Genomic DNA, 56,126 nt, shown 5'->3' on the forward strand with positions numbered 1-56,126 from the left:
CATCTGCATCCACTGGCCAAAGCAGCGTCCGTACTGCTGCTCCCCCTCCTCCTGGGTGCGCCGGCCTCCCTCCTGGCCGCTCGCCACGGATCCCAGCCCTCGCGCCGCGGCCACCTGACCCGCGCGGCCTGCGGCTGGCTCATCGGCTTCGTCCTCAGCCTCCCCGGGTTGTTGATCGGATGGCGCATGCCGAACGGCCTCGCCCTCTCCTGGGCGCTGTTCGCCGCGTACCTCACCGGTAACGGTCTCCGTCTGCTGTTCCGCAACCTGTCGTGGAAGGTGACAGCCGCCTGGCTCATCCCGGCGCTGATCCCCCTGGCACTCTCCGCGCTACCCGTCCCCGGGATCTCCTTGTACACCTACTACCTCGACCATTTCGGTATCAGTCGCGAAGAGGTTTTCATCGCCGGGAGCTGGCAGTTCATCGCCATGACGAAGGCTCTGATCGTCGCCGCCGGCCCCGTCGTCGTCCTGGGATTCCTGGGGTACGCGCGGCACTTCCACGCGCTCCGGACCACGGCCGGACTCTCGGTCGGTGTGTCCCTGCTGTGCACGGCTCTGGTGCTCACGATCGGCCTACTCTGGGGACAGGTCCTGAATCCGGCCGCGCGCGCGGCCGCCACGGCGGCGACCGAAGTGACGGCTGGCCGGCAACCGACCCCATACTTCGGCCTCGCTCCGCGCCGAGTCTGCCTCCGTCCGGCCGACTCCCCCGCTCTTCCGTTCCAGGGCACGGCGGTCGACGTCACCCATGCGTACGCCGCCTTTCCCGCGTCAGGCGACTGGATCAGGCTCTGGGACTCCACCAACCAGCACTCAGTCGTCGTGAAACGGGAGCACTGGCAGATCACGGAGTCCACCGACCGGATCTGCCCCGCATAGCTACTGGTACAGGGCAGCCGGTACACGGCGCCGGGCTGCCCCTCCCATGGACCAGGTCATCCTCCACTGTCACACTGCTGCTGTCACAGCAGGAGTGTGCCAGCGCGGGAGGCGGCGGATGGGGGAGCACGGCGGGGTGGGGGGCGGAGTGCGGCTGACGGTGGACGAGCTGGCGGCGCGGGCCGGGGTGACGGTGCGGACGGTGCGGTTCTACGGGACGAAGGGGCTGCTGCCGCCGCCGGAGCTGGGGCCGCGGCGGGTGGGTCTGTACGGGGCGGCGCACCTGGACCGGCTGGAGCTGATCGAGGAGTTGCAGCGGCAGGGCCTGACGCTGGCCGCGATCGAGCGGTACCTGGCGCGGTTGCCGGAGGACAGTACGCCGCTGGACCTGGCGATCCACCGTGCGCTGGTGGCGTCGTGGACGCCGGAGGCCCCGGAGGAGGTCACCCGGGCGCAGCTGGAGCGGCGGGCCGGGCGGGGTCTGACGGAGGGGCAGGTCGAGCGGCTCGCCGCGATGGGGGCGCTGGAGCGGACGCGGGATCCGGACGTGTTCCGGGTGGATCCCGGGCTGCTGCCGCTGGGCGTGCGGATCCTGGACGTGCCGATCCCGTTGGAGACGCTGCTGGCCGCCCGGGCGGTGGTGCTGGAGCACAGCCGGGCGACGGCACGGGAGTTGCAGCGGCTGTTCCGCGAGACGGTGTGGAAGCCGTACCGGGAGAGCGAGCCCGCGCCCGCCGAGCTGGCCCGGATGCGGGCGCTGACGGACCACATCCAGCCGATGGTGGCGCAGGCGCTGGTCACGGCATTCCAGCGCTCGCTGCGGGAGGAACTGGGCGAGGAGCTGAGCCGGGAGTCGGACCAGGAGTCGGGCCAGGAGTCGGGCCTGGAACCCGGGTGAGGCCGTACGGGCCACGGCCTCACCCAAGTCCGAGCAGGTCAGCAGGTCGGCAGATCGGTAGGTCGGCAGGCCGACCGGTCAGTCCGTGAAAGTCCGCCCCTCGGCCGCGACCCGCTCCAGCAGCGCCGGCGGCGCGAACCGCTCGCCGTACGCGGCGGCGAGTTCGCGGGCGCGGGCCGCGAAGCCGGCCGGGCCGCCCTCGTACCCGTTGATGTACTGGAACACGCCGCCCGTCCAGGCCGGGAAGCCGATGCCGAGGATCGAGCCCACGTTGGCGTCGGCGACCGAGGTCAGCACGCCCTCCTCCAGGCAGCGCACCGAGTCGAGCGCCTCGCTGAACAGCATCCGCTCCTTGAGGTCCTCGAACGGGACGTCCCCCGGGGCGTCCCCCAGAGCACCGGCCCGAGCACCGGAGAAGTGCTCCAGCAGCCCCGGCCAGAGCCGCCCGCGCCTGCCGTCCTCGCCGTACTCGTAGAAGCCAGCGCCGCCGCTGCGCCCCGGGCGGCCGAACTCGTCGACCATCCGGTCGACCACCGCGTCCGCCGGGTGCGGCGTCCAGCTGCCGCCGACGGCCTCCACCGAGCGCCGGTACTCGTCGCGGATCTTGCGCGGCAGGGTGAGGGTCAGCTCGTCCATCAGGGAGAGCACCTTGGCCGGGTAGCCGGCCTGGGCGGCGGCCTGTTCGATGCTGGACGGGTGGATGCCCTCGCCGACCATGGCGACGCCCTCGTTGAGGAACTGGCCGATCACCCGCGAGGTGAAGAAGCCGCGGGAGTCGTTCACCACGATCGGGGTGCGGTCGATCTGCCGGACCAGGTCGAAGGCTCGGGCCAGCGCCTCGTCGCCGGTGCGCGGGCCGCGGATGATCTCGACCAGGCGCATCTTGTCGACCGGCGAGAAGAAGTGCAGCCCGATGAAGTCGCCCTGGCGCTCGACGCCTTCGGCGAGCAGGCCGATCGGCAGGGTGGACGTGTTGGAGCAGAGCAGCGTGTCGGGGCCGACCACGCCCTCGATCTCCTGGAACACCTTGTGCTTGAGCTCGGTGTTCTCGAAGACCGCCTCGATCACCACGTCGCAGCCGGCCAGGTCGGCGGCCTCGGCGGTGGGGGTGATCCGGGCCAGCAGCTCGTCGCGGTCGGCCTCGGTGGAGCGCCCGCGCGCGACGGCCTTGTTCAACAGCCCCTCGGAGTAGGCCTTTCCGCGCTCGGCGGCCTCGATGCCGACGTCCTTGAGCACGACCTCGATGCCGGCCTTGGCGCAGGCGTAGGCGATGCCCGCGCCCATCATCCCGGCGCCGAGCACCGCGACCTTGCGGACCGGCCGCTTCTCGACGCCCTTCGGGCGTCCGGCACCGGAGTTGACCGCCTGCATGTCGAAGAACAGCGCCTGGATCATGTTCTTGCTGGTCTGCCCGCAGGCCAGCTCGGTGAAGTAGCGGGCCTCGATCGTCATCGCGGTGTCGACGTCCACCTGGGCGCTCTCCACCGCGGCGGCCAGGACGTTGCGCGGGGCCGGGTAGGGCGCGCCGTTGAGCTGCTTGCGCAGGTTGGCCGGGAAGGCGGGCAGGTTGGCGGCGAAGGCCGGGGTGGCCGGGGTGCCGCCGGGGATCTTGTAGCCCTTGACGTCCCAGGGCTGGACGGCGGTCGGGTTGGCCTCGATCCAGGCCTTCGCGCGGGCGGTCAACTCCTCCGGGGTGTCGACCAGTTCGTGCACCAGTCCGTGCTCCAGCGCCTGCGCCGGGCGGTACTGGCGGCCCTGGAGGAGGAACTTCAGCAGGGCGTCGGTGATGCCGAACAGCCGGACCGTACGGACCACTCCGCCACCACCCGGCAGCAGGCCGAGGGTGACCTCGGGCAGGCCGATCCGGCTGGCCGGGGTGTCGAGCGCGATCCGGTGGTGGCAGGCGAGGGCGAGCTCCAGGCCGCCGCCGAGCGCGCTGCCGTTGACGGCGGCGACGACCGGCTTGCCGAGGGTCTCCAGGGTGCGCAGCGCGCGCTTGATCCGCATCGACTTCTCGAAGACGGCCTCGGCGTCCTCGGGTCGGGCGGCGGAGAGCATCCGCAGGTCTCCCCCGGCGAAGAAGGTCTTCTTGCCGGAGGCGATCACCACGCCGCGCAGCGCGTCCGCGGCGGCCAGGGCGGCGAGCCGCTCGACGACGGTCTCGAAGTCGGCGGTGAAGGCCTCGTTCATGGTGTTGACGGACTGGGTGGGGTCGTCGAGGACGAGGGTGACCACGCCGTCCTGGTCCTGCTCCCAGCGGATGGTGGTGGTGTCGCTCATCAAGTTCTCCAGGTCTACCGGTCTGCAGAGGGAGGTACCACGCGCAGCGTGTCCCGCGAAGGGAGGCGGCGGGCGACGCGTGGGCTCAGATGCGCTCGACGATGGTGGCGATGCCCATGCCGCCGCCCACGCAGAGGGTGATCAGGCCGTACCGCAGGTCGCGCCGCTCCAGTTCGTCGACCACGGTGCCGAGCAGCATCGCGCCGGTGGCGCCGAGCGGGTGGCCGAGCGCGATCGCGCCGCCGTTGACGTTCACCTGGTCGTGGCGGAAGCCGAGTTCGCGGATGAAGCGGAGGGCGACCGCGGCGAAGGCCTCGTTGATCTCGACCAGGTCGATGTCGGCGGCGGTGAGCCCGGCCTTGGCGAGCGCCTTGCGGGTGGCCGGGGCGGGGCCGGTGAGCATGATGGTCGGCTCGGAGCCGGAGACGGCGGCGGAGACGATCCGGGCGCGCGGGCGCAGCCCGTACCGCTCGCCGACCTCGCGGTTGCCGATGGCCACCAGCGCGGCACCGTCCACGATGCCGGAGGAGTTGCCCGCGTGGTGGACGTGGTCGATGGCCTCGACCCAGTGGTACTTCTGGAGGGCGACGGCGTCGAAGCCGCCGGCCTCGCCGATGCCGGCGAAGGACGGCTTGAGGCCGGCCAGGGTCTCGACGGTGGTGCCGGGGCGGATGAACTCGTCGCGCTCCAGCACGACCAGGCCGTTGCGGTCGCGCACCGGGACGACCGAGCGGTCGAACAGGCCGTCCGCCTGGGCCTTGGCGGCGCGGGCCTGGGACTCGGCGGCGAAGGCGTCCACGTCGGTGCGGGAGAAGCCCTCGATGGTGGCGATGAGGTCGGCGCCGATGCCCTGCGGGGCGAAATCGGTCTCGTACGCGGTCATCGGGTCGGCGAACCAGGCGCCGCCGTCGGAGGCCATCTTCACCCGGGACATCGACTCCACGCCGCCGGCCAGGACCAGGTCCTCCCAGCCGGAACGGACCTTGGCGGCGGCCAGGTTGACGGCTTCCAGGCCGGAGGCACAGAAGCGGTTCTCCTGGACGCCGGCGACGGTGTCGGGCAGGCCGGCCGCGATGGCCGCGATCCGGGCGATGTCGGAGCCCTGGTCGCCGACCGGGCTGACCACGCCGAGCACGATGTCGTCGATCGCGGCCGGGTCCAACCCGGGGTAGCGGCCGCGCAGTTCGTGGATCAGGCCGACGACCAGGTCGATCGGCTTGGTGCCGTGCAGCGAGCCGGTGGCCTTGCCCCGGCCGCGCGGGGTGCGGATCGCGTCGTAGACGTACGCTTCGGTGGTCACGGTGGGAACGCCTTTCAGCGGGTTTTCGGGGCGGGGGGCTTGTTCGGGGCGGGGACTCTGGGGGCTCGGAAGGACGGAGGCGCTCAGCCGAGGATGGAGCGGCCCACGATCTCCTTCATGATCTCGGTGGTACCGCCGTAGATGGTCTGGATGCGGCCGTCGGTGAACGCCCGGGCGACCGGGAACTCGCTCATGTAGCCGTAGCCGCCGTGCAGTTGGAGACAGCGGTCGGCGGTGCGCTTCTGCAGTTCGGTGGCCCACCACTTGGCCATCGAGGCGTCCGCCGGGGTGAGCGCCCAGCGGTTGTGCTCAGTGATGCAGCGGTCCACGAAGGCGCGGGTGACGGCGCACTCGGTGGCCAGTTCGGCGATCTCGAAGCGGACGTGCTGGAGTTTGGCGAGCGGACGGCCGAAGGCCTCGCGCTGCTTGACGTAGTCGGTGGTGATCTCGACCAGGTACTCGGCGCCGGCGATCGCCGCGGCGGCGATGGTGAGCCGCTCCTGGGCGAGGTTCTGCATCAGGTGGACGAAGCCGCCGTTGAGCTCGCCGATCAGGTTCTCCTTCGGCACCCGGACGTCCTCGAAGAACAACTCGGCGGTGTCCTGGGCCTTCTGGCCGATCTTGTCGAGGTTGCGGCCGCGCTCGAAACCGGGCGTGCCGCGCTCGACGGCCAGCAGGCTCAGCCCGTGGGCGCCGCCCTCGGGGGTGGTGCGGGCGACCACGATCACCAGGTCGGCGAGGATGCCGTTGGAGATGAAGGTCTTGGCGCCGTTGAGCAGGAAGTGGTCCCCCTGGTCGACCGCCTGGGTGCGGATGCCCTGGAGGTCGGAGCCGGTGCCGGGCTCGGTCATCGCGATCGCGGTGATCAGCTCGCCCGAGCAGAAGCCGGGCAGCCAGCGGCGCTTCTGCTCCTCGGTGGCGAGCGAGGTGAGGTACGGGCCGATGATGTCGTTGTGCAGGCCGATCGCCAGTCCGGACGCGCCGGCCCGGGCGAACTCCTCGGCCAGTACGGCGGCGTAGCGGAAGTCGGGGGTGCCGCCACCGCCGTACTCCTCGGGGACGGCCAGGCCGAGCAGGCCCTGGCGGCCGGCCGCGAGCCAGGCGGAGCGGTCGACGATGCCGGCCTTCTCCCAGCGGTCGTAGTGCGGCAGCACCTCCTTGGCCAGGAAGGCCCGCACGGTGGCCCGGAAGTCGTCGTGCTGCTCGGTGAAGATCTCGCGCTGCAACGCTACTCTCCTTGCTCTGCCGTGGAGTTGGGGAAGGTGCCGCCGACCCCTGGGGCCGGTACGTCAGGATCGAGAGCGGGGACGCCCCAGTCCCGGGCCACCTCGGCGGTGTCCGCGCCCGGCCGGGCCGGCGGGCGGCGCAGGGCGCCCGGGGTGGCGGAGAAGCGCGGGGCGGGGGCCGGCTGGGTGACGCCGTCCGCCTCGACGTACGTCCCGCGCGCCGACAGGTGGGCGTCCGCCGATGCCTGACGCATCGTCAGGACAGGCTCCACGCAGGCGTCGGAGCCCGCGAAGACGGCCTCCCACTCGGCCCTGGTCCGGGTGGCGAAGCGGGCGGCGATCAGGGCGCGCAGTTCGGGCCAGCGGGCCGGGTCGTACTGGCCGGGCGCGTCCGGGCCCAGCTCCAGCAGCCGGGCGAACTCCGCGTAGAAGCGCGGCTCCAGCGCGCCGACGGCCAGGTGACCGCCGTCGGCCGCCCGGTACACCGCGTAGAAGGGCGCGCCGCCGTCCAGCAGGTTGACGCCCCGGCGGTCCTGCCAGTGGCCGGCCGCGAGCAGGCCCCACAGCATGGAGCCGAGGTGCGCCGCGCCGTCCACGATCGCGGCGTCGACCACCTGCCCGGCGCCGGTGGCGCGGGCGTGGTGCAGCCCGGCGAGCAGGCCGACGACCAGGTAGAGCGAGCCGCCCGCGTAGTCGCCCAGCAGGTTGGCCGGGATACCGGGGGCCTCCTCGGCCCCGCCCGGCGCCGCCACCATCCCGAGCACCCCGGCGACCGCCGCGTACCCGAGGTCGTGCCCGGCCGTCGCCGCCCGGGGGCCGCGCTGCCCCCAGCCGGTCATCCGCCCGTACACCAGCGCCGGATTGCGCGCCAGGCACGCCTCGGGGCCGACCCCGAGCCGCTCCGCGACGCCCGGCCGGTAGCCCTCGATCAGCAGGTCCGCCCGCTCGACCAGGTCCAGCACCCGCCCGGGGCCCTCCGGGGACTTCAGGTCGATCAGCACCGAACGCTTGTTGCGGTTGCTGAGGTCGTACGCCGGGTCCGTACCGAGCGGCGACGGCTCCGGCCGGTCCACCCGCACCACGTCCGCCCCGAGGTCCCCCAGCAGCATCGCCGCGAACGGCCCCGGCCCGATCCCGGCGAGCTCCACCACCCGCACACCCGCCAACGGCCCCCCGGCCTCCGGCGCCCTGCTCGCGTCACCCACTGGCTGCTGAACCCTTCCCGACGGGTTTGACAGTAAAGCTGTCACACTCGGGATGATAGGCAAGCGACCCGCCGGTAACAAGACCTCCAGCCTCGCGCCGAGCCGCCAATTCCCCCTCGACCCAGGCCCGGTGAACCCGGCCACTCCCCGCGCCCACGGAATCACGGAGGGTGGGTCGGTGCACTGACGGAGGCTCCCTGTACGGTCGTCATGCCGCAGGGGAGCGGCCGCTTTGCCGATTGGGGAGGATTCCGCGCACATGGGTAACCCGAACTTCGTCACCGGACCGGTCGCACCGGCCAAGGACCCGGTGCCGAGCCTGGCGTCCACGTACCCGGCGAAGTCGCCGTACTCCAATCCGGCCCCGCCCAACGGTGTCAACCCCGTACTGATCCCGCCCGCCCTCGGCACCACCCAGCTGGACACCCCGCACGAGCTCAACGCCTCGGCCGGAATAGCGCGGCAGATCGCCACCGACCTCGACAGCGCCAACGGCAAGGCCGGCCCCGGCGCGCACAGCCTCACCGAGTACGCGAGCACCGCGTCGACCAAGATCCGGGGCTTCTCCTTCGGCGGTGCCCTCACCGGCAGCACCGAACGGTGGCTGCAGCAGTGCAAGACCCTGCACGACAAGCTCGGCAGCACCGCCGCGAACCTCGACAAGACCCAGCGGTTCTACGGCGACAACGAGGCCAGGACCGCCGCCGACCTCGGCGCGACCCGCTAGCCAGGAGAGGGGAAAGCACAGATGGTGTCCTTCAAGGAACTGCACGAGGCCGACTTCTCCGGGGTCAGCGACGCCGCGGAGGCCTGGGCCGGCGTGGCCAAGGCCCTCACCGCTCTGGACGGCCGGGTCACCAAGGACCTCACCAGCACCGCCCAGCGGGCCGGCTGGAAGGGCGATGCCGCCGACGCGGCGACGACGGCCATGCAGGGCATGGACGGCGACTTCAAGCAGGCCTCTGCCGTCGCCACCGCCCTCGCCGCGATCATGAAGACCGCCGCCGAGGACTTCACCGCCGCCCGACGCGACCTCGACACGGCCATCCATGACGCGCAAACCGAGAACATGACCGTCTCCGCAGACGGCCAGGTCAACTGGACCCTGCCGAAGGAGGCTCGGAACGACACCGATGGCGAGAAGCTGGCCCAGGGGCTGAGGGCCAAGGCGGAGGCCATCGCGGCCCGGTTGACGAAGGCCGTCGAGAAGGCCGCCGCCGCAGACCAACGGGCAAGCGTCGCGCTCCAGGGCGACATCGGTACCAGCACCACGTCCTTCAACCCCACCCCCTACGGTGGCGGCCCGGTCGCCGACGCCAACCGGGCCAAGGACCTCATGGCCAAGGCCGGCAGCCTCTCCGACGACCAGCTCAAGCAGCTGCAGGCCCTCATGGCCGCCAATGCGGAGAACAAGGACTTCTCCACCACCCTGCTCAACGGCCTCAACTACGGCGGAAAGACCGGCCCCGACGCCCTGCTGGAGTACAGCAAGGTCTACGACGACCTCGCCCACGGCAGCCGCAACGCCAAGGGCTACCAGGATGTCTACGGCAACCTGTCCGTGGCCCTGGCCACGGCCACCCGTGACGGAGGGATGGGCAAAGCCTGGGAGGACGGGCTGCTGGCCGCCGCCCGCCGCCCCGGGGGGTCCGCGGCGGGATACAACGACAACTACCCGGCACTGACGGCGCTGCTCAACGCCAAGGGCAGCTTCGACAAGGGTTTCCTGACCAAGGTAGGCACCGACCTGGTCGACTACGAGCGCGGCAGCAAGCTCAAGGGCGCGGACTTGTGGGGCCCGGACTGGAGCAACGCCACTGGCCACCAGGGCGATCCGATGCGGGACCTCATGCAGGCCATGAGCCGCAACCCCGAGGCCTCGAAGGACTTCCTCGACCCCGCAGCCAACAAGAACCTCGACTACCTGCTCAAAGCCCGCCAGTGGCCCAACCAGGGCTACGAGCACAACCAGTTGGACCCGGTCGCACGCAACAACTCCCGCGGCGCGTTCGGCGACGCCTTGGAGGCCGCAACCACCGGTCGTGATCCGAACGGCAACCAGCCGCCCGTCCGCCCGCACGACGCGGCGATGGCGCGCATCATGTCCGACACGATCACCCACTTCGGGGGCGACTCCGCCGGGCATGTGACCGAGCTCCCGGTCGGACTGCGCCGACCGTTCGGCAACATGATCGCCGACTACGCGGCCGACACGTACGAGATCATCGGCAAGGAGGTCAACGGGCACTCCGAGACCAGCGGATTGGTCATCGACCGAGATCGTCTCATCCGGGTCATCCGAGGAGTGTCCGATGACCCTGAGGCGTTCAGGGCGATCCACTACGCCGAGAGCCAGGAAATGGCCCGGCGGCTCGACGCCTACCCCGCTGACACCTTCAGGATGGATCAAACCGGGCACCCCAACGCCGGTATCGAGGGCTATGTGCGAGAGGCCGGCCAGGTCCTGGGGGCACTCAGTGGCACGCAGTCGGACGTCATGACCCGTCACCATGACGACGTGGTGTTCCAGAACAACTGGCAAGCGAAGATGAACTACCACCTCATCGGCACGCCCCTGACTCCCGTACCGGTTGTGGGTGACTACGTCCAGCGCATGGTCGATGTCGGTACGTCGGAATGGGCGAACGGGCTCAACAGCAAGCAGGACCAGGAGACACAGGCAGACCTGTCCAAGATGTTCAATTCCGGAGAGAACCAGCTGAAGCAGATGATCGTCACAAAGGCCGAAGAGGCCGGTCTCACCAACGCGGAGATCGCTTCGACTGCCGGTGTGCCCCAGAAGCTCCTGCACGATGTGTCCGATAGCTACGGGACAGGCGTCAACCAGACGTACCGCAATGCGCTGGGTGGACGCTGAGATGAAGAAGACTCAGCACGCCGCCGATCAGCCCGGCGACGAGAAGACCGTCAGCGAGCGCCTGGACGCGGCGCTCGACCGGCGGGGGTTCACGACCCGGCCGCTGCGGGTACGGGCGGCGGTCACCGTGGTGGCGGTGACGGCGGTCGTGGCCGGGGCCGGGGTGTTCCTCGCGGACAACCTGACCAATGCCTTCGGACCGGACAGCGTGTGCGACAGTACCGTGAGCGCGGATTTGCTGAACGACGTACTCGGGCCGGGCAAGGTCAGCGATCAGGCGTTCGGCGACGGGCACTTGCGCAGCGGATCCGCCTTCTGCATGGCGAAGGTGAGTTCCGGGGTCTTCGGCAACGAACGGTCAGTCACCGTGGAGCTGCGCAAGAACAGCGACCTCTCCGTCGTCGCGAACGACTCGGAGGCCCGGCTGTTCGCCGCTTCGGCCAACGGTGGAGCGTCCGGCGCGGCCTTCGACCACCGGGCCTGGGCACTGCTTCCCGAGGCGTGCGGCAGTGGGCAGCGGGTCACCGTCAGAGCGGACCGCGGTGAACGGCCCGGGGCCGAGAAGCTCGCCGCACTCGCCGCGTCGACGGCCGACCGCATCGCGTCACAACAGGGGTGCGGCACGTCGCCCACGCCCGCGCCGCACCAACTCTCCGATGCCGGAAAGGACCGCGACCTCGACCGCAGCACCGTCTGCGGTCTGCCCGGGCTCACCATGCCCACCACCCCCGGCGGCCCGGCCTTCCGGGAGACCGTGACCACCGCGACCGACCCGCTGTGGGCCTGTCTCATCCACTCGGACGCGAACCCGAGGTCCTCGATCACCTTCACTGTCGGCACCGAGCCCCGCCTCCTGACCGCGACAACCCCGAAGGACGAACCGGGGATCGGCCGAGCTCGCTGGGTGAAGCCCGACGAGATGACGACGACTTGCCAGGGCCGGCCGACCTACTTCCGGATGGAAGTCAACGGCTTCCGGGACCTCGTACCGGACAGCGATTCCGCCTGGAAGCAGTTCCTCACCGCCGGTGCCAAGGCGATCGGCTGCGAGCCGATCCTCTGACCTCTCTGCGGGCGGCCGGTTCCCAACCGGCCGCCCGCACCGATCCAGTCGGCCGAGCAACACACAGGGGACAGCACATCGTGGACAACAAGGACGACGACAGGCCTGACGGCTCCACCGCAGGCCTGGCCGGGCGCGTCGATGCGGCGCTCGACCGGCGGGGGTTCACCACGCGGGGGCTGCGGGTACGGCTGGCGGTCGTACTCCTGGCGTTCTCCCTCGTTCCGGTAGGGGCGGCGGGGTTCGGGCTGTACCGGCTGACGAACCTCGGCGGGCCGGACAGTGTGTGCGACGGAGCGGTCACCGCGGACCAGGTGCACCACCTGTTGGGGTCGGGGCGGATCAGTGAGAGCAAGGGTCGCTACTCCGCCACGGAGGACTACACCGGGAACACTTGCACCGCCAGGGTCACTTCCGGCCTGTTCCAGACCTCCACGGCGGTCGCGCAGTTCACCATCACCCACAACACCGATGACGGTCCGGGCGCGTTGGCCTCCTCGGACGCCCGGCTGTTCTCCGGTGACTCTGCCGGTTCGGTGACGCCGGACGTCGCATGGGCCGTACTCCCCGAGGGGTGCGAGAAGGGCGTTCGCGCCGAGGTCCGCACCAGTGAGACCGGCCAGGACGAGACCAGGGCCCGGCTGGCCGTAGCCCTCGCCAACGACGTGGCCAAGGCGCGCGGATGCGGCAACGGGGTACCCCCGGCACCGGCGAGCCTGTCGGCGAAGGGCATCGATTCGGCCCCGGACTGGGCCAATCTCTGCGGCCTGCCGGGGTTCGCACCCGCGAAGAACCCCGAGGCCCGGTGGCGCATGCCACAGCAGGTCACCACCGCCACCGCCCCGATCTGGTCCTGCACGATCGGCGGGGACCCGCGACGCGATAGCCGGGTGCAGCAGTTCGCGATCACCACCGAGCCGCAGACAACCGCCCTGGGTCGGAAGAACGGTACGGCCTCCGATCTGGGTCGGGCCCAGTGGGTGGCCGGCGGAACGCTCGTCACGAGCTGTCAGGGCAAGGACGTCTTCTTCACCGTCACCGGCGGGTACTCCTCTCAGCTTGAGAAGCGCTACCTCTTCCCCGACCAGGACGACCTGGTGCGCCAGTTCCTCACCGCCGGCGGCAAGGCGATCGGCTGTGAGCCGATCCTGTGACGCCTCCCCTCCTGCGGGCGGCCGGTTGACGACCGGCCGCCCGCAGGAGCACGCCTGAATCCGACCGACCGAGCAGCAACCGGGGAACGACACACCATGGAAGACAAGAACGGCTCCACCAACGGCACCGTCGGGCGGATGGACGCGGCGCTCGACCGGCGGGGGTTCACCACCCGGGGGCTGCGGGTGCGGGCCGGGGTCATGGCAGTGGCGGCGGTCGGGCTGGTGGCCGGGCTGGGGGTCGCCGGGTGGGCGCTGCTGGCGGACGACATGACCAACAGGTTCGGGCCGGACAGCGTGTGCGACGAGGTGGTGAGCTCACGGGCGGTGAACGAAGCGCTCGGGTCGGGCAAGGTCAGCGCGGAGCCGTACGAGGGGAACGTCAGCCGCGGCACGGCGGTCTGCACCGTGCAGGTGGCCGGCGGGATGTTCGGCGACGACCGGAACATCCGGGTGTCCCTCGGCGAGAGCAAGGATGTGTTCCACCTCCCGATCCCTCCCGGCGCCCGGACGTTCGCCGCCTCGGCGAACGGTGGCGCGGTCGGCGCCGTCCGTGGCGACGAGGCGTGGGCACTGCTCCCCGAGGGCTGCCCCAACGGGCTCTGGGCCAGGGTCACCGCGTACTCCGGGAAGGATCCCGACCCGCTGAAGCTCGCCCGGCTCGCCGTGTCGGCGGCCGACCGCATCGCGGACCAGCGCGGTTGCGGCAAGGCGCCGCTGCCCGTCCTGCACGAGCTGGCCCCGGCCGCCACCGAGCGGGAGCTCGACGGCGACGCGGTCTGCGGCCTGCCGGGGGTCTCCGTCCAGCGCTCGCCCGACAAGCGCTACAGGGAGGCCGTGACCGTCGGATCCGATCCCCTGTGGACCTGCGAGATCACGCCTGAGGATGCGCACGGGAGCACCTCTTCCCTCGTCATCGCCACCGAGTCCCGGCTCCGGCCGGAGGCCACCGAGCGGGACACCAGGCCGGCGTTCGGCCGTGCCCGCTGGGTGGGGTCCCTCCCCCGGGACGAGATCGTGGTGACCTGCCACGGTCGCCCCGTCTACTTCCGGATCGGCGCGATCAGGCACCTGGGGCACCTGTTCTCCACCTCCGACGAGGCCTGGAAGCAGTTCCTCACGGCCGGCGGCCAGGCGATCGGGTGTGAGCCGATCCTGTAGCGGGCGGAAATGGGCGGGCGGGTGTCGGGGTAATGGTCTATCTTGCGATGGACCTATTACGTGAGACACGGGGGAGCACCATGAGCACCACCACCACCACCACCGACCGTACCGACCACACCGACCGCACCGTCGTCGCCGTCTCCGAGCGGCTGGTGCTGACGCGGCCGCGGGAGGGGGACGTGGGGGCGGTGTTCGCGATCCACGGGGATCCGGAGACCAACCGGTACAACCCGCACGGGCCGCAGCGGGAGCTCGTCCAGGCGCGGGAGATGCTGGACGGGTTCGTCGCCGACTGGGTGCGGGACGGGGTGGGGTACTGCGCCGTCGCCACCCGGGAGGACCCGGGGACGGTGATCGGGTTCGCCGGGCTCTACCTGCACACCCTGGACGGGGAGCGGGTGTTCAACCTCTACTACCGGTTCCGGCCGTCCGCCTGGGGCCTCGGGTACGCGGCGGAGGCGGCCCGGGCGGCGATGGCGGAGGCGCTGCCGCGCCACCCCGGGGTCCCGGTGGTCGCCCTGATCCACGCGGACAACCTGCCCTCGCGCCGGCTCGCCGAGCGGCTCGGGCTGGTCGCCGACCCGGACGGCCGCACCGACGAGGAGGACCGGGTGATCCACCGGATGGCCTGAGGCCGGAGCCCGCCGCCCGGAGAGGACCCCCCGGAGGAGCCCCCGCCCGCCGAGATCCCCCGCCAGGGGGAGCGGGATCGCGCCCCCGGCGGAGGCCCCGGCGCCCGGCCCGGCGGGACCGTGGGGGCATGAGGATCAACGAGCACGTGGTGCGGGCCGGGGCGGCGTGGACGGCGGTGGCGGCGACCGGGCCGTACCTGACGCTGAAGCTGCTGTGGCTGACCGGGCATCCGGTGGGGGCGGGCGATCCCGGCGAGATGGACCGGCTGTGGCTGGTGAACCTGCTGACCTTCGGCATGGACGCGATCGCCGTGGCCCTGGCGCTGGCGTTCGTCCGGCCGTGGGGGCGGCGGGCGCCGGCCGGGCTGGTGGCGTTCCCGATGTGGGTGGCGACCGGTCTGCTCGGCACGATCCTGGTCGCGCTGCCGCTGTACCTGCTGAGCCTCCTGGTCCTGGGGCCGGAGAGCGCCGACCCGGACGACAAGGGCCTCGGCGGCTGGGTCTTCCCCGTCGTGTACGGCGGCTTCGCCGTCCAGGGCCTCGCGCTGATCACCGCCTTCGTGCTGTACGCCCGCCGGCGCTGGGCCGGGCTGCTGCGGGAGCGGATCGGCGACCTGCCGGACTCCCCCACCCTGACCGTGCAGCGCGTCCTCGCCTGCGTTGCCGCGCTGCTCGCCGCGGGTGTCGCGGCGGCCCGGGTCTACTGGGCGCTGGGCGGCACCGCCGGAGTGCCGCAGGACCTGGTGGACGGCCGGTCCCGGGGCGTGGCGGTGATGAACGGGGTGACCGCGGTGATGGCGGTGGCCGCGGCGGCGGCGCTGCTGGTCCTGGTCTTCCGGTTCCGTCCGGGGCGCCGGCTGCTCGGGCCGCTGCTGGCGGTCTGGACGGCGGCCGGTTCGCTGTTCGGCTGGGGCGCCTGGCAGTTGGTGGCCTTCGGGGCGACGACGACCCGGGTGACCGAGCTGCGGACGGCCGTCCCCGGGCTGACGCCCCTGGTCCAGGGCGCCCAGGTGGTGGCCGCGGTGCTGGTCCTGGCGGTCGGGGCGGTCGCGCTCACCGAACGCGGCACCCTCCGGCGCGCCGCTGCCGTAGAGTCGCGCGGGTGATCACGGGGGTGGGCATGCGACTGCGGCGTACGGGAGAGGTGGGCGTCCGCCTGCGGCGTGCGGCGGGGGCGGCGGTCGGCCGGCGGGCCCGGCTGCGCTGGGTGCACCTGGTGCTGGGCGGCGCGCTGCTGATGCCGTACTGGATGCTGTCGGTGGTGCTGTACGGGGCGCTCAACCCGAACCAGTCGCCCGGACGCCAACTGCTGCTGTACGTCCTGTCGTTGCTCACCTCGCTGCCGATGGCCGCCGTCACCGCGCTGGTGCCGATGGTGCGGGGGCTGGAGGGCGCGGCGGCGCGGGCGCTGTGCTCGGCGGCCCGGCCGGAGGAGCTGGCCACCGGGCCGGCCCGCTCCTGGGGCGCCCGGTGGCGCACCGCGCTCTGGTACGTGCTGCACGTCCTGTTCGGCGGGGTGGTCGCCGGGATGACGCTGGCGGGCACCCCGTTCGCGGTGGTGCTGGTCTGCGGCTTCGCGGGGACCAGGGAGTTCGTCCGGATGTGGGAGCGGCACTTCCCCGGCTGGCTGGTCACCGGCCCGGCCCTCGGCCTCGGCGTTCTGCTGCTGATCGTCGGCACCAACGCCGTCTGCGGCGCGCTGCTCGCCCGCTGGGCGCCCGCCCTGCTCGGCCCGACCCCGGAGGAGCGGGTGGCCGTCGCCGAGCGCCGGGCCACCGTGCTCGCCCAGCGCAACCGGCTGGCCCGCGAGCTGCACGACTCGGTCGGCCACGCGCTCAGCGCCGTCGGCATCCAGGCCTCGGCCGCCGCCCGGGTGCTGCGCAGCAACCCGGACTTCGCCGCCGAGGCGCTCGCGGCGATCGAGGAGACCGCCCGGGCGGCCGTCGCCGAACTCGACGCCGTACTGGGGCTGTTGCGCGAGGAGGGCCCGGAGGCCGCCGGACCCGCCGGGCCGACCCTCGCCGGGCTGGACGACCTGCTGCGCCAGCTCGGCCGCGCCGGGGTGGCGGTGGACGCCGAGCTGGCGCCCGGGCTGGCCGGCCTGCCCGAGCCGGTCTCCCGCGAGGCGTACCGGATCGTGCAGGAGGGCCTGACGAATGTGCTGCGCCACGCCGGGCCCGCCCCGGCCGGGCTGCGGGTCCGGCTCGCCGACGGCCGGCTGGAGATCGACCTGACCAATCCGCTCGGCCCCGCCCGGCCGAGCCGCCCCGGCGGCGGGCGCGGGCTGCGCGGGATCGGCGAGCGGGCGGCGGCCCTGCACGGCGGCAGCGCGGCGGGGCCGGACGGGGACGGAACGACGTGGCGGCTGGCCGTCTGGCTGCCGGTGGGAGGGACGACGTGAACGAGGACATGAACGAGATGGGGTACGACGCCGTGGACGAGGGTGCACGGCAGGGCGCCGACGGCATCCGGGTGGTGATCGCGGACGACGAGCGGCTGGTCCGCCTGGGCCTGCGGGTGGTGATCGACAGCGAACCGGACCTCACCGTGGTCGGCGAGGCCGCCGACGGGGCCGAGGTCGTCCCACTGGTGCGCGAACTGCGCCCGGACGTGGTGCTGATGGACGTCCGGATGCCCGGCATCGACGGCATCCGGGCCACCGAACAGCTGGTCAACGGGATGGCCCCGCCGCCGCGCATCCTGGTGGTCACCACCTTCGAGCACGACGACCACGTGTACGACGCGCTGCGCGCGGGCGCCGCCGGGTTCCTGCTGAAGCGGGCCCGGGCGGAGGAGATGGTGCAGGCGGTGCGGCTGGTCGCGCGCGGCGACTCGCTGCTGTTCCCGGCGGCCGTCCGCGACCTCGCGCTGCGCCACGGCGCGGACCGGCGCCGGGAGGCCGGGTCGGGCGACCGGGGGTCGATCGGGCGGCTGACCGAGCGGGAGGGGCAGGTGCTGCGGCTGATGGCCACCGGGCTCAACAACGGCGAGATCGCGCGGCAGCTGGTGGTGAGCCAGGAGACGGTGAAGACGCACGTCGGCAGCGTGCTGGCCAAGCTGGGCGCGCGGGACCGCACCCAGGCGGTCATCGCGGCGTACGAGTCGGGCTTCGTGCTGCCGGGCTGACGCCTGCTCAGGATCCACCACGGCCATCACCCGTGCCCCCGGTCCGCCCGAGCGCCTCGAACGTGGATTCCATCCGATCGGTACCAGCGAGTAGAGTGCGGGTTTCCCCCTCGACGTCCGATACCTCCCGTATCGCCTGGAACGAACTGGTGGCCGCATGACAGTCCGGACCCGACCCGCGCTCTGGTGGCGCATGGGCATCGTGCTCTCGGCGGGCCTCGGCCTGACCCTCGGGACCGCGCCGCTGGTCTACTTCACCGTGCAGAGCAACGTGATCGTGTTCGGCTACTTCATCGGCGCGGTGTACTGGATGCTCAAGCGCGGCACCGTGGACGCGCCCGCGCCCCGGCTGCGCGGCGCCGCCACGCTGTACATCCTGATCACCGGGCTGGTCTCGCACATCCTGCTCGAACACGGCGCCAACCCGCTGCCCGGGCTGGTCAGCGGGCCGGACAAGCTGGCGCACTGGTCGTCGTTCTTCCTGCACTACGTGACGCCGGTGATGGTGATCGCCGACTGGCTGGTGCTCAAGCCGCGCAACGCCTCGGCGTGGAAGGACATCCCGCTCTGGCTGGGCTTCCCGCTCGGCTACGCGGCGATCGTGCTCACCCGCAACGCGCTGTTCGACGACTACCCGATGCCCTACCCGTACTTCTTCTTCGACCCGACCACCAAGGGCTACGGCTACGTCTGGGGCCAGATAGCCCTGCTGACCGTCGAGTTCGTGGCGCTCGCCGCACTCGTCGTCGGGCTGGACCGGCTCGGGACGCGGATCGCGGGAAGGCTGCGGTCGACGCCGCAGGCATAGCCCCGGGAGTCCACGCTCCCCCGTCGCTCACGCGGCGGGCGCGTCCTCGGGGAACGCGGCGTCGAACTCGGCCCGGTGCGCCTTCCAGAACGCCACCGCGTGGTCCACGAAGACCCGGCGCTGCTGCTCGCGCACGCTCAGGTCGTGGACGTAGGCCTTCACGGTCTTGCCGTCCGCGGCGGCGGCCTCGCGGATCGCGGCGAGCTCGTGCTCCGTGTACTCGATGGTGAGCGCAGGCATGCCGCCGATGGTACTGGAGCGACGGGTAGTTGGGACCGCGGACGGCGGTTTTTCACCCGCAGTCAAAACGGTCGCTGTCGAGACCGTCGAGGACCATTGCGCCCGGCTCCGGGTCGGCCCGGAGAAGGAAGCCGGTGCGCCCGGAGGAGGAAGCGGGTGCGGCTCGTCGGATGACGCCCGGGCGGTGGGGCCGGCCGTAGCGTCGACGGGGAGCGGTGGCGGAGGGGTTCCGCGGGGGAGACCGGGGTTTCGGCGGAGGCCGGAGATGACACGCAGGTCAGGAATGGCACGCAGGTCAGGGATGACGCGCACGGCGGGAACGGCGCGCAGCAGGACCGGAAGCGGCGTCGGCCGGGCCGCGGCCGCGGCAGTGGCCCTCGCGACGGCGGTGGGGCTGGCGGCACCGGGGGCGGCCGCGGCGCGGGAAGGGCGGGGGAACCCGTTGGAGGGGGTCTGGCGGACGGAGGGCTACGGCCTGCTGATCGCGGTCTCCGGGGGCCGGGTCACCACCTACGACGTGACCGCGCACAGCTGCCTGCCCGGGTGGGTCACCGGGACGCAGGCCTCGGAGCCCGGCCCGGACGGCACCACCCGCTACACCGTGGGCAACCTCGCCATGACGCTCACCCCCAAGGGCCGGAACCGGGCCGTGGAACGCGAGGAGAGCGGGGTCGGCACCAAGTCGCTCACCCGCCTGGACGCCCTGCCGCCGCTGTGCGCGCGGCCGGCTCCGAACGACCCGCTCGCGGTCTTCGACCGGTTCTGGGAGGACTTCGAGGAGAACTACCCGTTCTTCGCCGCCAAGGGCATCGACTGGCACGCCGTCCGGGACGAGAAGCGGCCCACGATCACCCCGGCGACGACCGCCGACCGGCTGCAGGACGTCTTCACGGACATGCTCGGCCCGCTCGGCGACGCGCACACCGGGCTGGCCCGGGTGGTCGACGGGCACGCCAAGGAGGTCTTCGGCGGGCAGCGGCCGGATTCGACGGTGCAGACCCCGGAACTGACCGCGCGGGCCCTGCAGGCCTCGGCCGCCCAGCTCACCGGCCCGGAGCAGCAGTTCGCCGGCGGCCGGCTCGGCGTGGGCCGGCTCCCGGACGGCCTCGGCTACCTCCGGGTGAGCAGCTTCGACGGCTACACCGACGGCGACTTCCGGAGCCAGGTCGACGAGCTGGACCGGGCGCTGGACGCCGTGCTGGCCGGCCCTGACCGGCCCACCGGCCTGGTCGTCGACGTGCGGCTGAACGGCGGCGGCTCGGACGCGCTCGGGCTGCACATCGCCGCCCGGCTCACCGACCGCCCGTACGTCGCCTACCGGAAGGTGGCGCGCAACGACCCGGCCGACCCGACGAAGTTCACCCGGCCCGAGCCGATCACCGTACGGCCGTCGGCGGGCGGGCACTTCACCGGGCCGGTGGCGGTGCTCACCTCCTCGATCTCCACCAGCGCCGCGGAGACCTTCACCCAGGCCATGACGGGCCGCTCCCCGCGGGTGCTCCGGGTCGGCGAGAACACCCAGGGCGTCTTCTCCGACATCATGATCAAGTCGCTCTCGCCGGACTTCATGGCCGTCCTGCCGAACGAGAAGTACCTGACCAGGAACGGCGGCACCTTCGACGGCCCGGGCATCCCGCCGAACGTCCGCACACCGGTCTTCACCCCGGACGAGCTGACCGCGCTCAGGGACTCGGCCCTGAGCACGGCCCGCCGGATGCTCACCGAGGACGCCCAAGGCAACCAAAGCAGCCAGGGCGACCACGGCGACCAGGGCGACCAGGGGAACGCCGAGAACGACCAGGAGCAGTAACGGCAGGAGCAGCAGTAGGCGCTACATCGGCTCCACCGTCCGCAGTTCGCCGTCCAGCTCCAGCCACCGGGTGAGGCCCAGGCCGCGCAGGAACGGCAGGTCGTGGCTGGCCACGATCAGCGCGCCCCGGTACGCGGACAGCGCCTGGGTGAGCTGGCGGACGCTGGCGAGGTCCAGGTTGTTGGTCGGCTCGTCGAGCAGCAGCAGCTGCGGCGGCGGGTCGGCCAGCAGCAGGGCGGCCAGCGTCGCCCGGAACCGCTCGCCGCCGGAGAGCGTGGCGGCGGGCTGGTCGGCCCGGGCGCCGCGGAACAGGAAGCGGGCGAGCCGGGCGCGGACCGCGTTGTCCCCTGCGGTGGGGGCGAACAGCTTGACGTTCTCCACGACGGAGCGCTCCTCGTCCAGCAGGTCGAGCCGCTGCGGGAGGTGCCGCAGCGGCACCGGGGTGATGACCTCTCCCGCCGGCGGGGCGAGTTCGCCCGCGATGGTGCGCAGCAGCGTCGTCTTGCCGGCGCCGTTGCGGCCGACCAGGGCGATCCGCTCGGGCCCGCGCAGGTCGAGGTCGGCGGTGGTGCCGTGGGGCAGCCGGACCCTGTCCAGGGTGAGCACGGTGCGCCCGGCCGGGACGGCGGTGCGCGGCAGGTCGATCCGGATCTCGGCGTCGTCCCGGACGGCCTCCTCGGCCGCGTCGAGCCGGGCCTTGGCCTCCTCCAGGCGCTCGGTGTGCATGCCCTGGAGGCGGCCGGCCGTCTCCTGGCCCTTGCGCTTGAGCATCCCGGCGAAGATGTGCGGGTCGTTGCGGGTGACCGAGCGCTTCTTGCCGTACGCGGCGCTGCGGTCCAGCCGGATGCGGGCGTCGGCCAAGTCCCGCTTCTGGCGCCGGACGTCGGCCTCGGCGTTGCGCAGCAGCCGCTCGGCCGTCTCCTGCTGGGCCGCGAGGGTGCGTTCGTACTCCTCGAAGTTGCCCCCGTACCAGGTGACTTCGCCGTCCCGGAGGTCGGCGATCTGGTCGACGTGCCGGAGCAGCTCGCGGTCGTGGCTGACGATCAGCAGCACGCCGTTCCAGCCGGCCACCGTCTCGTAGAGCCGCTCGCGGGCGGCCCGGTCGAGGTTGTTGGTGGGCTCGTCGAGCAGCAGGACGTCGGGGCGGGCCAGCAGCAGGGCGGCCAGCCGCAGCAGCACGGCCTCGCCGCCGGAGAGTTCGCCGGTGGTCCGGTCGAGGCCGAGGCGGTGCAGGCCGAGCCGGTCGAGGGTGGCGCGGGCGCGCTCCTCGACGTCCCAGTCGTCGCCGACCGCGTCGAAGTGGCGCTGGTCGGTGTCGCCGGACTCGATGGCGTGCAGGGCCTCGCGGGCGGCGCGGATGCCGAGCGCCTCGTCCACCCGCAGGGTGGTGTCGAGCGTCAACCCCTGTGGCAGGTAGCCGAGTTCGCCGTCGATCCGGACGGTGCCGCCGGTCGGGGCGAGCTCGCCCGCGATCAGCCGCAGCAGGGTGGACTTGCCCGCGCCGTTGAGCCCGATCAGGCCGGTGCGGCCGGGGCCGACGGCGAGCTGGAAGCCGTCCAGGACGGGCTTGCCGTCGGGCCACTCGAACGAGAGCTCGGTGCAGAGGACGGCGGTGGTGGTGGGGTGGTGTGCCATACAGGCCTCCCGGGGTGGTTGCCGAAGGGGTGGTGAGCAACACGGGGAGACACCGCGGGTGCGGAAACCGGGCACGGCCGGGGGAACGAAGGGGTGGCGTCACGCAGAGGAGTGCCACGGGCCGTGACTGAGGTCGCACACTCGCGCACCGCGCGACGGCAGCAGGGCCTGCGCGGCGGGGGCGGTGTCCCGGGACCTCAGTAGAGCAACGGCCTTCTCCTTGTCTGGCTGATGACCCGGACCACGCTAGGCAGCCCGCCCGGGGCGTGCAACCGATTTACCGGCCGCCGGGCCCGCCGGGACCACCGCGCGACCCGCAGGGCGCACCCCCGGGACCGCCCCGCGACGGGCCCCCGGTGCCGATCCCGTGCCCATCCGGTGACGGCCCCGTCCCGGTCCGGTGCGGAATTCGGGAGTCCCCCGGACGCATGGCAGACTCCTCACCTGCCATGCCTGCGGCCGAGTGGGGCCGCACCCGGGGAACGGGCCGCATGGCGGTAGTCAACAGGGGGATTTGAACTCATGTCACCGATATCCCGGCCGGGCCGTGCCGTCCTGGGCGCCTCCGTCGTCGCGCTGACCATGGTGGTCGCCACCGCGTGCGGCCCCGACAACGCCGACCCGGCCGTGACCGCGGCTCCCGGCGTCACGGCCGGCGCCTCCGGCACGCCGGGCGCGGCTCCGATCAAGCTTCCGACGCTCGAAGAGCTGAAGACCTGGAAGCTGGAGGACTGGGACAAGTGGGCCCAGGCCAACGTGATCACCCCGGCGGTCAAGGGTTACTGGACCCTGCAGAAGCTGCTGGACGCCAAGCCGAAGCCGCTGCCGCAGCCCGCCCCGGAGGGGACCCAGCCGCCCGCGCAGCCCACCGGCGCCGCGCCGGCCACCAGCGCGCCGGCCACCGCCGCGCCCACGGCCCAGCCCACCGCGGCCCAGCCCGGCGGTGGCGGCGGCGCGGACCAGCTGCCCGCGATGGTCCCGGCCAAGCCCGTGGCGCACCCGTTCCCGAAGAACATGCACGTCAACGGCAAGATCTTCTTCAAGGACGGCAACGAGGACTACGTGTGCTCCGGCACCGTCGTCTCCGACCCGGCCAACCCCGGCAAGAGCAACCTGGTGTGGACCGCCAGCCACTGCCTGCACGGCGGCAAGGGCAACAAGTACTACACCGACATCACCTTCGCCCCGGCCTTCAACAGCAACGGCGTGCTGAGCAACGGCAACAAGCAGGCCAAGCTGGAGGACGCCGAGCCGTACGGCGAGTGGACCGCCACCTCCGGCATGGTCTCGCCGCAGTGGGCCGCGGAGGCCGACCCGGAGAAGGGCGGCCCGTGGAGCCAGTACGACTTCGGCATCGTGAAGGTCGCGAACCCCAGCCCGGGCGGCAAGTCGCTGGAGGAGACCGTCGGCGGCTCCGTCCCGCTCTGGTTCAACGCCCCGCGTGACCAGGTCGGCGCCGTCAGCAACTACGGCTTCCCGGAGGGCAAGCCCTTCGACGGCGTGGAGCTGGAGCACTGCGACGGCGGCAAGCCGTCCAAGAAGACCGGCGACCCGAGCCGCCCGGCGATGCTGCTGATCGGCTGCAACATGACCGGCGGCAGCAGCGGCGGCGGCTGGTACGCGACCAAGGACGGCAAGCCCGCCCTGGTCAGCGACACCTCCATCGGCAACGGCGCGAACACCTACGAGGCCGGTCCGTACCTGGAGGACGTGGCCCAGCACATGTTCGAGTACTTCTCGAAGAAGGCCAAGTGAAGAAGGCCGAGTGACCCGCTCCGACGAAGGCCGAGTGGTCTTCCGAGCGGCGCGGTGACCCGCTGAGCGGTGATCCGGGGGCCGCGGCCGCGACGGCCGCGGCCCCCGTCTTTTCGGCCGGACGCCCGGCTCCTCCTACAATCGGGCTCATCATGAGCGCCACACTCGTAGTCAAGGACCTCAGCGCCGGCCACGGCGAACGCACCCTCTTCTCCGGCCTGGACCTGGTCGTCGCCCCCGGCGACGTGATCGGCCTGGTCGGCGTGAACGGCGCCGGCAAGTCGACCCTGCTGCGGCTGCTGGCCGGCCTGGACACCCCCGAGGGCGGCTCGCTGCGGCTGAGCCCGGCGAGCGCCAACGTCGGCCACCTGCCGCAGGAGCCGGAGCGGCGCGAGGGCGAGTCGGTGCGCGACTTCCTGGCCCGCCGCACCGGTGTGGCGGCCGCGCAGGCCGCGCTGGACGAGGCCACCGAGGGCCTGGTCGAGGGCCGGCCGGGCGCCGACGACGCGTACGCCGTCGGCCTGGAGCGCTGGCTGGACCTCGGCGGCGCCGACCTGGAGGAGCGCGCCGAGGAGGTCGCCGACTCGCTCGGGCTGAAGGTCTCGCTGGACCTGCCGATGACCGCCCTGTCCGGCGGCCAGGCCGCCCGGGCCGGCCTCGCCTCGCTGTTGCTCTCCCGCTACGACGTCTTCCTGCTCGACGAGCCCACCAACGACCTCGACCTGGACGGCCTGGAGCGGCTGGAGTCCTTCGTCAAGGGCCTGCGCACGGGCACCGTGCTGATCAGCCACGACCGCGAGTTCCTGGCCCGCACCGTGACCAAGGTGCTGGAGCTGGACCTCCACCAGCAGCAGGTCAACCTGTACGGCGGCGGCTACGAGGCGTACCTGGAGGAGCGGGCGGTGGCCCGCCGGCACGCCCGCGAGGAGTACGACGAGTACGCCGACACCAAGGCCTCGCTGGAGGCCCGGGGCCAGATGCAGCGCAACTGGATGGAGCACGGCGTCCGCAACGCCCGCCGCAAGAGCAGCGACAACGACAAGAACGCCAAGGCGAAGCGCACCGAGTCCACCGAGAAGCAGGCCTCCAAGGCCCGGCAGACCCAGCGGATGATCGAGCGGCTGGACGTGGTCGAGGAGCCGCGCAAGGAGTGGGAGCTGCGGATGGAGATCGCCACCGCGCCGCGCTCCGGCTCGGTGGTGGCCACTCTGCGCGCGGCCGTCGCCAAGCGCGGCGACTTCTCCTTCGGCCCGGTGGACCTGCAGATCGACTGGGCCGACCGGGTCGCCATCACCGGCGCCAACGGCGCGGGCAAGTCCACGCTGCTGGCCGCCCTGCTCGGCCGGCTCGAGCTCGACAGCGGCAGCGCCTCGCTGGGCTCCGGCGTGGTGGTCGGCGAGGTGGACCAGGCGCGCGGGCTGTTCCTGGGCGGGGAGCCGCTGCTGGAGGCCTTCGCGGCCGCCGTGCCGGAGCTCGCGCCGGAGGACGTGCGCACCCTGCTGGCCAAGTTCGGCCTCAAGGCGGTGCACGTGCTGCGCCCGGCCGGCACCCTCTCCCCCGGCGAGCGCACCCGGGCCGCGCTGGCGCTGCTGCAGGCCCGCGGGGTCAACCTGCTGGTGCTGGACGAGCCCACCAACCACCTGGACCTGCCCGCGATCGAGCAGCTGGAGTCCGCGCTCGGCTCGTACACCGGCACCCTGCTGCTGGTCACCCACGACCGGCGGATGCTGGACACGGTGGCGGTGAACCGGCGGATCGAGGTCCGGGACGGGCGGGCGCACGAGCTGTAGGGGTCGCCGGGCCCGGGGAACGGGATCGGCCGCCGGCCGGATCGGCCTCCGGGGATCGGTCTCCGGGGATTGGTCTCTACCTCTTCCCGGAAACCCCCTCCCGGAGGGGCCGTCATGTGCTGTGCTGTGCGCCATGGTTGACAGCACTGACAGCGCCGTGGCGGGGACGTCCCACCCGACCGTCCCGCTCACCCCCATGACGGTGCCCGCCCACGAGGCCGAGGCCCGCAGCAGGTCCTTCCACGACGTGATGGCGCAGCGCCGGACCGTCCGCGACTACTCCACCCGCCCGATCCCGGACGGGGTGGTCGAATGGGCGGTCCGGACCGCCTCCACCGCGCCCAGCGGCGCGCACGTCCAGCCCTGGCGGTTCGTGGTGATCACCGACCCGGAGCGCAAGCGGCGGCTGCGCGAGGCGGCCGAGACCGAGGAGCGCGAGTTCTACGGCCACCGGGCGTCCGAGGAGTGGCTGGCCGCGCTCGCCCCGATCGGCACCGACTGGCGCAAGCCGTTCCTGGAGGACGCGCCGGCCGTGATCGTGGTGTTCGAGGTGCACAAGGGCCCCGAGTCGCCGCGCCCGTACTACACCAAGGAGTCGGTGGGGATCGCGGTCGGGCTGCTGCTGGCCACGCTGCACCAGGCCGGCCTGGCCACGCTGACCCACACCCCGAGCCCGATGAAGTTCCTCAACGAGGTGTGCGACCGCCCGGCGGAGGAGCGCGCCGCGTACGTCATCCCGGTCGGCTACCCGGCCGAGGGGGCGCGCGTGCCGGACCTGCGGCGCAAGGAGCTCGACGAGGTGATGGTCCGGCTCTGACGCGCCGGGGTGCGGCCGGGCGCGCCCGCCACCAGAGGGATATCCGATGGTGACAGGTCCCGGCCAAGGACATAATCGCCGCCATGAGCCAAGCACAGCCACGGCCCTGCGGCCTCGCCCCACCGCTGGTGGAGGCGACCGCCGGGCGGCCGCCGGAACGGCTGCGGCTGCCCGGCGGCCTCTGGCTGCGGCGCCGCCGCAGCAGCCACACGGCGGCGCTGAACCAGGCCGTCCGCGCCAACCTGGACCACCTGCGGCCCTGGATGGAGTGGGCGGCCGAGGCCCCCTCCCGGGCCCGGACCGCCGAGCTGACCCGGGCCGGCGCGGCCGCCTGGGAGGCCGGCACCGACTTCATGTACCTGGCCGGCCTGGACGCCGAGCCCGGCGGCGTGATCGGCGCCTTCGGCCTGCACGGGCGGATCGGCCCGGGCGCGCTGGAGATCGGCTACTGGGTCGCCGCCGGGCACGTCGGCCGGGGCATCGCCACCGCCGCGGCCGGGGCGCTGACCGAGGCCGCGCTGGCCCTGCCCGGGATCACCCGGGTGGAGATCCGCTGCGACCGGGCGAACGGCGCCAGCGCGGCCGTCCCGCGCAAGCTCGGCTACCGGCTGGACCGGGTCGCGGAGGCCGCCGTCCGGGCTCCGGGCGAGACCGGACGGCAGCTGGTGTGGGTGCGGGAGCGCTGACGGCGCGGGTACGGGGCAGCGCCGCCGTCAGTAGCGCTCGCCGGTCGCGGCCGGCAGCGCGTCCAGCTCGGCCAGGTCCGCCGCCGAGAGCTCGATCCCGGCCGCCCCCACGTTGTCCACCAGGTAGCGCGGCGTCCTGGTGCCCGGGATCGGGAAGACGTACCGGCCCTGCGCCAGCACCCAGGCCAGCGCGACCTGCGCCGGGGTGGCGCCGATCCGCTCGGCGACCGCCCGGACCTTCCCGACCAGCGCCAGGTTGGCCCGCAGCGCGTCGTGCTGGAAGCGCGGCAGCCGGCGGCGGAAGTCGTCGGCGGGCAGCTCCTCGATGGAGGTGATCCCGCCGGTCAGGAAGCCCCGGCCGAGCGGCGAGAACGGCAGGAAGGCGATGCCCTGCTCCTCGGTGTACGGCAGCACCTCGGCCAGCGCGTCCCGGGTCCACAGCGACAGCTCGGACTGCACCGAGGCCACCGGGTGCACGCTCTGCGCCCGCTTGATCTCCTCGACGCCCGCCTCGGAGAGGCCGATGCTCCGGGCCTTGCCCGCCGCGACGACCTCGGCGAACGCGCCCCAGGTCTCCTCGATCGGGACCTGGGGGTCGACCCGGTGCAGCTGGTAGAGGTCGACGTGGTCGGTGCCCAGCCGGCGCAGGCTCTCGTCGATCGAGCGGCGCACGTGCTCGGGTCGGCCGTTGCGCTCCTGCTGGCCCGCGCCGCCCGGCACGATGCCGACCTTGGTGGCCAGGAAGGCGCGCTCCCGGTACGGGCCGGCCAGCGCGGCGCCGACCACCTCCTCGTTGGTGTACGGGCCGTACATGTCGGCGGTGTCGATCAGGCCGACGCCGAGGTCCAGCGCCTGCCGGATCACCCGGACCGACTTCTCGTCGTCCCGGTCCCGCTCGGTGTAGGCCCAGGTCATGCCCATGCAGCCGAGACCGATGACGCCGATCTCCGGGCCGCTGGTGCCGAACGAGGCGTTGCGCATGGTGGTGCTCCCGTCGTGGTTTCCGCGGCTCCCGTGGGGGTGGCCGCGGTGTTCGCGTGGTGGTGCGTGATCAACGCCCTCAGCTTTCACCTTGGAGTGCACTCAAGGTCAAGCCCCCTCATCCCCGGGCCCGCCGCGACCGCCGCCCGGCATCGTCTTAACCGTTCCTAAAACCTGTCCCTGACGGGGCGTCCGAGACCGGGAAATGCTTGACGTGCACAGCTGGTCTAGTCCAGTTTGATGCTCAGCACCGCGCTCCCCCACCCCGGACCACCCCAGGCCGCCGCCCGCCCCGCGCCTCCCCCTCGCGGCGCGGGCGGCCCCCACGTCCCGAGAGGCACCCCCATGCCCAGCGCGCCCCAGCACGCCCCCACACACCGCCGCCCCGCCCGCCGGACCACCCTGCTGAGCCTCGCCGCCGCCACCGCGCTCGCCGCCGGCGGCCTGGCCGTCCTCGCCGGGAACGCCGGCGCCGCCGACGGCAACCTGCTCGCCAACGGCGGGCTGGAGAGCGGCGCGCTCGGCCCGTGGAGCTGTTCGGCCGGCACCGGGAGCTTGGTCGACTCCGGTGCGCACAGCGGGACGTACGCGCTCAAGGGGGCGGTGGGCGCGAGCGACACCGCGCAGTGCGGCCAGACCGTCAGCGTCCGGCCCAACACCACGTACACGCTCAGCGCCTGGGTGCAGGGCCGGTACGTCTACCTCGGCGCCACCGGCAGCGGCGTCACCGACCCGGCCACCTGGACCGCCGGCGGCGCCGACTGGCAGCAGCTGTCGACCAGTTTCACCACCGGGGCGGCCACCACCAGCGTCACCGTGTACCTGCACGGCTGGTACGGGCAGGGCGGCTACCTCGCCGACGACATCGCCCTGACCGGCCCGGGCGGCGGCAACCCGACCACCCCGCCGCCGAGTTCGACCCCGCCGAGCCCGACCGGCACCCCGACCGGCGCGCCCACCGGAACGCCCACCGGCGGCCCGGGCACCCCGGCGCCGAACGTCGCGCTCCCGGTCGCCCCGTTCATCGACATGGGCGCCTGGCCGACCCCCTCGATGCCCGACCTGGCCAAGGCGGCCGGCCTCAAGGGCTACACGATGGGCTTCGTCACCGGCGTCGACTGCAAGGCCAGCTGGTTCAACGCCTACGACCCGCGCACCGCCTGGGCCAAGGACCAGGTGGACGCGCTGCGCGCGGCCGGCGGCGACGTCAAGGTCTCCTTCGGCGGCGCCGCCGGCACCGAACTCGCCGCCGCCTGCACCACGGTGGACTCGCTGTTCGCCGAGTACGACGCGGTGGTGAGCGCCTACAACCTGCGCTACGTCGACTTCGACATCGAGGGCGCGGCCATCGCCGACACCGCCGCCAACGACCGCCGCTCGGCCGCCCTCGCCAGGCTCCAGCAGGCCCACCCGGGCCTCAGGGTCTCCTTCACCCTGCCCGTCCTGCCCGAGGGCCTGACCTCCGAGGGCGTCGCCATCGTCAAGTCCGCCCGGGACGCCGGGGTCGCCGTCGACCTGGTCAACATCATGGCGATGGACTACTACCGGAGCGGGACGGACTACGGCAACGCCGCCGTCCAGGCCGCCCAGTCGCTGTTCGGCCAGCTCAAGGCGCTCTACCCGGCGAAGACCGACGCCCAGCTGTGGGCCATGGTCGGCGTCACCCCGATGATCGGCGAGAACGACGACCACCAGGTCTACAACCAGGCCGACGCCCAGCAGTTGGTGGCCTTCGCCCGGCAGAACCACCTCGGGATGCTCTCCTTCTGGGACGCCACCCGGGACGCCAACGCCTGCACCGGCGGCTCGCTGTCCAAGTGCACCAACATCCCGCAGCAGCCGTACGAGTTCGCGAAGATCCTCGGCCAGTACGCGGGCTGAGCCCACCGGCCGCCGGCCGCCGGGCAGTCGACCACACGCCCGGTGGCCGGCCGGCCACCGGCCTCGCCTACCGGGAGGCGGAGTGGTGACGCGCCCCGGGGCGGCTCAGGTGTCGTAGCAGCCGCACCAGGGGGCGTCGAAGCCCAGGCCGTCGGGGTAGAGCTCGAAGTGGACCCGATCCTCCTCGTCGTCCACCTCGTCCGGTTCGTAGTCCTCGCGCACCAGGCCGAACAGTTCGCCGTCGACGTGCACGGCGAACGGGGCGATCGCGATGTCCCCGTACTCGCGGCCGGGCAGGGCGTCGAGCCACTCCGCCAGCAGCAGCCGGGCCTGCGGCGCCTCGCCGGCGGGGTGTATCCGCGAGTCGAGGTGGCGGCCGGCGGCGTCGAAGCGGTGCAGGACGGCGTAGTACCGGCCGGCGCCGAGGCCGAGCGCCGAGGCGAGGAACTGGCCGCCCTGCCAGCGGCCGATGGTGTCGGTGCGGTAGTCGGGCCGGTGGCTGATGGGGATGACCTCGGGAACGTTCACGGTCGAACCGTACGGGTGAGCTGTGACAGCACCGCCGGCTCCGCGCAGCCCGCCGCCCGGCTCAGCGGCCGGTCGGGAGGTTCGCCCCGCCGGTGCAGTCGAGCACCACACCTGTGACGAAGCCGTTGGCGGCCAGCAGGTGGATCGCCCGGGCGACGTCCTCCGCCCGGCCGACCCGGCCGACCGGGGTGGTGGCGGCGAGGCCCTCGAACAGCGCGGCCCGCTGCTCGGCCGGTACGCGGTCCCACCACGGGGTGTCGATCACGCCGGGCGAGACGGCGTTGACCCGCAGCGGGGCCAGCTCGACGGCCAGCGGCGGCACCATCGCCTCCAGCGCGCCGTTGATGGCGGCCAGTCCGGCGGTGCCGGGGAAGGCGGCGCGGGCCGATGCTGCGGTGATCAGGGTGACCGAGCCGTCCTCGCGCAGGTGCGGCAGCGCCGCCTGGAGTACGCGCACCTGCGGCCAGAACTTGGCGTCGAAGCCGGCCGCGAGTTCGGCCAGGTCGAGCTGGGCGAACGGGCCGGCGCCGGCCGCGCCGCTGACCGCGACGACCAGGTGGTCGACCACGCCGGTCGTGGCGAAGAAGGCGGCGAGGGCGGCCGGGTCGGTCGCGTCCAGCGGGTGCCCGGTGGTCTTGCCGCCGATCCGGGCGACGGCGGCGTCCAGCCGGTCGCGGTCGCGGCCGGTCACCACGACCTCGGCGCCGTCGGCGGCGAAGGCGGTGGCCGTGGCCTCGCCGATGCCCGAGCTGCCGCCCATCACGACGACGCGCTGTCCGGCGAAGGGAGTTGACGCAGTGCTCATGGTGGTGGGGCCTTTCGACTTATCGAGACTGTCGGTTCCGGAAATGATGGTTGTCGAGACTGATAGTCTTGTCAAGGGGGATCGGGGCGAGGCACACCGGAGGAGAGGGAGCACGATGAGCGAGACCGAGGGCACCGAGGCCACCGAGGCCGCCCCGGCGGCACGCCCGCACACCGGACGCCGCCGCAACGAGGCCGCCCACCGCGCGATCCTCGACGCCGCGCTGCGCCTGCTCGCCGAGTCCGACGGCACCCCCGTCACCATCGACGCCATCGCCCGCGCGGCCGGCGTCGGCAAGCAGACCGTCTACCGCTGGTGGCCCTCCAAGGGCGCCGTCCTGCTCGACGCCCTCACCGACCGCGCCGACCAGGACGTGTCCGGCCCCGACACCGGCGACCTGCGCGCCGACCTGCGCGCCTTCGTCAGCACCACCTTCGAGGCGGCCCAGCGCGACACCACCGCCCCCGCACTGCGCACCGTCGCCCGCGAGGCCGCGCGCGACCCGCACCTCGCCGACCTGATGCGGAGCTTCACCGCCACCCGCCGCACCGCGCTGCGCGAACTCCTCACCCGGGGACGCGAGCGCGGCGAACTGTCCGCGGACGCCGATCCGGACCTCATCGCCGACCAGGTCTACGGGGTGTTCTGGTACCGCTTCCTGCTCGGACACGGGCCACTGGACGCGGGCACCGCGGAGCGGCTCGCCGACTCACTGCTCACGGGGAACGCCAGCGGGAACGCCGAGGCGAACACCGAGGGGAAGCGCGGCCGTTAGCTCCGCTGCCGCCCCTGGCCGCGCCCGCGCACCAGGGGCAGGTACACCTCGTCGACGATCTCCACCAGCACGTCGTCCGGCGCCGTCGGCACCCCGCGCGCCATGAACTCGTTGCGCAGCAGCACCATCGCCACCGTCGCCACCCGGGGGTGCAGCGCCTCGGGAGCGGCCTCGCCGCGGGCGACGGCGCGGCCCAGGACGGTGAGCCAGGGCGCGGCCACGGCGTCGCCGGACTGGTCCTGCAGCTGGGCCAGGAACTCCGTGGCGCCGCCGGCCGCGGCCAGTAGCTCGCGCAGTACGGCGCCCAGCGGGGAGCTCCAGTGGCGGTTCGCCTGGCGGAGCAACTCCAGGGCGTCGCCACGCAGTTCACCGGTGTCGGGGAGCGGGGCGGTCTTCGCGAGCTGCTTGTACGCGGCGATGCCGAGTGCCAGCCGGTTGGGCCAGCGTCGGTAGATGGCGTTCTTGTTGGTGCCCGCGCGGGCGGCGACCTTGTCCATGGTCAGCCCGGCGTACCCGGCCCCGGTGAGCTCCTCGACCGCGGCGTGCAGGATCGCCTCCTCCAGCGCCGCTCCGCGCCGCCGCGTCTGCCCGGCCATGCCCTCGCTCCGCCCAGTCCGCCCGCCGATACCGCCCGTACCCTCCCCATCCTTCTTGCCGTGCCGGGCCGTCGGCAACTAGGGTACTGGCCGTACCGTAAATTCTCTCTCGCCGGAAGGGCGGAAGAACGTGCGCGCCAAGGGAATCAGCTACGACACCGGCTTCATCAGGGACGGGGCGTACTCCCGCGCCTGGTTCGACTCCGAGGCGGTCGAGCGTGAGCTGCGGATCATCCGGGACGACCTGCACTGCACCGCGGTCCGCATCATGGGCGGCGACCCGGAGCGGATCGAGCTCGCCGCCGGCCACGCCGCCGACCTGGGCCTGGAGGTCTGGTTCTCGCCCTACCCGCTGGAACTGACCGCCGACGCGATGCTCGCGCTCCTCACCGACTGCGCCGAGCGCGCCGAGCGGCTGCGGCGGCGCGGCGCCGAGGTCGTGTTCGTCACCGGCGCCGAACTCAGCCTGATGAACCCGGGGTTCCTGCCCGGCTCCGGCATCGGCGAGCGCCTCGCCCTGCTCGCCCGGCCCGAGCAGGTGCGCGAACACCTCGGTGCGGTGAGCGGCCGGGTCAACGCGTTCCTCGCCGAGGCGGTGGCCGCCGTCCGGGCCCGCTTCGGCGGGCGCGTCACATACGCCGCCGTACCGCTGGAGCGCGTCGACTGGGAGCCCTTCGACCTGGTCTCCCTGGACCTGTACCGCTCCGCCGAGACCGCCGACCGCTTCGCCGGCGGCGTCCGCGACCTGACCGCCCAGGGCAAGCCGGTCGCCGTCACCGAGTTCGGCTCCGCCACCTTCCGCGGCGCCGGCGACCGGGGCGCGAACGGCCTGGACATCGTCGAGTACGCCGACGGGGGCCCGGTCCGGCTGGACGGCGTCTACGAGCGGGACGAGGCCGGGCAGGCCGCGTACGTCCGGGAACTGCTGGAGGCCTTCGACGCCGGCGGCGTCGACGCCGCCTTCGTCTTCACCTTCGCCCTCTACGACCACGTCCACCGCCCGGACGGGGACCCTCGCGACGATCTCGACCTCGCCAGCTACGGCGTCGTCAGGACCTACGAGGACCGCGCGGGAACCACCTACCCCGGCCTGCCCTGGGACCCGAAGGAGGCGTTCTCCGCCGTCGCCGAGTACTACCGCACCCACTGAGCCGCCCGCCGCGGAAGCGCGGGAAGTCGGCCGGGCCGACCTCCCGCGCACGGCGGCCCGCCCGCGGCCGGGCGTCAACGGGCCGGAGCGGCGGCGGGGCGACGGCGGCGGTGGTAGTCCCAGGCCAGGGCGAGGGTGATCGGGCCCCAGAACATCGCCGTCGAGGTGCAGACCCGCCCCAGGAGCAGCCACCAGCCGTTGCTGTACCCGACCTCCTCGAACACCCCCAGCCAGCCGAGCGGCATCCCGTCGAACAGGGCCGCCAGGACCAGCCCGCCGAGCACGGCCGGGACGACCGCCGCGAGCGGCGGCACCCGGCGGCCCCGCAGCACGGGCACCCAGCGCGGGAACACCTCGCCCCAACCGCTGACCAGCCCCAGGGTCAGGAGCGTCAGCGCCTCGGTGAGCACGCTCAGACCGATCACGTACGGGGCGGCCCACCAGACGTAGGCCGGGGCCTGCGGGTCGACGGTGCCCATCCGGAAGTCGAACGCGAACGGCAGCCGCCACAGGCAGTGCGGCAGCACGATGAACGGAAGGGCCTTGGCGAGCCGCAGGGCCCATCGGGGAACGGGGCGCTCGGTGTCGCCCACCGGGATGGTCTTCAGCATGCGTCCACGCTCCCGGACACCGCCCCCGCCGCACGTCCACCGCTCGGCCCGTCCCCCTCCCCCGCGCGAGCCAGCCGCCCGTCCGACCAGCGGCGGAGACGGGCCCTACTTCCCCAGACCGAAGGCGGACTTCAGCAGCCCGAGGGCGTACGGGGTCTCGGTGCCCTTCAGCGTGGTCGGGTCGACCGAGTACACGACCGTCCGGGAGAGGTCGCGGGTGGCGAAGACGCCGCTGGTGGAACCGGGCCGGGAGCCGGTCTTGCCCCAGGCCACGACGCCGCCGGAGGCGAGGCGCACGAGGCCCATGCTCAGGCACGCCGTGTCGTCCGGGCAGTAGCGGTTGCCCGGAGCGACGGGCACCTCCGGGACGGTGAACAGCTCCTCCTGCTGGGCCGGCGGGAGGAGGCGGCCCCGGAACAGGGTGGTCATGAAGCGGTCCAGGTCGGGGGCGCTGGAGATCATGCCGCCCTCGGCCCAGGGCCACGGGCTCTGCTCGGTGACGTCCACGCGGTGCGAGCCGCCGTCTGCGTCGGGGACGGTCAGGTACGGGCGGGTCGCGGGGCGCCGCAGCGCCGGGTCGTCGGCGTCCGGGAGGGAGGTGTCGCGCAGGCCGAGCGGGCCGATGATCCGACGGCGCAGCTCCTCGGCGTAGCGGTGGCCGGTGACCTTCTCGACGACCAGCCCGGCGACGAAGGTGTTCATGCCGTTGTACTGCTGGGCTGTGCCGGGGTCGAAGGCCGGCGACTGCCCGGCCATCGAGGCGACGATCTCCTCGGGGGTGGGCGCGTCGAGCCGGTGCTCGGCGAACCAGCCGGTGGTGCCGTCGCCCCAGTACGTGTTGTCGCCGGTGGGCAGTCCGCTGGTGTGGTTGAGCAGCTGCCCGACCGTGACCGCCCCGAACTGGGCGGGGAGGTCCGGGAGGTACCGTCGGACGCTGCCGTCGAGGTCGATCCGGCCCTCGGCGGCGAGTTGGAGGACGACGGTGGCGGTGAAGACCTTCGAGATCGACCCGATCCGGAACCGGCCCTGCGGGTCCACGGCCGCCCCGCCCTCCGCCGAGCTGCCCTCGAACCTCCCGCCGGAGCCGGTGACCCGCACGAACCCGGCGGAGACGTCGGCGGCGGGCCGCTGGGCGAGGGCGGCCCGGAGCGCCGCCGGGTCGAGCGGCGACAGTGCGGACGGGCTCGCCGCCGTCGCCGACACGGTGGCGGCGGAGGTGGTGGCGAGGGCGGGCGTGCCCGCCCCGACCGTCAGCGCGGCCGCCAGGGCGGCGGAGGCGGCCACGACGGCCCAACGGTTGCGGTTCGTGTGCGCGTTCACGTGCGGTCCGGCTCCAGACTGGTCGTCGTCCGGGCCGGTGGTTCCCGGCCCGGACGACGAGTCTTCCGATCCCGCTCGTCCGGGGCATCAGGGGCGGGGAGCCGCCGCCCCCTGATCTTCCGTCAGGGTTCACCCGGAGGCACGACACAGGAGGCTGTGGGGGACGTCCGACTCGGACATCTGTGGACCCGACCGATCACTCCGCAGGACAGGAGCACCGATCACACCGATCACCCGCTCATCGGCGTGACTTCACGGCGATCGGATCGGTTGCCTCTCCAGCGGCGCGTCGGGGCCACCCTCGTCGCATTCGTACGCTCCGTCCGCACCGCGGCCGGGGCTCCGAAGCCGTGCCGTCGCTCCCGGGAGGTCGGGAATGCCATCGCCGGACACGTGCTTCCCGATCCGCCAAGCCGTGATCCTGGCAGGCGGACGCGGCAGACGGCTCGCCCCGCACACGGACCTGCGCCCCAAGGCGATGGTCGAGGTCGACGGCGCACCGCTGCTGCGCCACCAGCTCGACCGGTTCGCCGACGCGGGCGTGGAGACGGTGGTCGTCTCGGCGGGCTACCGCTCCCAGGTGATCACCGACTACGTCCGCACGGCGCCCCTGCCCGTCCGCACCACCGTGGTCGTGGAGTCCACCCCGCTGGGCCGGGGCGGCGGGCTGAAGCTCGCCGCCCGCGCGCTACCGGCGCCGCGGGAACCGTGGTTCGCCGTCTACGGCGACATCTGGGCCGACTTCCCGCTCACCCCGCTGGGCACCCACCACCTGCGCTGCGGGGCGCTGGCCACGGTCGCCCTCGTCCCGCCCCGGCTGCCCCGGGGCACGGTCCGCTGCGACGCCCTGGGGCGGGTCGCCGAACTCGCCGCACCGCCGCCGCCCGCCTGCACGGTCAACGGCGGCGTGTACGCCTTCGCGCCCGGGGTCGTCCCCCTGCTGCCGGACCGGGGGGACCACGCGACCACGACCCTGCCGCACCTGGTGCGGCTGCGGCAGCTGGCGGGGTACCGCGCCGAGGGCTACTGGTGCGCGGTCAACACCCCGGCGGACCTGCGAGAGCTACGGGAGCGCGTGGCACCGACCGCGCCACCCGGGAACGGACCCGGCCCCAGCGGTGCGACCGGGGACCGACACCCGCCGGCCTGAGATCTCCCCGGTCCACGATCGTCCTCAGCACGAGCGACGCAGCGCTCCACGGCCGGGGAGTGGCGCCGGGGCGGTGGCTCAGGAGAGCCGTCTCCCGGGGTACGGAGGCAGGGCGGGGCCCGGCAGCCGGACCTGGCGCGAGTACACCGGCGGGGTGCCCTCCGTGGGGGCGGGCTCCGTGAAGCACTCCAGGAGCAGGTCGCCGCGCAGGTCGTCGAGCTCGTCGGGCGCCTCCTCCAGCAGGGCGTCCGCCCACACCTCCAGGGGCACGTTCCTCAGCGCGTCGTTCGGAACCCGGCCGACCGGCCCGGGACCCAGCACCGCGAACTCCGACTCGCCGTCCGCACGGAACCGCAGCCGCCACCAGTACGGCTGCCAGTAAGGCCGCTTCACCGGGAACCGGCTCCCGTCCGCCGTGCGCCTCTACGCGGTCGGGTCCCACTCCGCGAGCTGCTCCATCGGCTCGGTGGTGCCGGAGTTGTCCAGGCTGTCGAGCGGGATGCGGTCGTAGAAGTAGAGGACCAGGTCGCTCGCCGCCCCGCGCATCACCATGTCGCCCGGCTCCGCGTCGGCGGCGAGGCCGTCGCAGCGGACGCCGGAGGCGTCGAGGGTCAGGCGCCAGGAGCGGCCCTCGGCCGCGTGCAGGTCGATGGTCGCCGGCTTGAACGGCCAGGGGACGGTCGTCGCCGAGACGGTCGTCAGGAACTCGTCGACGCCCTCGACCGCGACGTCCGCCGGCAGCGGCTGTGCGGCGCCCAGGATGAGCTGGACGTCGTAGGTGTGGACGGCGATCTCCTGGATCTGGTGCCGGGCCAGGGCTCCGCTGGTCTCCGGGGCCTGCGAGCGGCCCCACCAGGTCCAGCAGCCGCGGTCCGGGCCGGCCTCGTGCAGAGCGTCGAGCATGAGCCCGGTCGACTCGGCGAGCCAGGCGTCCAGGGCTTCGCGGTCACGGGGCGCGGTCGGGGCGCCCTTCGGGGACGTCTTCGCCGGGGGCTCGGCGCCCGGGCCAGCCGCGACGATGGCGGCCTGGCGGCGGCGGCCGTCGCCGAGGTGCTGCGCCAGTTCACGCAGCGTCCAGTCCGGGCAGGTCGGGACCTGGACGTCGAGGTCGGGGGCGGCCGCGATCGCGGCGCGGAAAGCGGCCGACCGGTCCTCGATCAGCCTCAGGACCTCGGGAAACTCCACTATGTTCTGCACGCCGGATTGTGTATCACGGCACTCCGGCCACCGGACAGCGAATTTGTCGGCATGGTCCCCGCGGTGGACCGGAGCACGGGGGCGCCGACGTCACCGATACACCGGACGACAGCGGCCGGTGGGTCGCGACCCCCGGCCGGGGCCGGGGGCCGCGGGAGGCGGTCAGCCCGCCATACAGGCGGCCCACTGGCCGCGAGCGAAGGACGCGCCGCCGGACCAGTAGTTGACGTTCCACGCCGCGGTGCACTGCTCCCTCTTCGACAGCTGCCGCGGGTAGGCGTTCGCCTGGGTCCCGGTGGCCAGGACGAGCACCGGGGCCAGCACGGCGGCAACGGCCGAGGCGGCGACAAGTCGGCGGATCTTCATGGGTGTGGATCCCTCTTTCGAGACGGCCGGACGCTCCGACGGAGCCCGGCCGGAGTGGTCGGCTCCGTGCGCCACATCCTGGCAATGCCCCTCGACCTGGGGGTATCCCACAAACCTGGGATGTCCCCGGACCGGCGGTGGGCGTCGGCGAGGAAGCGAGAGGAGTGGGAAGTCGGAGGGGTCGACTTCCCACTCCTGTTGGTTCAGTGGGGTGTTGGGCTATCGCGGGGTTCAGGGGGCATCAGGGACATCGGGCGCGGCGGGCGCGGCGGGCGCGACGAGGTCGAGTTCGGCCCACACGGTCTTGGAGTTGGGGTGGCGGGGGATGGTGCCCCAGCGGTGGCTGAGGGCGTCGATGAGGGTGAGGCCGCGTCCGGTCTGGGCGCTGGGGGTGTGGACGGTGGGGAGGACGGGGAGTCTGTCACCCCGGGGGTCGCTGATCTCGATGCGAAGGGTGGTGCCCCGGCGCACGGAGGTGGTGAGGGAGAGGTGAAGCTCGAACCCGCGCCCCGGAACGCGTCCGTGCGTGATCGCGTTGGCGGCCAGCTCCGTGACGATCAGCAGCGCGCAGTGGAACGGCTCGGTGTGCGTGGAGTCCAGCCCCCAGTGGGTGAGTTGACGCCTCGCCAGGCGCCGGCAGACGGCGGCGCCCTTGGGGGTGGCGGCGAAGAGGGCGGTACGGGACCGGGGGTTTTCGAGGGGGATTTCGGTCGTCATGGGAGTTAAGCGTGGTCGGGCGGACGTACGCTGGCCAGCAGCCCGGCGGACACAGAGAGTATCTGTACGGGTGCACATAGTTGGCCTGCCGGTCGACCCAAGATCGAAAGAGATGGACTGCGATGAGCCTTGAGGGAACCGTCTTCGAGGACGGCGAGACGGCGGAGGGCTTCGACGGCGTCGCGGAGTTCTACAGCGCGGTTGGGAAGATGATCAAACTCCTCCGCGAGCGGGCGGGAATCACGCAGAAGCAGCTGGCCAAGACCACCGGCTACAGCGAAGACCACGTCGGGGCCGTGGAGCGGGGCGTGCGGACCCCGAGGATCGAGTACCTGACGGTGGTGGACGACGCCCTTGACGCAGGCGGGCTGCTCAAGGTCGTCGCGGACGACGTGATGAAGGCGAAGGTGCGCGTGTCCGAGAGGCACCCCGCCTACAACAAGGCCTTCACCCAGGAGGAAGGCAGGGCCCTGGAGATCCACAGTTACAGCACCCTGCTCATTCCTGGACTGCTTCAGACCGAAGCTCACATGCGGGCGCTCTACGAGATGCGCAGGCCGTGGCTCTCGGTGGGACAGATCGACACGTGGGTTGCGGCACGGCTCGCTCGCCAGGAAATCCTCACCCGGTGGCCCTTGCCAACCATGAGCTGGGTAATCGACGAAAGCGTCCTCCGGCGCCCGATCGGAGGTTGGGATGTGCATCGAGAGCAGCTCGAACGACTTCTCAAAGTAGCGGAAATCCGCGGCCTTGAGCTGCAGATCATGCCGCTCGACGCACCCGAGAACGCGGGCATGGGCGGGCCCTTCACGCTCCTCACCCCTCCCGGACGGCCGCCGATCGCGTATGTGGAAGTCCAGCACGTCAACAGGCTGATCACGGAGCCGGAAGAAGTCCGTAAGATGGCTGCACGGTACGGCACCCTCAGGGGGCAGGCGCTCAACATGAGGGCGTCATTGGCCTTGATCGAAATGATCCTGGGAGAGCGATGAACATGGCCGAGCTGGCTTGGTTCAAGAGCAGCTACAGCAGCAACGAGGGCGCAGAGTGCATCGAGGTCGCCGAGACCCCCAGCACCGTCCACGTGCGTGACTCCAAGGACAAGACCGGCCCCCAGCTAGCCTTCGAGCCGACCGCCTGGGCGGCCTTCGTGAAGTTCGCCGCCACCACCGAGGTCTGACCGACCAGAGCTCCCCTCAAACGGCCCACCGCCTTCCCGGCGGCGGGCCGTTGGCGTACCTGCGGCCTCCTGCCCCACCCGACAGATCCACTCTGTACGGGTCCGGGCCGGCGTGTGTCAGCCGCCGACGCTCTCCCTGGTCCGGCGGGCCGCGCCGATGTCCGGGCTCAGCGGCGGCCGGGTGCCTGGGCCAGCAGACAGGCGTGGGACCGGTTCTCCCGCTGCGGGTTCGGCTGTTCCGTCCGCGCCGTGACGGTGAAGCCGGCCTGTTCGAGGAGTTCGGCGAGGTGCCCGGCCGGGACGAGGTGCGAGGCGTACGACACCGGGTGGCCGTACGCCTGGGTCGGGCGCAGCAGTTGGGCCTCGCCGACGTGGCCGCCGAGGAGGAGGTGGCCGCCGGGTGCGAGGACGCGGGCGAACTCGGCGAAGAGGCGGGGCAGTTGCGCGGCCGGGGTGTGGTGGACGGAGTACCAGGCGAGGATGCCGCCGAGGGCGCCGTCGGGGAGGTCGAGGGCGTCCATCGAGCCGTGCAGGAAGCGCAGTCGGGGGTAGGCCCGGCGGGCGAGCGCGACCATCTCGCCCGACACGTCCACCCCGAAGGCCCGCAGCCCCAGGCCGGACAGGTACGCCGTCACCCGCCCGGGGCCGCAGCCGAGGTCCGCGACCTCGCCGCCGCCCGACTCCCGTACCAGCTCCGCGAAGGCGGCGAGCATGGCGCGGGACACCGGGTCCATGCCCTCCGGCGGGACGACGAGGCGGAGGTAGTCGGCGGCGACGGCGTCGTACGAGGCGCGGACGGCGGCGAGGTGCGCGGGTTCGGTCACCGCGCCATCTTGGCAGCCCTGGCGGCGCGTTCGGCGAAGACCTTCTCCCGGCGGTCGGCGGTCTGCTTCAGCATGCGCTTGCGGTCGCGGGCGGAGAGGCGGTCGATGTAGAGGCCGCCGTTCAGGTGGTCGGTCTCGTGCTGGAGGCAGCGGGCGAAGTAGCCGGTGCCCTCGATCACGACGGGGTCGCCGTGCTGGTCGACGCCGCGCACCACGGTGCGGGCGGGGCGGGCGAGTTTGGTGTTCGCGCCGGGGACGGAGAGGCAGCCCTCGGTCTCCTCGATCAGTGCGCGGCCGGGCTCCTGCTCGTCGACCACCGGGTTGAGCACGTGGCCGGTGTGCCGGACGCCGTCGTCGTCGGGGCAGTCGTAGACGAACAGGCGCAGGTCGACGTCCACCTGGTTGGCGGCGAGGCCGCAGCCGTCGGCGACGTGCATGGTGGCGAACATGTCGTCGATGAGCCGGGCCAGGCGCTCGCTGCCGAAGTCCTCCTCGGTGGCGGTCCGGCAGGTGCGGCTCAGGATCTCCTCCCCCACCTCGGTGATCCGCAGGACGGTCGGCCGTTCGCGCAGCTCGGACACGGGAGGGCACTCCTTCGAGAGACGGTACTTGCGGTCTGACTTTGCAAAGTAGCAGACTTTGCAAAGTGACCGAAGACCTCGTCAGAACCGGCCCCCTCCCCGAGCACGCCGTCCGCACCGCGCTGCTGGACCTGCTCGCCGAGCGCGAGCACGGCACCGTCACCTCCACCGAGGCCGCCGCCCGACTCGGCCTCAGCTCCGGCCTCTGCTCGTTCCACCTGCGGCAGTTGGCCCGGTACGGGCTGATCGAGGAGGCCCCGGCCACCGACGGACGGGCCCGGCCCTGGCGGCTGCCGACAAGCCGACCGGACGCCGTGGAAGGCGGGTTCGGAGAGCTGGCGCGCGGCCTGGAGGACGAGAGCTACCAGCGCTGGCTCACCCGGCGCGCCGAGGCCCCGGCCGAGTGGCGGCAGGACGAGGCCTTCAGCGCCGTCGTCTACCTGACGCCCGAGGAACTGGCCGCCGTCGGCGAGGAGGTCCGCCGGATGCTGGCCCGCTACCGGGGCCGCGAGACCGACCCGGCCGCCCGCCCCGCCGGGGCCCGCCCGGTCGCCGCCGTCACCCGGCTCTTCCCGCTCCTCGACCAGTAGACCGCCGGATGGACAGGCCGTCAGACGGCCCGCGACCGCGCCCGCACCGCCCGTACCAGCGGCCCGGCCGCCAACCCCGCCGCCGCTCCGAAGGCGACCCCCTGCACCCCGTCCCAGACGTCCTGCACATCGCAGGCCCGCCCGATCGCCGGCAGCGCGTAGTGCACCGCCGACACCGCGAACGGCAGCACCGCCGCACCCAGCAGCGCCGCCGCCCGCCGCCGGGGGCCCGCCAGCGCCGCCGCGAAGCCGACCGGGGCGTAGGTCGCCAGCTTGAGCTCGATGTGCCGGACGTGCAGCAGCTCGTACGGCGACCGCGGCCGGCCGCCCGCCACGGCGCAGTGCCGGACGGCGCCCTCCGAGAGCCGGAACGCCTCCGGCAGCAGGGTCGCCACGACCACCCCGCCGAGCCCGAGCAGCAGGACGAAGCCCACCACCCAGTGGGCCCGCAGCAACCGCCCCACCGGCCGGTTCAACAAGGCCGCGGGCACCAGCGAGAGCAGCAACCCGGGCCAGAACATCGGCATCCCGCCGAGCACCGCACTGATCACGCCTCAAACGGACGCCCCGCGCACCCGGCCGGTTCTCACCCGGAAGAGAAAAACCTCCGGAGCGTCACCATCCGCTCACCGCGCGGACCGTCAGGCGACGCGCGGAAGCCGACGCGGCCCCGACCCGACGGCCGCGCGAAGGCCGACGCGTCCTGGTCTACTGGGTCGGTCCCCGACGAGGACCCCCTTGACCAGCACCCGAGGAACAGGAGCCGGCCGTGCCCGAGCAGGAGATCCCGCGCGTCCCCATGACCACCGAGGAGATCGAGGCGGCCAACCTGGGTGCGCCCACCAGGCCCGACGGCCGGATCGTCCTGCGCGACCACGACCCGCGGTGGCCCGCGGCCTACCAGCGGGAGGCCGCCGGCATGGCGGAGCGTCTGGCCCACCTCGACCACCGGATCGAGCACGTCGGCTCCACCTCCGTGCCCGACCTCCCCGCCAAACCGGTCGTCGACATGCTGCTGATCGTGCCCGACTCCGCCGACGAGGCGGCCTACGTGCCCGCCCTCGAGGCCCTGGGCTACCGGCTCGCCGTCCGCGAACCCGACTGGTACGAGCACCGCGTCCTGCGCCGGTACGCCATCGATCCCAGTGCCGACTACGCCAACCTGCACGTGCTGTCCGCCGGATGCCCCGAGATCGGGCGGATGCTGCGCTTCCGCGACCGGCTGCGCCGCCACCGCGGCGACCGCGAGCTGTACGCCGACGCCAAGCGGGCCCTGGCCGAGCAGTCCTGGGAGTACCTGCAGAACTACGCCGACGCCAAGACCGAGGTGATCGCCGGCATCATCGAACGGGCCGCGGCCGAAGCGGAATAGCCGCTCAGTGCGGGATCGAGGAGATCAGCTCCTGCGCGCCCTGCCGCTTGAGCGCCAGCGCCACCGACGTCCCGAGGTCCTCCGGGCTGAGCGCGCCCGCCCACTCGTGGGCGTCCAGCACCTGCTTGCCGTCCGGGGTGAAGACCCGGCCGCGCAGCGAGAGGCGGCCGTCCCGCTCGGCCCTGGCGTACCCGGCGATCGGGCTGTTGCAGTGGCCCTGGAGCGCGTGCAGGAACATCCGCTCGGCCGCCGCCTCGCGCCAGGTGTCGTGGTGGCCGAGGCCGGTGACCGCCTCGATGGTCGCGGTGTCGCCCTCGCGGCACTGCAGGACGAGGATGCCGGCGCCGATCGGCGGGCACATCGCCTCGATGCCGAGCACCTCGGTGATCCGCGCCCGCTCGCCGATCCGCTCCAGGCCGGAGAGGGCGAGCAGCAGCGCGTCGACGTCCCCGGCGTCCAGCTTGGCGAGCCGGCTGTTGGCGTTGCCGCGGATCGGGAGGCACTCCAGGTGCGGGTGGGAGGCGGCGAGTTGGGCGACCCGGCGGACGGAGGAGGTGCCGATCCGGGTGCCGGGCGGGAGGGCGGCCAGCGGCAGGCCGCCGGGGTGGACGAGGGCGTCGCGGATGTCGTCGCGGCGCAGGTAGGCGGCGAAGACGGTGCCCGCCGGCAGCGGTCGGTCGGCGGGCACGTCCTTGAGGCAGTGGACGGCGACGTCGGCCTCCCCGGCGAGCAGCGCGGCGTCGACCTCCTTGGTGAAGGCGCCCTTGCCGCCGAGGGCGGCGAGATCACCCGTCCAGCGGTCGCCCGAGGTGGTGACGGGCACCACCTCGGTGCGCAGCCCCGGGTGCAGGGCGGCGAGTTCGGTGCGGACCCGCTCGACCTGGGCCAGTGCCATGGGCGAGGAGCGGGAGACGATGCGGATCAGCTCAGCGGTGGCCATGGCGCAGATGATAGGCGTCCTCACGGCACGGACTGAGCATGCGTCAGTTCCGTGACGGGAACGCGGCGGACCCGCGCACGGCGGAGGGCCGGTCGGATGATCCGACCGGCCCTCCCCCCACCCCGGACTCACTCGTTGTGCAGTACCTCGGCGATCGGCAGCCGGGCGGCCGAACGGGCCGGGACGAGCGCGCCGAGGACGGCGATGGCGACGCCCGCGACGCCGACGCCGGTGAGCAGCGGGGCGCTCCAGACGTCCATCGTCCACTCCGGGAAGAGGATGCTCCCGACGTTCTCGATGAGCAGCCGGTGCGCCAGGATGCCGGCCGGGACGCCGATGAGCGCGCTGACCACGCCCTGCCAGGCCACCGAGGTGATCGTCATCGTCACCACCTGGCGGGGTGTCATGCCGATCGACTTGAGCATGCCGAGGTCCCGGCGGCGCTCGCGGATGGTGAGCAGCAGGGTGTTGAAGACGCCCAGTGCGGCGACCACCGACAGCAGGACGGTGAAGATCGTGGCGAAGCTGATCACCGCGACGATCGGGCCGGACGGGTCGGGCGCGAACACCTGGGCCGAGAGGCTCGGGTCGGCGGCCGTCACGGCCCGCTGGTACGCCTGGGCGTCGGCGCCCTCGGCGAGGCTGATGTCGTACTCGACCGCGTGCGGGTCGTCGGTGAGCGCGGCCCGGGTGAGGTCGTTGGACGTGAAGGCCCGGGCGTTGCCCTGGACCATCTCGCCGACGACGGTGACGGTCAGCCGGCGGCCGTCGAGGTCGAGGGTGAGCCGGTCGCCGAGCTTGAGTCCGTGCTCCCGGAGGAAGGAGGGCCCGGCCTCGATCTCGTTCGGCCCGGTCGCCGCGCGGCCCCTGACCACCTCGCGCTGCAGCTGCTCAGCGATCCCGTCGCCGCTGAGGAAGTCGGCGAAGACCGGCTGGGTGAAGCCGACCAGCCCGACCTTGACCAGCCCGCGGACGTGGACCTGGTCGGCCCCGGGGGTGGTCCGCAGCATCGTCTCGGTCTGGGCGGGGGTGAGCCGCGGCTCGGTCTTGTTGCCCGCGAAGTGGGCGGTCTGCACCCTGACGTGGGTGTGGCCGTCGTTGTGGCCCACCAGCCTGGTCAGGGTGGTGCCCAGTCCCGACGTCACGGTCACGGTGAGCACGCCGAGCACGATCGCCGACATGGTGAGCGCGGTGCGGCCGGGGCGGGCGAAGGGCTGGCCGAGGCCGAGGCTGACGGCGCGCGGCAGGCGGGTGCCGCTCAGCAGGCGCTGGACCTTCAGTCCGCGCCCGGCGCGCGGTGCGCTGCCGGCCGAGATGGCCTGGGCGGCGGACAGCCGGTGGGCGCGCGAGGCGGGGAGGAGGGCGGCGAGGACCACCAGCAGCGGGACGCTGACCAGGGTGGCGGCGGGCAGCCAGCCGGCCGGTTCGATCACGGCGGTGCCGGTGGTGATCCCGGAGAAGGCGGACTGGAGGATCGGGTGGGCCGCCACCCAGCCGGCCGCGGTGCCGAGGACGGTGCCGGCGACGGCGGGTACCGAGACCATGGTCAGGTAGACGGTGACCACCTGGCGCGGGGTGAAGCCGATCGCCTTCAGCACGCCGATGTGCCGGTAGCCGGAGACGACCGCGCCGCTCACCACGTTGCCGACGATCAGCGCGGCGACGACCAGGCCGAGCACGCCGAAGACCGTCATCAGCGGCAGGTAGGCGTCGGCGCCCGCGGAGAAGGCGTCCTTGAGCACCAGGTAGGACTGGACGTTGGTGAGCGCGTCCTTCGGCAGGCCCTCGGTGGCGGTGGCCAGGGCGGAGGTGAGCCGCTGTTCGTCGGAGGCGTCGGAGAACCGGTAGAGCATCTGCCGGGCGCTGGGGTGCAGGTCGGCGGCCTGTTCGGGGGTGACCCAGCCGCCCGCGCTCTGGCTCATGCTGGTGGCGTAGCCGACGATGGTCAGCGTCCGGCCGCCGCTGAGGGGCAGCGGGTAGTCCAGGTTGGCGGGCGAGTAGCCGCCGAACGGCTCGTTGATGACGACCTCGCCGGGCTTGCTCGCCCAGCGGCCGCCCAGCAGTTGCACCCGGTCCACCGGGCCGGCCGGGTCGGAGCGGCCGACCAGGGTGAGCGCTCCGGGCGGGCTGCCGACCCAGTCGGTGGGGATCTCCACCACGGCCTGGTCGAACGGCCCGGCGGCGGCCTCGACGCCGGGCCGGTGGGCGGTGGCGGCCAGTTGTTCCGGCGTGGCCCCGGCCGGGTCGAAGGTCGCGACGACGTGGGCGCCGCGCTGCTGGGAGAAGGCGTCGTCGAAGGGGGCCCGGGCGGCGCTGATCACCGCGAGGGCGAGCAGCACGGTCGTGGTGGAGCAGAAGACGACCAGGCCGATCACGATGGTCTGCACCCGGCGGCGCTTCACGGCCGCCCGGGAGGCACGCCAGACGGCGCCGGTCATGCGGACGCCTCCAGCATCCGGTCGCCGGCCACCCGGCCGTCCGCGACCTCGACCAGCCGGCTGGCGCAGCGGGTGGCCAGGGCGGGGTCGTGGGTGACGATCAGCAGGGTCTGGCCGATCTGGTTGAGGTCGATCAGGAGGTCCATCACCTGCTCTCCGGAGCGGCTGTCCAGGGCGCCGGTGGGCTCGTCGGCGAGCAGCAGGGCCGGGCGGTTCATCAGGGCGCGGGCCACCGCGACGCGCTGGCGCTCGCCGCCGCTGAGCGTGGCCGGGTAGACGTCCTTGCGGTGCGCGACGCCGAGTTCGTCCAGCAGCTCCAGCGCCCGGCGGCGGGCCTGGCGGGCTCCGGTGCCGGTCAGCTGGGCGGCCAGGGCGACGTTGTCGAGGGCCGGGAGGTCGTCGATCAGGTTGAAGAACTGGAAGATCATGCCGACGTGCCGGCGGCGGAACAGGGCCAGCCCGTTCTCGTTCAGCCGCCCGAGGTCCTGGCCCTGCACCCGGACGGTGCCGGCGGTGGGCCGGTCCAGTCCGGCCACCATGTTCAGCAGGGTGGACTTGCCGCACCCCGAGGGGCCCATCACGGCGACCGCCTCGCCGGCGCGGATCCGCAGGTCGACGCCGTCGAGCGCCTTGGCGTCGCCGAACTCCTTGTGCACCCCGGACAGCTCGACGACGACCTGCGCGTCGTCCGGCCGGGAGGTCCCGTCGTGGTCGTTGCTCATGGTGGACGACCGTAGGCGCGGGGCCGCCGCCGGCACGTCCCACCCCGGGTGTAACCGCGGCGGCCGTAGTACCCGGGATGTACGGGGGCGGCACCCCCGGATGATGTGGATCATGCGGTGACCTGGGAGGCTGTCGCCGTGTGGGGAACGGGGTGGGAGTGGGCGGCCGTCGCGACGGCCGCCGCGGCGGGCACGGCGGCCGGCTGGCTGGCGGTGGCGCTCGCCCGGGCGCGGCGGCTGCACCGGGCGGCCATCGGCGAGCGCGGCTGGCTGCTGGAACGGGAGCGGGAGAGCGCCGCCCGGACCGCCGTGGAGGCCGAACGGTCCCGGATCGCCGCCGAGTTGCACGACATCGTGAGCCACAACGTGAGCCTGATGGTGGTGCAGGCCGGGGCCGCGCGCGAGGTGCTGGCCACCATGCCCGCGGAGGCGGCGGCCGCGATGGCCGCGGTCGAGGCGGCCGGGCGGGACACGATGACCGAGCTGCGGCACCTGCTCGGCCTGCTGGCCCCCGCCGCGGACGGCAGCGACGAGCCCGCGCCGGACGGCTTCGCGCCGCAGCCCAGCCTGAGCCGGCTGAGCCCGCTGATCGACCGGTTCGCCTTCGCCGGGCTGCCGGTCGAGGTCCGGGTCTCGGGCGAGCCGAGGCCGCTGCCGGGCGGGATCGACGTGACGGCGTACCGGATCATCCAGGAGGCGCTGACCAATGCGCTCAAGCACGGGGACGGGGTGACGGCGGAGGTGACGGTGCGCTACGCGGACCACTACCTGCGGGTGGAGGTGCTCAACAGCGGTCCGAGCGTGCTCTCCGGGGCGGCCGCCGCGTCAGGGGGTCGGGCCGGACCGGACGGGCCGAGGCCGGACGGCGCCGGGCGCGGGCTGATCGGCCTGCGCGAGCGCGTCGCGGTGTACGGCGGGGACCTGGACGCCCGGCGCCGGCTCGGCGGCGGCTTCCGGGTCCGCGCCCGCATCCCGCTGGACCGGCCGTGACGGAGGAGAACGTGCCCCAGGACCAGGAGCGCCGCCCCCGGGTGGTGATCGCCGATGACCAGGAGCTGGTCCGCACCGGCTTCCGGATGATCCTCACCGCGCGCGGCATCGACGTGGTCGCCGAGGCCTCGGACGGCGCCGAGGCGGTGGCCGCCGCCGTCCTGCACCGCCCGGACGTGGCGCTGCTGGACATCCGGATGCCCGGCACGGACGGGCTGGAGGCCGCCCGGCGCATCCTGGCCCAGGTGCCCGGCTGCCGGGTGATCATGCTGACCACCTTCGACCTGGACCACTACGTCTACGCCGCGCTGTCCGCCGGGGCCAGCGGCTTCCTGCTCAAGGACGTCACCTCCGCCCACCTCGCCGCCGCCGTACGGCTGGTGGACACCGGGGACGCGCTGCTCGCCCCCTCGATCACCCGGCGCCTGGTCGAGCGGTTCGCGGCCGGCGCCCCGCGCCCGGCCCCGGGCGCCGACGGCCCGGCGCTGCACCGCGACCTCGCGCCGCTCACCCCGCGCGAGGCGGAGGTGCTGGCGCTGCTCGGGCGCGGGCTGTCCAACACCGAGCTGGCGCGCGAGCTGACGCTCAGCGAGTCGACGGTGAAGACCCACGTGGCCCGGATCTTCGCCAAGCTGAACCTGCGGGACCGGGCGCAGGCGGTGGTGCTCGCCTACGAGACCGGGCTGGTCGCGCCGGGCGGCGCCGACTGACCGTCAACTTCCCTTGACCTCATGCTGATTGGCATGAATATCAGCCCAATCTCACTCCTTGGAGTTAACTCTCTTCACCACGTTCTCCTTTTTGCCAGTTCATGGGGCACCATCTGCATGTCCACGCCCGAACGTGACCACCACCTCGGGCGCCACCCCCCGGCATGACGAGAACACTTGGACCGGCCCGTGACCACCACCGCCCCCGTGTGGGACTGCCCCTTCCACCACACCGACGGCCTGGAGTTCGACCCCCTCCTGAAGCGACTGCTCACCGAGGCCCCGGTCGCCAGGATCCGGCTGCCGCACGGCGAGGGCGAGGCCTGGCTGGCCACCCGCTACGAGGACGTCAAGGTGGTCACCAGCGACCGCCGGTTCAGCCGCGCCGCCGGCATCGGCCGCGACCTGCCCCGGATGACGCCCGCCCCGATCGCCCAGGCCGAGGCGATCAACCTGATGGACCCGCCCGCCCACAACCGGCTGCGCCGGCTCGTCGCCCAGGGCTTCACCAACCGCCAGGTCGAACGGATGCGCCCGGCCACCCAGCGGACCGTCGACGGCTACTTCGACGAGATGACCGAACACGGCGCCCCCGCCGACCTGATGCACTTCCTGGCCGGCCGCCTCCCCCTCACCACCATCTGCGAACTGCTGGGCATCCCCGCCGCCGACCGCGCCGAACTGCGCGGCCACGCCGTGGCGATGATGCGGATGGGCCCCGGCAGCCGGGACGGCCAGGAGGCCGCCAAGAGCGCGCTGCGCGACTACTTCACCGGGCTGACGGCCGAGCGCCGCGCCCACCCCGGCGAGGACCTGATCAGCGCCCTGGCCACCGCCCGCGACGGCGACGAACTGCTGGACCCGGACGAGCTGACCGTCATGGCGATGGTCCTGCTGGTCACCGGCCACGACACCAGCACCTACCAGCTCGGCAACCTCACCTACACCCTGCTCACCCACCCCGAGCAGCTCGCCAAACTGCGCGCCCGGCCCGAGACGCTGCCCCGCGCCCTGGAGGAGCTGCTGCGCTTCATCCCGTTCCGCCAGGGCGTCGGCATCGCCCGGGTCGCCACCGAGGACGTCGAACTGGGCGGCGTGCTGATCCGGGCCGGCGAGGCCGTGCACGTCTCCTACCTGACCGCCAACCGGGACCCGGCGGCCTACGAGCGCCCCGACGAACTCGACCTCGACCGCGACGCCGGGCCCGTCAACATGACCTTCGGGTACGGCCAGCACCGCTGCCTCGGCTCGCACCTGGCCCTGATGGAGCTGCAGGTCGCCATCGGCACCCTGCTGCGCCGCTTCCCCGGCCTGCGGCTGGCCGTCGAGCCGTCCGAACTCGACTGGAACTCCGGCTCGATCTGGCGCTTCCCGCGCACCCTGCCGGTGGCCTGGTAGCCGACTCCCCGCCTGCCGCCGCCACCCGTCACCACCACCCGCCGCCGCCCGCCGCCCACGGCTGCCGCGGCGTCCGCACCGCTCCACGCATCCACCATGCCTGCCACCAGGCCCCCAGGGGAGACCCGTACCCATGGCAACACTCTGCCGCCCCGCCATCGCCGTACCCGAGCACGTCATCACCCTCGACGAGACCCTCGCCCTGGCCCGCACCCTGCACGCCGACCACCCCCGACTCGGCCTGGCACTGCGGCTGATCGAGAACACCGGGGTGCGCACCCGGCACCTGGTCCAGCCGATCGAGCGGACCCTCGCCCACCCGGGCTTCACCGTCCGCAACGAGGTGTACGAGCGCGAGGCCAAGCGGCGCGTCCCCGAGGTGGTCGAACGCGCCCTCGCCCACGGCGAGTTGACCGCCCGGGACATCGACCTGATCGTCTACGTGTCCTGCACCGGCTTCATGATGCCGTCGATGACCGCCTGGCTGATCAACACCATGGGCTTCCGCTCCGACACCCGCCAGGTGCCGATCGCCCAGCTCGGCTGCGCGGCCGGCGGCGCCGCCGTCAACCGGGCGCACGACTTCTGCCGCGCCTACCCGGGCGCCAACGTGCTGATCGTCGCCTGCGAGTTCTGCTCGCTCTGCTACCAGCCGACCGACCTCGACGTCGGCTCGCTGCTCTCCAACGGGCTGTTCGGCGACGCGGTCGCCGCCGTGGTGATGCGCGGGAACGGCGGGCACGGCGTACAGGTCGAGCGCAACGGCTCGCACCTCGTCCCGCACACCGAGGACTGGATCTCATACGGGGTGAAGGACACCGGCTTCCACTTCCAGCTGGACCGGCGGGTACCCGGCACCATGGAGCTGCTCGCGCCCGCGCTGCGCGGCCTGGCCGGGGAGCACGGCTGGGACGTCTCCGGGCTCGGCTTCTACATCGTGCACGCGGGCGGCCCGCGCATCCTGGACGACCTCTGCCGCTTCCTCAACCTGGAGCCGGCCACCTTCCGCTACAGCCGGGCGACGCTCACCGAGCGCGGCAACATCGCCAGCGCCGTCGTCTTCGACGCCCTGGCCCGGCTGTTCGCCGACGGCGGCGTGCCCGAGGGCACCACCGGGCTGATCGCGGGCTTCGGACCGGGCATCACCGCCGAGATCTCGCTGGGCAGTTGGGTCGGCGCACCGGCCGAAGGGGCGCGTCCGCGCCGGCCGCGCGCCATCTCCACCTCCGACATCGCGCTCGTCCATCCGACCGTCCCCCGCCGTTTCCCGACCGGCACTACGATCTCCTGATGACCGATACCACGGAGCGCACCGACACCTCTGCCAGATCAGCCGAACTCGCCGCCCTGTTCCCGGCGTTGCACGCGCCGCAGTACTGGAGCTGGGGCCGCTTCGACGCGCAGTTCTCCACCGAGCCGCCGCCGGACGCCCTGGTCACCAACATCCACCTGGTCGGCTTCGCGGACGGTCAGGTCGTGCTCTGCCGGGACGACCGGGACCACTGGTTCCTGCCCGGCGGCACCCGGGAGCAGGACGAGGGCATCGTCGACTGCCTGGCCCGGGAGCTGCGCGAGGAGGCGGGCGCCCGGCTGCTCGGCGAGCCGCACTGGCTGGGCGCGCACCGCTGCCGCACCGAGGACCCGGTGCCGTACCGGCCGTGGCAGCCGCACCCGGAGAAGGCCTGGCTGTGGGGCTGGGGCGAGGTCGCGCTGGACTCCGCGCCGACCAACCCGGCGGACGGCGAGCAGGTGGTCGAGGTCCGTCCGGTGCCGCCCGCGGAGGCCCAGCGGCTGCTGCTGGCCGGGCACGACGCCTGGTGGGGCGAGCTGGTCGCGCTGGCGGTGGAGCTGCGCCGACGGGCCGGGCTGGGCTGAAACCGCTCCCCGCCGGGATATTCCCACTGGGACGGAAGACCACCGGAACAGCCGAACAGCAGCAGGCCATGTCCGTTTTGCGGTGATATGACTCGGCCATGGACACCAAACTGCTGGCCGTGGACTACCCGGCACTCCACATCTTCTGGACGATGCTGGAGCTGTTCCTCTGGATCCTCTGGTTCTTCCTGCTGTTCAAGATCATCACGGACATCTTCCGCAGCCACGACCTCGGCGGCTGGGCCAAGGCCGGCTGGCTGGTCCTGGTGATCATCCTGCCGCTGATCGGCGTCCTCGCCTACCTGATCGCCCGCGGGCAGTCGATGGGCAAGCGGGACGTCGAACAGGCGGAGCGGTCCGAGGCCGCGTTCAAGTCCTACATCCGGGACGCCGCCGGAACGGCACCGGCGGGCGGCGGAGGCGGTGGCGGCAGCCACGTCGACGACCTGGCGAAACTGGCGGCCCTGAAGGAGAAGGGCGCCATCTCCGACGAGGAGTACCAGAAGGCCAAGGACAAGCTCCTGGCCTGACCCGCACGGACGGCCGGGGCCGGTGGACGCACCGTGACGTCCACCGGCCCCGGCCGCTGCCGCTGTCGGGTTCCGGGTGCCGGTTCGGCTCCGCTCAGCCGCTCAGCGCCGCCCGGAGCGCCGGTCGCCGCGGCCGCCGTCGCCGCCACCGCCGGTCAGGCCCGCGCGGCGCAGCGCGTCCGCCATGGCGCTGTTGGCCGGCGCACCGCCGCCGGAGCCGCCGCGGTCACCGCCGCCGCCCTGACCGCCGCCGCGCCGGTCCTGGCCGCCGCGACCGCCCTGACCGCCCTGACCGCCCTGGCCGCCCTGGGCGGCGCCCCGGCGCTCCTGGCGCGGCGGGCGGGCCTGGCGGTCACCGCGGTCGCCGCGGTCCCCGCCGCGCTCGCGCCCGACCTCGTCGTCCAGCCGCAGGGTCAGCCCGATCCGCTTGCGCGGCACGTCCACCGTGAGCACCCGGACCTTGACGATGTCGCCGGGCTTGACCACCTCGCGCGGGTCCTTGACGAAGTTCCTCGACAGCGCCGAGACGTGCACCAGCCCGTCCTGGTGGACACCCACGTCCACGAAGGCGCCGAAGGCGGCGACATTGGTGACCACGCCCTCCAGCACCATGCCGACCTCCAGGTCGCCGATCTTGTCGACGCCCTCCTTGAAGGTCGCGGTGCGGAAGGCCGGGCGCGGGTCGCGGCCCGGCTTGTCCAGCTCGCCGAGGATGTCGGTGACGGTCGGCACGCCGAAGGTGTCGTCGGCGAAGTCCGCCGGGCGCAGCGCCCGCAGCCGCTCGCCGTTGCCGATCAGCTCGCGCAGCTCCCCGCCGGTCGCGGCCAGGATGCGGCGCACCACCGGGTAGGCCTCCGGGTGCACGCTGGAGGCGTCCAGCGGGTCCTCGCCGCCGGGGATGCGCAGGAAGCCCGCGCACTGCTCGAAGGCCTTGGGGCCCAGCCGGGAGACGTCCTTGAGCTGCCGGCGGGTGCGGAACGGGCCGTTGGCGTCGCGGTGCGCGACGATGTTGTCGGCCAGCGTGCCGGTGACCCCGGAGACCCGGGTGAGCAGCGGCGCCGAGGCGGTGTTGACGTCCACCCCGACGGCGTTGACGCAGTCCTCGACCACGGCGTCCAGCGAGCGGGAGAGCTTCACCTCGCTCAGGTCGTGCTGGTACTGGCCGACGCCGATCGACTTGGGGTCGATCTTGACCAGCTCGGCCAGCGGGTCCTGGAGCCGGCGGGCGATCGAGACCGCGCCGCGGATCGACACGTCCAGGTCCGGCAGCTCCTGCGAGGCGAACGCGGAGGCCGAGTAGACCGAGGCGCCGGCCTCGCTGACCATCGCCTTGGTGAGCTTCAGCTCGGGGTGGCGCCCCAGCAGGTCCTCGGCGAGCTTGTCGGTCTCCCGGGAGGCGGTGCCGTTGCCGATCGCGACCAGGTCGACGTCGTGCTTCTTCGCCAGGGCCGCCAGCGTCGCCAGGGCCGCGTCCCACTTGTTGGCGGGCTGGTGCGGGTAGATCGTGTCGTACGCGACGACCTTGCCGGTGGCGTCCACCACGGCGACCTTCACGCCGGTGCGGAAGCCCGGGTCCAGGCCCATGGTGGCGCGGGTGCCGGCCGGGGCGGCGAGCAGCAGGTCGCGCAGGTTCGCGGCGAAGACCCGCACCGCCTCCTCCTCGGCCTCGGCGCGCAGCCGGGCGCGCAGGTCGATGCCGAGCCGGACCAGCACGCGGGTGCGCCAGGCCCAGCGGACGGTGTCGCCCAGCCACTTGTCGGCCGGGCGGCCGCGGTCGGCGATGCCGAAGCGGGCGGCGATCCGCTGCTCGTAGTCGTTCTCGCCCGGAAGGTCGCCCTCGGACTCACCGTCGTACGGGGAGAGGTCGAGGTCGAGCACCTCCTCCTTCTCGCCGCGCAGCATCGCCAGGATGCGGTGCGAGGGGAGCCGGGTGTACGGCTCGGCGAAGTCGAAGTAGTCGGCGAACTTGGCGCCGTCGCCCTCCTTGCCGTCGCGGACCTTCGCGACCAGCCGGCCGCGGGTCCACATCCGCTCGCGCAGCGAGCCGACCAGGTCGGCGTCCTCGCCGAAGCGCTCGACCAGGATCGCCCGGGCGCCCTCCAGGGCCGCGGCGCCGTCCGCCACCGACTCGTTGAGGTACTGGGCGGCCAGCGCGGCCGGGTCCTGCCCCGGGTCGGCCAGCAGGGTGTCCGCCAGCGGCTCCAGGCCGGCCTCGCGGGCGATCTGCGCCTTGGTGCGCCGCTTCGGCTTGAACGGGAGGTAGATGTCCTCCAGGCGGGCCTTGGAGTCCGCGGCGAGCACCCGGGCGCGCAGCGCGTCGTCCAGCTTGCCCTGGGCCTCGATCGACTCCAGCACGGCCGCCCGACGGTCCTCCAGCTCGCGCAGGTAGCGCAGCCGTTCCTCCAGGGCACGCAGCTGGGCGTCGTCGAGGGAGCCGGTGACCTCCTTGCGGTAGCGGGCCACGAAGGGCACGGTCGAGCCGCCGTCGAGCAGATCGACGGCCGCCTTCACCTGCCCCTCGCGGACACCCAGCTCCTCGGCGATCTGCCG

Annotated in this window: 54 protein-coding genes (2 of these 54 cut by a window edge); 31 read left to right on the forward strand and 23 right to left on the reverse strand. The window is 73.2% G+C overall.

Translation table 11 applies throughout. The annotated features are described in order from the left end of the window. Together ACWDD9_RS22935 and ACWDD9_RS22940 are read left to right on the forward strand one after the other, a co-directional pair. Positions 1 to 882, forward strand: partial view of a hypothetical protein gene (locus tag ACWDD9_RS22935; protein ID WP_449812536.1) — the 3' portion only. It extends 639 nt beyond the left edge of the window; only the last 882 of its 1,521 coding nucleotides appear in the window; its start codon lies off the left edge, out of view; the stop codon is at positions 880 to 882. A gap of 118 nt (positions 883 to 1,000) precedes the next feature. Then, a complete protein-coding gene (locus ACWDD9_RS22940) occupies positions 1,001 to 1,780 on the forward strand; it encodes a MerR family transcriptional regulator (protein ID WP_449812537.1) in 780 nt (259 codons plus the stop codon). Positions 1,781 to 1,858: 78 nt separating this feature from the next. Here ACWDD9_RS22940 and ACWDD9_RS22945 read toward each other — a convergent pair whose 3' ends face one another. The 4 genes from ACWDD9_RS22945 to ACWDD9_RS22960 form a co-directional block, all read right to left on the reverse strand. Further along, the gene (locus tag ACWDD9_RS22945) at positions 1,859 to 4,060 is read right to left on the reverse strand and encodes a 3-hydroxyacyl-CoA dehydrogenase NAD-binding domain-containing protein (protein WP_449812538.1); all 2,202 of its coding nucleotides are present in this window, start codon (positions 4,058 to 4,060) and stop codon (positions 1,859 to 1,861) included. 85 nt (positions 4,061 to 4,145) lie between these two features. Then, a complete protein-coding gene (locus tag ACWDD9_RS22950) occupies positions 4,146 to 5,360 on the reverse strand; it encodes an acetyl-CoA C-acetyltransferase (RefSeq protein WP_074002249.1) in 1,215 nt (404 codons plus the stop codon). Between the two features lie 83 nt (positions 5,361 to 5,443). Then, positions 5,444 to 6,586: an acyl-CoA dehydrogenase family protein gene (locus tag ACWDD9_RS22955; protein WP_355259289.1), complete on the reverse strand. Its 1,143-nt coding sequence runs from the start codon at positions 6,584 to 6,586 to the stop codon at positions 5,444 to 5,446. 2 nt (positions 6,587 to 6,588) lie between these two features. Continuing rightward, positions 6,589 to 7,791, reverse strand: a complete 1,203-nt coding sequence (locus ACWDD9_RS22960; protein WP_449812539.1) for a CaiB/BaiF CoA transferase family protein — start codon at positions 7,789 to 7,791, stop codon at positions 6,589 to 6,591. A 259-nt stretch (positions 7,792 to 8,050) separates the two neighbouring features. Here ACWDD9_RS22960 and ACWDD9_RS22965 point away from each other — a divergent pair, with 259 nt between their 5' ends. From ACWDD9_RS22965 to ACWDD9_RS23010, 10 genes are all read left to right on the forward strand, one after another. Then, entirely contained in the window at positions 8,051 to 8,518 is a 468-nt protein-coding gene (locus tag ACWDD9_RS22965; protein ID WP_449812540.1) for a hypothetical protein, read from the forward strand. Positions 8,519 to 8,539: 21 nt separating this feature from the next. Next, positions 8,540 to 10,669 carry a hypothetical protein gene (locus tag ACWDD9_RS22970; protein WP_449812541.1) on the forward strand — a complete coding sequence of 710 codons (2,130 nt, stop codon included), beginning with the start codon at positions 8,540 to 8,542 and terminating at the stop codon, positions 10,667 to 10,669. 136 nt (positions 10,670 to 10,805) lie between these two features. Beyond that, positions 10,806 to 11,732: a hypothetical protein gene (locus tag ACWDD9_RS22975; RefSeq protein WP_449812542.1), complete on the forward strand. Its 927-nt coding sequence runs from the start codon at positions 10,806 to 10,808 to the stop codon at positions 11,730 to 11,732. 80 nt (positions 11,733 to 11,812) lie between these two features. Next, entirely contained in the window at positions 11,813 to 12,886 is a 1,074-nt protein-coding gene (locus ACWDD9_RS22980; protein ID WP_449812543.1) for a hypothetical protein, read from the forward strand. Between the two features lie 96 nt (positions 12,887 to 12,982). Then, positions 12,983 to 14,047 carry a hypothetical protein gene (locus ACWDD9_RS22985; protein WP_449812544.1) on the forward strand — a complete coding sequence of 355 codons (1,065 nt, stop codon included), beginning with the start codon at positions 12,983 to 12,985 and terminating at the stop codon, positions 14,045 to 14,047. An 80-nt stretch (positions 14,048 to 14,127) separates the two neighbouring features. Continuing rightward, positions 14,128 to 14,682, forward strand: a complete 555-nt coding sequence (locus ACWDD9_RS22990; RefSeq protein WP_449812545.1) for a GNAT family N-acetyltransferase — start codon at positions 14,128 to 14,130, stop codon at positions 14,680 to 14,682. A 128-nt stretch (positions 14,683 to 14,810) separates the two neighbouring features. Further along, a complete protein-coding gene (locus ACWDD9_RS22995; RefSeq protein ID WP_449812546.1) occupies positions 14,811 to 15,788 on the forward strand; it encodes a hypothetical protein in 978 nt (325 codons plus the stop codon). Continuing rightward, complete coding sequence (locus ACWDD9_RS23000; RefSeq protein WP_449812547.1) at positions 15,785 to 17,083, forward strand: sensor histidine kinase; 1,299 nt, start codon at positions 15,785 to 15,787, stop codon at positions 17,081 to 17,083. Before ACWDD9_RS22995 ends, ACWDD9_RS23000 begins: the two co-directional genes overlap by 4 nt. A gap of 17 nt (positions 17,084 to 17,100) precedes the next feature. After that, positions 17,101 to 17,808 carry a response regulator gene (locus ACWDD9_RS23005; RefSeq protein WP_449812589.1) on the forward strand — a complete coding sequence of 236 codons (708 nt, stop codon included), beginning with the start codon at positions 17,101 to 17,103 and terminating at the stop codon, positions 17,806 to 17,808. 157 nt (positions 17,809 to 17,965) lie between these two features. Then, on the forward strand, positions 17,966 to 18,616 hold the full coding sequence (locus tag ACWDD9_RS23010) for a Pr6Pr family membrane protein (RefSeq protein WP_049658279.1): 651 nt from the start codon (positions 17,966 to 17,968) through the stop codon (positions 18,614 to 18,616). A 27-nt stretch (positions 18,617 to 18,643) separates the two neighbouring features. Here the strand turns inward: ACWDD9_RS23010 and ACWDD9_RS23015 are convergent, their stop codons facing one another. Then, complete coding sequence (locus tag ACWDD9_RS23015) at positions 18,644 to 18,856, reverse strand: hypothetical protein (protein WP_074002239.1); 213 nt, start codon at positions 18,854 to 18,856, stop codon at positions 18,644 to 18,646. 442 nt (positions 18,857 to 19,298) lie between these two features. Between ACWDD9_RS23015 and ACWDD9_RS23020 the strand changes: the two genes are divergently transcribed. Then, a complete protein-coding gene (locus ACWDD9_RS23020; protein ID WP_449812548.1) occupies positions 19,299 to 20,666 on the forward strand; it encodes a S41 family peptidase in 1,368 nt (455 codons plus the stop codon). 21 nt (positions 20,667 to 20,687) lie between these two features. On the opposite strand, the gene ACWDD9_RS23025 is transcribed toward ACWDD9_RS23020, so the two are convergent. Continuing rightward, positions 20,688 to 22,301, reverse strand: coding sequence for an ABC-F family ATP-binding cassette domain-containing protein (locus tag ACWDD9_RS23025; protein WP_449812549.1), 1,614 nt, complete (start codon positions 22,299 to 22,301; stop codon positions 20,688 to 20,690). Between the two features lie 522 nt (positions 22,302 to 22,823). On the opposite strand from ACWDD9_RS23025, the gene ACWDD9_RS23030 reads away from it, so the two are divergent. From ACWDD9_RS23030 to ACWDD9_RS23045, 4 genes are all read left to right on the forward strand, one after another. Next, positions 22,824 to 24,056, forward strand: a complete 1,233-nt coding sequence (locus ACWDD9_RS23030) for a hypothetical protein (protein WP_449812550.1) — start codon at positions 22,824 to 22,826, stop codon at positions 24,054 to 24,056. A gap of 152 nt (positions 24,057 to 24,208) precedes the next feature. Then, on the forward strand, positions 24,209 to 25,846 hold the full coding sequence (locus ACWDD9_RS23035; protein ID WP_049658729.1) for an ABC-F family ATP-binding cassette domain-containing protein: 1,638 nt from the start codon (positions 24,209 to 24,211) through the stop codon (positions 25,844 to 25,846). 133 nt (positions 25,847 to 25,979) lie between these two features. Continuing rightward, positions 25,980 to 26,663: a nitroreductase family protein gene (locus tag ACWDD9_RS23040; protein WP_049658730.1), complete on the forward strand. Its 684-nt coding sequence runs from the start codon at positions 25,980 to 25,982 to the stop codon at positions 26,661 to 26,663. 83 nt (positions 26,664 to 26,746) lie between these two features. Beyond that, positions 26,747 to 27,349, forward strand: a complete 603-nt coding sequence (locus ACWDD9_RS23045; protein WP_117487287.1) for a GNAT family N-acetyltransferase — start codon at positions 26,747 to 26,749, stop codon at positions 27,347 to 27,349. 27 nt (positions 27,350 to 27,376) lie between these two features. Here the strand turns inward: ACWDD9_RS23045 and ACWDD9_RS23050 are convergent, their stop codons facing one another. Then, positions 27,377 to 28,330, reverse strand: a complete 954-nt coding sequence (locus ACWDD9_RS23050) for an aldo/keto reductase (RefSeq protein WP_049658731.1) — start codon at positions 28,328 to 28,330, stop codon at positions 27,377 to 27,379. Positions 28,331 to 28,675: 345 nt separating this feature from the next. Here ACWDD9_RS23050 and ACWDD9_RS23055 point away from each other — a divergent pair, with 345 nt between their 5' ends. Continuing rightward, entirely contained in the window at positions 28,676 to 30,211 is a 1,536-nt protein-coding gene (locus ACWDD9_RS23055; RefSeq protein ID WP_449812551.1) for a carbohydrate binding domain-containing protein, read from the forward strand. Between the two features lie 105 nt (positions 30,212 to 30,316). Here ACWDD9_RS23055 and ACWDD9_RS23060 read toward each other — a convergent pair whose 3' ends face one another. Together ACWDD9_RS23060 and ACWDD9_RS23065 are read right to left on the reverse strand one after the other, a co-directional pair. After that, the gene (locus tag ACWDD9_RS23060; protein WP_387966405.1) at positions 30,317 to 30,739 is read right to left on the reverse strand and encodes a hypothetical protein; all 423 of its coding nucleotides are present in this window, start codon (positions 30,737 to 30,739) and stop codon (positions 30,317 to 30,319) included. Positions 30,740 to 30,800: 61 nt separating this feature from the next. Further along, entirely contained in the window at positions 30,801 to 31,544 is a 744-nt protein-coding gene (locus ACWDD9_RS23065) for an SDR family oxidoreductase (protein WP_049651400.1), read from the reverse strand. Positions 31,545 to 31,659: 115 nt separating this feature from the next. Between ACWDD9_RS23065 and ACWDD9_RS23070 the strand changes: the two genes are divergently transcribed. Continuing rightward, on the forward strand, positions 31,660 to 32,319 hold the full coding sequence (locus ACWDD9_RS23070; protein ID WP_449812552.1) for a TetR/AcrR family transcriptional regulator: 660 nt from the start codon (positions 31,660 to 31,662) through the stop codon (positions 32,317 to 32,319). Here ACWDD9_RS23070 and ACWDD9_RS23075 read toward each other — a convergent pair. Then, on the reverse strand, positions 32,316 to 32,915 hold the full coding sequence (locus ACWDD9_RS23075) for a TetR/AcrR family transcriptional regulator (RefSeq protein WP_449812553.1): 600 nt from the start codon (positions 32,913 to 32,915) through the stop codon (positions 32,316 to 32,318). The genes ACWDD9_RS23070 and ACWDD9_RS23075 overlap by 4 nt on opposite strands. 130 nt (positions 32,916 to 33,045) lie before the next feature. Between ACWDD9_RS23075 and ACWDD9_RS23080 the strand changes: the two genes are divergently transcribed. Further along, positions 33,046 to 34,065 (forward strand): hypothetical protein, encoded by a 1,020-nt coding sequence (locus ACWDD9_RS23080; protein WP_449812554.1) that lies wholly within the window; start codon positions 33,046 to 33,048, stop codon positions 34,063 to 34,065. Positions 34,066 to 34,139: 74 nt separating this feature from the next. Here the strand turns inward: ACWDD9_RS23080 and ACWDD9_RS23085 are convergent, their stop codons facing one another. Both ACWDD9_RS23085 and ACWDD9_RS23090 read right to left on the reverse strand, forming a co-directional pair. Beyond that, complete coding sequence (locus tag ACWDD9_RS23085) at positions 34,140 to 34,676, reverse strand: hypothetical protein (RefSeq protein WP_449812555.1); 537 nt, start codon at positions 34,674 to 34,676, stop codon at positions 34,140 to 34,142. 105 nt (positions 34,677 to 34,781) lie between these two features. After that, complete coding sequence (locus ACWDD9_RS23090) at positions 34,782 to 35,996, reverse strand: serine hydrolase domain-containing protein (RefSeq protein ID WP_449812556.1); 1,215 nt, start codon at positions 35,994 to 35,996, stop codon at positions 34,782 to 34,784. Positions 35,997 to 36,372: 376 nt separating this feature from the next. Here ACWDD9_RS23090 and ACWDD9_RS23095 point away from each other — a divergent pair, with 376 nt between their 5' ends. Further along, entirely contained in the window at positions 36,373 to 37,146 is a 774-nt protein-coding gene (locus ACWDD9_RS23095) for a nucleotidyltransferase family protein (RefSeq protein WP_449812557.1), read from the forward strand. Positions 37,147 to 37,224: 78 nt separating this feature from the next. Here ACWDD9_RS23095 and ACWDD9_RS23100 read toward each other — a convergent pair whose 3' ends face one another. The 4 genes from ACWDD9_RS23100 to ACWDD9_RS23115 all read right to left on the reverse strand — a co-directional run bounded on the left by ACWDD9_RS23100 (position 37,225) and on the right by ACWDD9_RS23115 (position 39,426). Beyond that, positions 37,225 to 37,539 (reverse strand): hypothetical protein, encoded by a 315-nt coding sequence (locus ACWDD9_RS23100; protein ID WP_449812558.1) that lies wholly within the window; start codon positions 37,537 to 37,539, stop codon positions 37,225 to 37,227. A 30-nt stretch (positions 37,540 to 37,569) separates the two neighbouring features. Further along, positions 37,570 to 38,343 (reverse strand): maleylpyruvate isomerase family mycothiol-dependent enzyme, encoded by a 774-nt coding sequence (locus ACWDD9_RS23105; protein WP_449812559.1) that lies wholly within the window; start codon positions 38,341 to 38,343, stop codon positions 37,570 to 37,572. Positions 38,344 to 38,505: 162 nt separating this feature from the next. Next, positions 38,506 to 38,709 carry a hypothetical protein gene (locus ACWDD9_RS23110; RefSeq protein WP_049651392.1) on the reverse strand — a complete coding sequence of 68 codons (204 nt, stop codon included), beginning with the start codon at positions 38,707 to 38,709 and terminating at the stop codon, positions 38,506 to 38,508. A gap of 231 nt (positions 38,710 to 38,940) precedes the next feature. Further along, on the reverse strand, positions 38,941 to 39,426 hold the full coding sequence (locus ACWDD9_RS23115; RefSeq protein ID WP_449812560.1) for an ATP-binding protein: 486 nt from the start codon (positions 39,424 to 39,426) through the stop codon (positions 38,941 to 38,943). Positions 39,427 to 39,548: 122 nt separating this feature from the next. On the opposite strand from ACWDD9_RS23115, the gene ACWDD9_RS23120 reads away from it, so the two are divergent. Continuing rightward, positions 39,549 to 40,418, forward strand: a complete 870-nt coding sequence (locus tag ACWDD9_RS23120) for a helix-turn-helix domain-containing protein (protein ID WP_380779043.1) — start codon at positions 39,549 to 39,551, stop codon at positions 40,416 to 40,418. Then, positions 40,415 to 40,606 carry a DUF397 domain-containing protein gene (locus ACWDD9_RS23125; RefSeq protein ID WP_380779041.1) on the forward strand — a complete coding sequence of 64 codons (192 nt, stop codon included), beginning with the start codon at positions 40,415 to 40,417 and terminating at the stop codon, positions 40,604 to 40,606. The genes ACWDD9_RS23120 and ACWDD9_RS23125 overlap by 4 nt, the downstream gene beginning before the upstream one ends. Before the next feature lie 167 nt (positions 40,607 to 40,773). Here the strand turns inward: ACWDD9_RS23125 and ACWDD9_RS23130 are convergent, their stop codons facing one another. Together ACWDD9_RS23130 and def are read right to left on the reverse strand one after the other, a co-directional pair. Continuing rightward, complete coding sequence (locus ACWDD9_RS23130) at positions 40,774 to 41,430, reverse strand: class I SAM-dependent methyltransferase (RefSeq protein ID WP_449812561.1); 657 nt, start codon at positions 41,428 to 41,430, stop codon at positions 40,774 to 40,776. Further along, positions 41,427 to 42,011 carry a peptide deformylase gene (gene def, locus ACWDD9_RS23135; protein WP_074002221.1) on the reverse strand — a complete coding sequence of 195 codons (585 nt, stop codon included), beginning with the start codon at positions 42,009 to 42,011 and terminating at the stop codon, positions 41,427 to 41,429. The genes ACWDD9_RS23130 and def overlap by 4 nt, the downstream gene beginning before the upstream one ends. Before the next feature lie 65 nt (positions 42,012 to 42,076). On the opposite strand from def, the gene ACWDD9_RS23140 reads away from it, so the two are divergent. After that, positions 42,077 to 42,601, forward strand: a complete 525-nt coding sequence (locus ACWDD9_RS23140) for an ArsR/SmtB family transcription factor (RefSeq protein WP_449812562.1) — start codon at positions 42,077 to 42,079, stop codon at positions 42,599 to 42,601. A 20-nt stretch (positions 42,602 to 42,621) separates the two neighbouring features. Here the strand turns inward: ACWDD9_RS23140 and ACWDD9_RS23145 are convergent, their stop codons facing one another. Continuing rightward, positions 42,622 to 43,152: a hypothetical protein gene (locus tag ACWDD9_RS23145; RefSeq protein ID WP_049651385.1), complete on the reverse strand. Its 531-nt coding sequence runs from the start codon at positions 43,150 to 43,152 to the stop codon at positions 42,622 to 42,624. 218 nt (positions 43,153 to 43,370) lie between these two features. On the opposite strand from ACWDD9_RS23145, the gene ACWDD9_RS23150 reads away from it, so the two are divergent. Further along, positions 43,371 to 43,973, forward strand: coding sequence for a GrpB family protein (locus tag ACWDD9_RS23150; RefSeq protein WP_380743817.1), 603 nt, complete (start codon positions 43,371 to 43,373; stop codon positions 43,971 to 43,973). Positions 43,974 to 43,977: 4 nt separating this feature from the next. Here the strand turns inward: ACWDD9_RS23150 and hemC are convergent, their stop codons facing one another. The 3 genes from hemC to ACWDD9_RS23165 form a co-directional block, all read right to left on the reverse strand. After that, positions 43,978 to 44,913, reverse strand: coding sequence for a hydroxymethylbilane synthase (hemC, locus tag ACWDD9_RS23155; protein WP_449812563.1), 936 nt, complete (start codon positions 44,911 to 44,913; stop codon positions 43,978 to 43,980). 128 nt (positions 44,914 to 45,041) lie between these two features. After that, entirely contained in the window at positions 45,042 to 47,351 is a 2,310-nt protein-coding gene (locus tag ACWDD9_RS23160) for an FtsX-like permease family protein (protein ID WP_449812564.1), read from the reverse strand. Beyond that, positions 47,348 to 48,073, reverse strand: a complete 726-nt coding sequence (locus ACWDD9_RS23165) for an ABC transporter ATP-binding protein (RefSeq protein ID WP_049651382.1) — start codon at positions 48,071 to 48,073, stop codon at positions 47,348 to 47,350. The genes ACWDD9_RS23160 and ACWDD9_RS23165 overlap by 4 nt, the downstream gene beginning before the upstream one ends. A gap of 117 nt (positions 48,074 to 48,190) precedes the next feature. Between ACWDD9_RS23165 and ACWDD9_RS23170 the strand changes: the two genes are divergently transcribed. The 6 genes from ACWDD9_RS23170 (at position 48,191) to ACWDD9_RS23195 (ending at position 53,576) form a co-directional block, all read left to right on the forward strand. Continuing rightward, positions 48,191 to 49,063, forward strand: a complete 873-nt coding sequence (locus ACWDD9_RS23170) for a sensor histidine kinase (RefSeq protein WP_449812565.1) — start codon at positions 48,191 to 48,193, stop codon at positions 49,061 to 49,063. Between the two features lie 11 nt (positions 49,064 to 49,074). Then, positions 49,075 to 49,773, forward strand: a complete 699-nt coding sequence (locus ACWDD9_RS23175) for a response regulator (protein WP_255357472.1) — start codon at positions 49,075 to 49,077, stop codon at positions 49,771 to 49,773. Between the two features lie 189 nt (positions 49,774 to 49,962). Beyond that, entirely contained in the window at positions 49,963 to 51,171 is a 1,209-nt protein-coding gene (locus ACWDD9_RS23180) for a cytochrome P450 (protein ID WP_049658807.1), read from the forward strand. A 133-nt stretch (positions 51,172 to 51,304) separates the two neighbouring features. Further along, positions 51,305 to 52,462 (forward strand): type III polyketide synthase, encoded by a 1,158-nt coding sequence (locus ACWDD9_RS23185; protein WP_380743824.1) that lies wholly within the window; start codon positions 51,305 to 51,307, stop codon positions 52,460 to 52,462. Beyond that, complete coding sequence (locus tag ACWDD9_RS23190) at positions 52,462 to 53,046, forward strand: NUDIX hydrolase (RefSeq protein WP_082346158.1); 585 nt, start codon at positions 52,462 to 52,464, stop codon at positions 53,044 to 53,046. Before ACWDD9_RS23185 ends, ACWDD9_RS23190 begins: the two co-directional genes overlap by 1 nt. 98 nt (positions 53,047 to 53,144) lie before the next feature. Next, a complete protein-coding gene (locus ACWDD9_RS23195; protein WP_074002217.1) occupies positions 53,145 to 53,576 on the forward strand; it encodes an SHOCT domain-containing protein in 432 nt (143 codons plus the stop codon). A 102-nt stretch (positions 53,577 to 53,678) separates the two neighbouring features. Here the strand turns inward: ACWDD9_RS23195 and ACWDD9_RS23200 are convergent, their stop codons facing one another. After that, positions 53,679 to 56,126, reverse strand: the 3' portion of a protein-coding gene (locus ACWDD9_RS23200; RefSeq protein WP_449812566.1) for a Tex family protein. It continues 51 nt past the right edge of the window; only the last 2,448 of its 2,499 coding nucleotides appear in the window; its start codon lies off the right edge, out of view — the gene reads right to left on this strand; it ends in the stop codon at positions 53,679 to 53,681.

The sequence above is a fragment of the Kitasatospora sp. NPDC001119 genome, from assembly GCF_053598475.1.

Excerpts from the sequence above, each read along its gene's own strand:
- ACWDD9_RS22940 (WP_449812537.1), top strand. The coding sequence starts at position 1,001 with ATGGGGGAGCACGGCGGGGTGGGGGGCGGAGTGCGGCTGACGGTGGAC.
- ACWDD9_RS22945 (WP_449812538.1), bottom strand. The coding sequence starts at position 4,060 with ATGAGCGACACCACCACCATCCGCTGGGAGCAGGACCAGGACGGCGTG.
- ACWDD9_RS22965 (WP_449812540.1), top strand. The coding sequence starts at position 8,051 with ATGGGTAACCCGAACTTCGTCACCGGACCGGTCGCACCGGCCAAGGAC.
- ACWDD9_RS22970 (WP_449812541.1), top strand. The coding sequence starts at position 8,540 with ATGGTGTCCTTCAAGGAACTGCACGAGGCCGACTTCTCCGGGGTCAGC.
- ACWDD9_RS22985 (WP_449812544.1), top strand. The coding sequence starts at position 12,983 with ATGGAAGACAAGAACGGCTCCACCAACGGCACCGTCGGGCGGATGGAC.
- ACWDD9_RS22990 (WP_449812545.1), top strand. The coding sequence starts at position 14,128 with ATGAGCACCACCACCACCACCACCGACCGTACCGACCACACCGACCGC.
- ACWDD9_RS22995 (WP_449812546.1), top strand. The coding sequence starts at position 14,811 with ATGAGGATCAACGAGCACGTGGTGCGGGCCGGGGCGGCGTGGACGGCG.
- ACWDD9_RS23005 (WP_449812589.1), top strand. The coding sequence starts at position 17,101 with ATGGGGTACGACGCCGTGGACGAGGGTGCACGGCAGGGCGCCGACGGC.
- ACWDD9_RS23010 (WP_049658279.1), top strand. The coding sequence starts at position 17,966 with ATGACAGTCCGGACCCGACCCGCGCTCTGGTGGCGCATGGGCATCGTG.
- ACWDD9_RS23015 (WP_074002239.1), bottom strand. The coding sequence starts at position 18,856 with ATGCCTGCGCTCACCATCGAGTACACGGAGCACGAGCTCGCCGCGATC.
- ACWDD9_RS23025 (WP_449812549.1), bottom strand. The coding sequence starts at position 22,301 with ATGGCACACCACCCCACCACCACCGCCGTCCTCTGCACCGAGCTCTCG.
- ACWDD9_RS23030 (WP_449812550.1), top strand. The coding sequence starts at position 22,824 with ATGTCACCGATATCCCGGCCGGGCCGTGCCGTCCTGGGCGCCTCCGTC.
- ACWDD9_RS23035 (WP_049658729.1), top strand. The coding sequence starts at position 24,209 with ATGAGCGCCACACTCGTAGTCAAGGACCTCAGCGCCGGCCACGGCGAA.
- ACWDD9_RS23040 (WP_049658730.1), top strand. The coding sequence starts at position 25,980 with ATGGTTGACAGCACTGACAGCGCCGTGGCGGGGACGTCCCACCCGACC.
- ACWDD9_RS23045 (WP_117487287.1), top strand. The coding sequence starts at position 26,747 with ATGAGCCAAGCACAGCCACGGCCCTGCGGCCTCGCCCCACCGCTGGTG.
- ACWDD9_RS23050 (WP_049658731.1), bottom strand. The coding sequence starts at position 28,330 with ATGCGCAACGCCTCGTTCGGCACCAGCGGCCCGGAGATCGGCGTCATC.
- ACWDD9_RS23055 (WP_449812551.1), top strand. The coding sequence starts at position 28,676 with ATGCCCAGCGCGCCCCAGCACGCCCCCACACACCGCCGCCCCGCCCGC.
- ACWDD9_RS23065 (WP_049651400.1), bottom strand. The coding sequence starts at position 31,544 with ATGAGCACTGCGTCAACTCCCTTCGCCGGACAGCGCGTCGTCGTGATG.
- ACWDD9_RS23070 (WP_449812552.1), top strand. The coding sequence starts at position 31,660 with ATGAGCGAGACCGAGGGCACCGAGGCCACCGAGGCCGCCCCGGCGGCA.
- ACWDD9_RS23075 (WP_449812553.1), bottom strand. The coding sequence starts at position 32,915 with ATGGCCGGGCAGACGCGGCGGCGCGGAGCGGCGCTGGAGGAGGCGATC.
- ACWDD9_RS23085 (WP_449812555.1), bottom strand. The coding sequence starts at position 34,676 with ATGCTGAAGACCATCCCGGTGGGCGACACCGAGCGCCCCGTTCCCCGA.
- ACWDD9_RS23095 (WP_449812557.1), top strand. The coding sequence starts at position 36,373 with ATGCCATCGCCGGACACGTGCTTCCCGATCCGCCAAGCCGTGATCCTG.
- ACWDD9_RS23110 (WP_049651392.1), bottom strand. The coding sequence starts at position 38,709 with ATGAAGATCCGCCGACTTGTCGCCGCCTCGGCCGTTGCCGCCGTGCTG.
- ACWDD9_RS23115 (WP_449812560.1), bottom strand. The coding sequence starts at position 39,426 with ATGACGACCGAAATCCCCCTCGAAAACCCCCGGTCCCGTACCGCCCTC.
- ACWDD9_RS23120 (WP_380779043.1), top strand. The coding sequence starts at position 39,549 with ATGAGCCTTGAGGGAACCGTCTTCGAGGACGGCGAGACGGCGGAGGGC.
- ACWDD9_RS23125 (WP_380779041.1), top strand. The coding sequence starts at position 40,415 with ATGAACATGGCCGAGCTGGCTTGGTTCAAGAGCAGCTACAGCAGCAAC.
- hemC (WP_449812563.1), bottom strand. The coding sequence starts at position 44,913 with ATGGCCACCGCTGAGCTGATCCGCATCGTCTCCCGCTCCTCGCCCATG.
- ACWDD9_RS23160 (WP_449812564.1), bottom strand. The coding sequence starts at position 47,351 with ATGACCGGCGCCGTCTGGCGTGCCTCCCGGGCGGCCGTGAAGCGCCGC.
- ACWDD9_RS23165 (WP_049651382.1), bottom strand. The coding sequence starts at position 48,073 with ATGAGCAACGACCACGACGGGACCTCCCGGCCGGACGACGCGCAGGTC.
- ACWDD9_RS23185 (WP_380743824.1), top strand. The coding sequence starts at position 51,305 with ATGGCAACACTCTGCCGCCCCGCCATCGCCGTACCCGAGCACGTCATC.
- ACWDD9_RS23190 (WP_082346158.1), top strand. The coding sequence starts at position 52,462 with ATGACCGATACCACGGAGCGCACCGACACCTCTGCCAGATCAGCCGAA.
- ACWDD9_RS23195 (WP_074002217.1), top strand. The coding sequence starts at position 53,145 with ATGGACACCAAACTGCTGGCCGTGGACTACCCGGCACTCCACATCTTC.